We start from the raw sequence: 56739 nt of genomic DNA on the forward strand, positions 1-56739 counted from the left end.
ATTCTCCATCGCTGGCGCGAAGGCTTCTACCGCCAGTGCCACCAGCGGACCCACGCCAGGCATCGTTTGAAGTCGATGCGCGATTCCGCTCTGCCGAGACAGGTCCACGAGCTTCTTGGCCTTCTCCTTAATCCGAGCTGTCTTCTCGTCTATCTGAGCCAGAAGATCACGGCACTCCTCCCGCACGAGTTCAGGCAGGTCGATCTCAGCCCTCTCAACGATCGCTTCAATGCGCTGGATGTGAGCAATGCCCTGTGGAATGGCTTGGCCATATTCATAGAGAACAGCACGCAAAGCGTTCACCAATTCCGTTCGCTGGCGGACAATCCGCTCGCGCGCCCGGAACAGAACCGCCCGAGCTTGCTGATCCGCAGTTTTGGGTGGGACGAAACGCATCTCGGGCTGACGGGCCGCGATGACGATTGCCTCAGCATCGGCGGCGTCGTTCTTCTGGCGCTTCACGAAAGGGCGGATATATTGCGGAGCGATCAGCCTGACCTCGTGCCCCACTTTGACCAACTCACGGGCCCAGTAATGGGCGCTACCGCAGGCTTCCATAATCACAATCGCTGGCGGCTGTTCCGATAGGAAGCGAAGAAACTGTCCTCGTGACAGTTTCTTTCGATACCGTACTTCGCCCGCCATCGTTGCTGCGTGCAGTACGAAAACATTCTTTGCCAGATCCACCCCGATCATCGTGTCTTTCATTTTGCCGTCTTCTCCGTCCTGTGGGCTACAACCACATCATCTGGCATATTGCAATGCCGTGAGGGGAGGACGGCAACCACCCCATCTTGTTCCGATCCTTGCGCGTCGAGAATTCCCGAAATCCCGGCCAACGGCCGGCGCCATGCTGATTTCTCCGATGCTCTCCATTTTTGAAGGATTGCGCTTGCCCGCAAGCGATCATTTGACGTTCCACTCTTCGGTCGGGGTGCGGGCGCACCCCATCATGAGGCCCGTTTCGGGCCGCTTCCATTTGTTCGCCCCATGACATCGCCGCCCAGGCCGGTCAAGCGGCCCGTGAAGCCGGTTCATCTTCCGCGCCAGTCCGCAAGCGGACCCGTGAAGACGCCCCGCCTTCCGCGCCGCGCCGCTTGACAGACCAGTTTGACGCCGCGGGGCGGGCTTTCGCCCTCCCCCCTCTGTCCCGGGGAATGTCAGAGGCCATTCCCCAGGAAAGACCGGGGAGGCTTCGCCCGAGGGGACTTGCCCTTCGGAGGTGACAACCGCAACCAATGGAGACCGACAATGAGCATCTATACCGAGACCGCGCGTTTCGACACTTGCCGCGCACTGACCGAAACCGAAATGCGCCGGGTTGCGCCGTCAATCTTTGCCGTGACCGCCCATGAGAGCCGGTCCGAACGGTTCCAGCCCATTCCTACGATCGAGATTCTGCGGGGTCTCATGCGGGAAGGCTTTATGCCGGTCGGGGCGAAGCAGTCGCGCAGCCGCATAGAGGGAAAGGCCGACTTCACCAAGCATCTTATTCGCCTGCGCCGCATCGATGACGGCAAGGTTTACAACGTCGGCGATACCGTTTGCGAGACCCTCCTCAAGAATGCCAATGACGGAACTAGCGCTTACGAATTGATGGCCGGGCTGTTTCGGGTCCGTTGCCTCAATTCCCTGGTCACACAGACCGGCACCATCGATGCCATCAAGGTGCGTCATTCCGGCGATGTGCAGCATAAGGTCATCGAGGGCACCTATCGCGTTCTCGGCGAAGCCGAGCGCACCCTTGCCGCTCCACAGGACTGGTCAATGTTAAGGTTGGATCGCGATGAGAGGGATATTCTGGCGGACGCCGCCCATGTCCTGCGATTTGGTGACAGTGAAGGCGAAACGACAACGCCGATCAAGGCCGAACAGTTACTTATCCCTCGTCGTCATAACGATCGCGCGGACGATCTTTGGACGGTCTGGAACGTGGTGCAGGAAAACGCCATCAAGGGCGGATTGCGTGGTGTTGGCCGTGACGATCTTGGCAGGCCGCGCCGCGTAAAGTCCCGCGCCGTGAACGGTATCGATCAGGACATCAAACTCAACAAGGCGCTTTGGCTGCTCGGCGAACGGATGGCCGCTCTGAAATCCTGACCGGATTGCAGGAGCGCCGCCGCCCTGGCGGCGCTCTCAATCTATCACCACTCTACCGGAGAGCATCTATGAACACCGCGCACCCCGTCGCCATCCCCAATCTGCGGGAAATCACCGGGCATGTTCGTCCCATGGCATTGGCCAATGCAATTCACGCTCGCGTTCCCTCATCGTGGGGCGGCGCATTTTTCGTCACCTTAAACAATATTCGTGACTGCATCGAAGCTGGTGACCGGTGGTTTGAAGAGGAGGTCCCAGAAGGGTTTCGGGTTTGGACCGATAGCGGCTTTTCCTGCATCGTCCGGGATCGCTTTGCCTTTTGTTCAGCCCCCCGCACCGACGCTGCGCTCATTACAGGCTCGAAGGGTGAAAACGAGGCTTTGGCAGCCGCAACAACCACGGGAAACGACCACGACCGACATCTTGGTGATCTGCCGGAGGATATTGAAGGGACCAGCAGCGAAGATCGTGCCGTCGGCTGATCTTATCAAGGGGTGCCGATCATAGCGGTCGGTGCCTCTTGCGCTTCGGGAAGTGTCCCGAAAATCGACGAAAACATTACCTGAGATCATCCATGTCACGGCGCCGCTCCGTTGGATGCCGTACGACCAGTGGAAATTGAAGCGTGCTTGGTGAGTTGTCGGGATGAGGAAAGACTCGACTCATTAAGCTTTCTCTGTTGCACTGTTTTCCATGACGAAGTCCCCGCGTAAGTCATCAAAACCACTTCTCGCCTCCTCGGAAATGCCGCTGCGGAGCCGAGCCCGCAAAGCTCGTGATCCAGACCAGCCGCAATTGCCGCTCGATCAAATGCCGGAGCGGATCGAGCCGGCGCTAGCGCTTCTGAAGCCCGAGGTCCCGAAAGGGCCGCAATGGCTCTATGAGATAAAATGGGACGGCTATCGACTTGCCGTCCATGTTGCACCCGGCCACGTGCGCATTCTGACGCGTGGAGGGCACGATTGGACTGATCGCTTTCCGACAATCGCCAAGGAGGCCGCCGACTTCGGCGCGACGATGATTCTCGACGGAGAGGCTGTCGTCCTGGATGAGCAGGGAAAGTCGAGCTTCGGCGCTCTTCAGCGAGCCCTTGGGGGAAGGGGCGGGCACCGCCGGGCAGATGAGGCCATCTTCTATGCATTTGATCTGCTTTATTTCGATGGACACGACCTTACGAAGCTGGACCTCGCTGAGCGTCGGCAGATCCTGGAAGGGTTTCTCGTCGGTCATGCCGGCGTCATTAAGCTCTCCGAGGCGGTCGAAGCCGATGGCGACGAACTTTTAGCTGCCGCATGTGCGCATGGACTCGAGGGTATCATCGCCAAAAACCGTGAGCAGCCTTATCGCTCCGGCCGTACCGGTGACTGGATCAAGGTGAAATGCGTCCAGAGCGACAGCTTTTTCATCGTCGGCTATGAACCATCCGCTGTTGCACACGGTGGCATCCGCAATTTGTTTCTCGCGGCCTATCGAGGCCACGATCTCATCTATGTCGGCAACGTCGGAACAGGCTTCAATGAGCGCGATGCAACTAGGCTTCGCAAGGATCTGGACAAACTCAAGACATCCCGGGCGCCTATCGCGCTGAAACAGCGCGGTGTCGTCTGGGTTCAGCCGACACTAATCGCCGAAATTGAGTATCGTGCCTGGACTGATGACGGCAAACTGCGTCACGCTTCGTATAAAGGCCTCCGGGACCGGCAGGACAATGCCGAGGTCTACCGTCTGCCGGAATGAGGTCGGAGCGATCAACATAGGGTTAGCGGCATTCTGAGGTAGCGTGGTGATTGCCACCGGCGGCAAAGCTCAACCAAGCAGTTCTTCCTGTCTGGAGCGCATTCCCCACCTGTCGAAAACAGCTAATTCACCTCTTTTAGCTGAACAAGCAAGGAGAACAGATATGGCCAGCTTTTCCCTAACCGATCTTGGAAACCGTTCCGGATCTTGTCGGCGCCGAGCGTGACGAAATGCTGGCTGGCCTCGACGCCGTCGCGCGCGATGGCGGCCGTGATGACTGATGCGCGGCAGGGGTCGCCATACTCTGCTCGTAATCTTTGGGGTCGCCGGCATGAACGTGGTAAGAAGGCGGCCGCAAGGCTCGGCCAACCTGCGTGATGCTCATCCTCGCCGGCAGGCATGGAAAGCCGAAACCGCTGCTGTACCTGATTTCCAGCCAGCCGCCCGCGGCCAGCGCTCGCGCCGTCCAGATACCCGGAACGCAAGCCCGGCGCGCAAAGCTCTACACCTCGGCCTCGGGTCATCGTCGACAAGTTCAATTCCGATAACCTCGCCACGTCCTGGGCGATCGAGGATCCGAAGCCTCTCGGCCAGTTTTCTCGCAAATTCATGTCGCGCATCGCGCTCACGCACAGAGCGCCGTGAGCTTCCTGCGTTCGCTGCAGCCGGGGGTCGATGGGAGGCTCGCGACCTGACACTCAAGCACATTCGTCACCATCCATCGCCGCCACGTGATCCATCTTCTGTTGGTCCTTGTCCAGTTGGTCTCGCAGGCCTTGCGCGATGTCAGCATCCAGCCTTCCCCAGATCGACGGTTTTACGGGGTCGGCTTTCGGTTTACGGGATGGTTTGCGTTCGATGACGAACGGTTTGGTCTGCTGACGCATTGATCCTCCAGGCAGCGATTCGCGATGCAACGATATCGCACCGGGCGCAGCAAGTAAGCGGGCCAATGTTAGCAGAAAGGCTTATCCCCGATCGAAGCAAGCAACAACAGCGGTCCAACTGGACATGACGCAGGATGCCATTCGTGCCCAAGGCGAATGTGGCGGAACGCCATTGCCATATCCCTTCCCGTCGCAGTTTCCGGCAACCCATCTGCGGGCTCGATGAGGCATGTCTGACCGGAGACCGGCTGCGCCTCGATCGTCTTCCCGCAACGACGGCCTCAGATTTCTTACCCCGGAAGGCTGCGCCTTCCTCCTCGCCGACTAACAAATCTGCGACTTGTCGTCCTCCATTTCATTACGGCCCAATGCCACCCCAGCGCGCAGGCGCGCCGGCGGCCCCGGCTGGGTGCGGTCCGATCGTCACCGGTCTTTGCGACAGCCATCGAGACCGCGATGGGCGCGGCTCGAATACCAGAAAAGGAATACGACAATGGCAACCATCGGCACCTTCACCTCCACCGAAAACGGCTTCACCGGCTCCATTCGCACACTCGCCCTCAACGTCAAGGCCCGCATCGCCCGCGTCGAAAACCCCTCCGACAAAGGCCCGCAGTTCCGCGTCTATGCCGGCAGCGTTGAACTCGGCGCCGCCTGGCGGAAGACCTCCGGTGAGGGCCGCGACTATCTCTCGGTCAAGCTTGACGATCCGAGCTTCCCAGCCCCGATCTACGCAACGCTCGCCGAGCTCGAAGGCGAAGACGGTCTCCAGCTCATCTGGTCCCGCCTGAACCGAGATTGATTGACATCACGGGCTCCGCCACCGGCGGGGCCTTTTCCCCCGTCGGAATGGTGGTCCGCAATTAGCGCGCGTCAAACCTGGCGAGCATCTTGCGCAATTGTGCGTTCTGCTCGACGAGCTTCTTTGCAAGCTGACGCCGCAACGCCGCAACCTCCGCATCGAGGTCGGCCATTTCATCCGTAGAGGATTTCGGGCCGGCTGCGACGGCAGGAGTTTTCTCTAACGCAGTTCCGACCGAAGCCGTCGGCTTCACGATAGGCTCAACCTTCCTTCGACGTGCCGACGCCGGCTTCACCGGTGTTTCGGCAGCTTTGGTCTTAGGTGAAGCAGGTGAGGTTTCCTCGGCCCGCGGCGTGGTGGCGAGGTTTGCGGACTCTTCAGTACCGACTGCAGCCGCAGAAGCTTCTGCCGCAACTGATGCCGCTGTTCCGACTTCACCAGGATTAGTATCAGGCTCCGGTTGGCTTGTCTCGACTTGCGCCTCGGAGACGGGTTCTGCGGAGCGGTCGACTACGGTCGCGTCGAGGCCAGGTTGTTTCTCTTCGGGGACAGGTTTGTATTCGAGGGCAATGGTCTTCGGTTCGATTGCCGGGCTCTCGTCACGACCATGTGGTTTCGGTTTTCGCGACACCAGGTCAGCCACAAATCTCCATGGTGTTTTCATCACATGTAACCTTCAAAGCATGGCGGCGAGACATTGCCGCGGTCATTCACTGTCGGCAAGACCGCATTGATCTTGATCCAATCAGACGAAAGATCGGCGACGCCATCGCACATGGCGCCGCTCAAAACCAGCACTCAGGCCTTTCCGAGCCGCTTGCGCAGGTCTGCATTCTCGGCGCGCAGCTTTTCAGAGAGTTCTTTTCGAAGCTGCTTATTCTCTTCCTCAAGCTTGATGAGGTCGGCGATATCGTCGATGACCTCAGCAGAGATGGCAACCGGAGCGGAAGCAACAGCTTTTACGCGGGGTGCGCGAGTGGCGGTGGTCTTCGGTGCGACCGTCTTTTCTGCCTTGGCCGGAGCTGTCTTGGAGCCACGCTTCGCACGCGTCTTCTTGGCCGGCTTTTCGGCAGGCGCGGCGGTGGCATCGACGGAGTTGGCTTCGGCGGCAGGCTTCGGCGTCCGTGGCTTGCGTGTCTTCTTCTCAACGGATGCTGCGGCCACCGGTTCTGTCGTCGCAGTGTTCTCAATCTTGGTTTCTTCGGCCATCAGTGTTCTCCTCTGTCAGGCGAGCAAGCATTTGATTCGTCGTAACTTAAAGTCAATCCGGGGAGGAGAGAATTTGCTTGCAATCGACGTTTGACGGGGCACTACGTGTGAATTTCTTTTCATGACAACAATGGGCCGGTCCGTGCGGGCTCGGTGAGGCTTGTCTCACCGAAGAGTTGTTGGGTCTCGATCGATTTTCCGCAACGACCAAAACCACTTTTCCGACCCTTGTCGGCTGAGCCGCCATTCCTCTCCGACGAACAAAACTAGCAGTTGCCGCCCTGCACTGTATTCCGGCCATCGGGTGCGGTCCGATCGTCACCGGTCTTTGCGACAGACGTCGAGACCGCGATGGGCGCGGCCCGAACACGAGAAAAGGAATACGACAATGGCAACCATCGGCACCTTCACCTCCACCGAAAACGGCTTTTCGCACACTCGCCCTCAACGTCAAGGCCCGCATCGCTCGGGTCGAGAAACCTCTGATAATGGCCCACAGTTCCGACTCTACGCCGGCAATGTTGAACTCGGCGCCGCCTGGCAGAAGATCTCCGGTGAGGGCCGCGACTACCTCTCGGTCAAGCTTGACGATCCGAGTTTCCGGGCTCCGATCCACGCAACGCTCGCCGAGCTCGAAGGCGAAGACAGGCTCTCCAGCTAATCTGGTCCCGCCCGAACAGGCGGCGAGGAAACTGGAAGATACTTTCCAATAACGTCGAGGCTTTCGACGAAGATGGGCGAAGCCTTAGGATCGTCTTCGCGACTGCATCTCCATTCGATACAGAAGGATGGCAATTTCCACCCCTCATCGTCGCTGTCTTAGTCGTAGCACTGACCCTCAAGTCGATAGCGCTTAAATTGCCAAGGGCCATTGCGATTACCCGCGAAGTTGGGTTTCTTCTCCTTTTTCCGGAAGAAAAGCCTGATACCGAGCCGCCGAAGCGACCGTTCGATACCCGCGGCTTCTCTTCTGTCGGAGAAGATCGAGGAAGACCATGACAGCATCGCGTTCGCTGGCAAAAGGCTGGACCTTCGTCTGACCGTGCGCTCCGATCCGGCCCCAGCGGCGTACCAGGCAGACCTCACCGAACAGATCGGGCTCGATCGTCATGGCATAGAAGCGAGCCATGTTGCGGGCTTCGTCCGTGCGTTCGACATAGAGCTGGTAGGGTTGTGAGATCATGATCTGAGGATCGTTGATCTCAGCAGCCGCGTCCAACGACACTTATGAATCGGTCGGCATGGATCGATTCATTTCGGTGATGATGGGCCATGTCGAATAGGGGATGGGTGGACGCTTTTTGCGTGTGGCCCCACGGCATGCGATCCCGCACGATCTTCGGCTAGGCTCATTCATCCCAGATCACCGCTGCGCGAAGACAAGAGGACGGCGAGCGTCGCGATGACGATAGCGATGCCCGACTGTATGGTGATCGATAGGTCTGGCTCGTACACAACGCACTATAATGCTGTCATGCAAAATACGAGTGCTGAACACCAAGTATTTGATCCTGAAGGAGAGAGACGCTTTCCGCTTTGCGAGAATAGAATGTAGTGTGCCAGGACAATTGCGGCCAATCCGGCGAACGTGAACCCAATTCCATGAGCAGTCCTGTCGATATGTCAATTTGGAAAGCTGTAGCAACATCTCCGGGATGGCGAACCGCCATCCGCTCGATGTCGACACTGCCGGCTTCATCCCGCTTTTGCGGCGGAAAAGGAGTCGTCTTTTCCGTAAGTCGAGACGAGTTGGTTGAACGGGCGGCCAAACGGTGTGCGAGGCGCGGGGCGCAGTCGGTCGCGCCTCCCTTCCAGCCACGGTATCGAGGCTCCTGCGGCTGCCCTGTTCCCGCTCCTTGCACGACGAGAATTCCCGAAATCCCGCCCCGCGGGGCGGCGCTTACGCTGATTTCTCCGATACTCTTCATCTTTCTGGATCAGCCTAGCTCGCGGCTCTGGCCGGTCCGATCGCGGAGGCTTTAGACGGCTTTCCGACTTTATGAAACCGGTTCTCCCCGACACAGGCCTTCATGTCCTCGCGGCGAAACCAGACGGCGCGCCCACACCGAAGGGGTGCGTTGCCTGAGGTGAAGACGATCTGCTCGTCCGCGCGCATGCGCAGAACCTCATGCGGAAGGATCAACGGTCGGCGGCTGAGCTGCTTTGATCGCGATCGTGACGATCCCTTCATTCCGGACGAGCGATTGGTTTGGTCGACCTCGACCGTGGTGTCCCCACATCGCCTGGAGATGTAGTCTGCGGTGTCAGGATCGTTGATCGCCGAGAAAGAAATCCACGACGCGGATTCGAACCATTTGCTCGTTGCATCACGCCCGCCATAAGCCTCGCGCATCTGGCCGAGCGACTGGAAGATCATCGTCAGCGTGATGCCGTATTTGCGGCCTGCGTCTCGTGCGGTTTCGAGGATGCGCAGATAGCCGAGACGTGCCACCTCGTCGAGCAGGAAAAGGGTTCGACCCTTTACATTGCCGTTGCGGTTATAGATCGCATTTAGCAGCGAGCCGATGACGACGCGCGCGAAGGCCGGGTGCGCTTCCAGCACTTTCAGATCGAGCGCTATGAAGATGTCCGTCTCGCCGTCTGCGAGATCGTCGGTCGAGAAACTGTCGCCAGAGATGAGACCGGCGTAATTTGGGTAGGACAGCCAATGTGTTTCCTTGACCGCATTGGCATAGACACCGGAAAACGTCTCCGGCGTCATGTTGACGAAGACGGAGACGTTCTCCTTCACAAAATCCGAATTCGACTGTTCGTAGATCTTCGTCAGACGCGCCCGAAGTTTTGGCTCGGGTTCGGACAGATTGGCGCGGACCTGGCGCAAAGTCTGGTCTTTTTCATCCGTATGTCCTGACAGGCAGACGTCGGCGATCAACGCGGTCAGGAGCTGCATCGCCGAGGCCCTAAAGAAGTCGTCGCGAGCGGACGCGGTGTGCGCATTGTCGGTCATGATCCATGTGGCGACGGCGACGATATCCTCTTCCTTGGTATTGCCATGACGGCCGATCCAGTCCAGCGCATTGAAGCCGATACCAGACGCGGTCGGATCGAGCACGATTACTGTCCGGCCAGCCTGACGCCGGTGCTCGCTGACCATCGGCGCGACCTCGCTCGACGGATCCAGCACCACGAGGCCGCCGCCCCATTTGAGCGCGGTCGGGATCGTCACCGACGTCGTCTTGAAACCGCCGGAGCCGGCAAAGACGATCCCGTGCGACGATCCGAAAGAGCCGTCGAAGCAGAGCAGCGGCGACTTGCCGCCGGCACCCCAGCTTTGCGGTTCATCGGAGCGGAACGGCATAGCGGCAACGCTGTCGCGATCGACGCGATAACGTTCGCCGATGACGATACCGCCGGCTTCGGGAAACAGCTTTGCGGCTTCGGGTAGTTTCATCCAGTCGGCCTCGCCGTGGACAGCGCGTTTGCCGCCGATCCGCTTCGGGGCTGCCATTGCGAAGGCGGCATTCCCCTTTATCGCAACCCGCAAAGCGAAGACGCTTCCAATAAAGGCCAGGCCCGCGCCAATCAGCGTTGCCGGATCGGCATAAGCGAGGACCGATTGTCCGGCTGGCGCGTTGCCGGCAACGCCAGCCAGGCGAATGGCCTGACGTGTCATGGCGATGATAATGACCACGGCATTTCCGGCCAACACGCTCAGACCGGCAGTTTTGATATTTGTCGAACCATTGGCGGCGAACAGCGCAACAACGCCGATCGCCGTTGCCGCAACGTAGGGCAGGGCGATGCCAGCCCTTCCTAGCATCAGCTTGGCCTGCGCTGATGTCCCGAGCGCCGCCACCCGATGTTCCATACCCGACGTTAGGATCATGGCTGCGATCATGATTGCCGCGGGCAGGATTGCCAGAAGCAGCCTATTCGCCGTCACAACCAAAGGCCTCCGCGCCAATCGCCGCTAGTCGGGCTTTCTCCGTCTCGTCGCCCCTGATCCGCTTGGCTGCATCGATCAGCAGGCCGAGCAGCAGAGAACGCTTCTCGTAGCGGAGCCCGGCCTTGACGATCAGGCCGCCGAGCTCGATTTTTTCGCGCGTGTCCTTCTTTCTGGCATTCGATGTCGCCGATCGCTGCATCCGCTCAAACCTCGCCAGCGCTGCTCTGAACCGCCCCAGTCGCGAGCGCCGCGGCCGCGCCAAGACGTGGCGTCTCTCCGTCTTCATTGCGCTTTCCGGTCGCCTGTACCTTGCCTTGGCGAAAGCGTTTCTCGACATCTTCGAAGGCGGCCTGAAGTGCGTTCTCCTCGATCTCGATTTCGCCCAGGCCCGCCTTCAGTGCTATTCGGCCGATGCGCTCGGCTTCGCGTGTTTCGGCTGCTTTCAGCTGCTCCTGCAGGCGGGTGATCTCTTCCCTGATCTTCGATGACGGCTTCTTCATTTTCCGTTGTCGCTCCTCTTGGAGTTGGCGTTGCGTCAGCAGCGCCAGACTCTTTCGAAAGCGCCGTCAGGCATAGGTGCAGATCTGCACGTCGGCATCGCCGACACATTGGAGCATCATCCCGCCGTTCCGAAGGAGCGGGTCCAAGGGCGCAATTATACGTCGCTGACGCGACGCCCTTGCGTGGCGGCCCTGACGTGGGCCCGCGTCTCTCAACGAACGATGTTCAAACCTTGGAGCTCTATCGCCGTGGCCATCGCCCACTTCTCCGTCAACATCGTCAGCCGCGGCGACGGCCGCAGTGCCGTGCTGTCGGCAGCCTATCGGCATTGTGCCCGGATGGCCTACGAGCGCGAAACCCGAACGATCGACTACACTGCCAAGCAGGGCCTTCTCCATGAGGAATTCCTGGCTCCAGCCGATGCCCCGCAATGGGTGCGCAGCCTGATTTCGGATCGCTCGGTCGCGGTCGCTTCGGAAGCCTTCTGGAACAAGGTCGAGGCGTTTGAGAAGCGATCCGACGCGCAGCTTGCCAAGGACCTGACCATCGCCCTCCCGCTGGAGCTTACGCCCGAGCAGAACATCGCGCTTGTGCGCGACTTTGTCGAAAAGCACATCCTGTCGAAAGGCATGGTGGCCGACTGGGTCTACCACGACAATCCGGGCAATCCGCATATCCACCTGATGATGACCTTGCGTCCGCTGACGGAAGACGGCTTCGGCGCGAAGAAAGTTCCTGTGATCGGCGAAGATGGTCAGCCGCTTCGGACCGAGACGGGCAAGATCCTCTACCGGCTATGGGCCGGCGATACCGGCGACTTCAAGGTGTTTCGCGAGGCGTGGTTCGAGCGGTTGAACAACCATCTGGCGCTGAACGGCGTCGACCTTCGCGTCGATGGCCGATCCTATGAGAAGCAGGGCATCGACCTGGAGCCCACCGTTCATCTCGGTGTCGGGGCCAAGGCGATCGAGCGCAAGGCGCAAGATCAGGGTGTCCGGTCGAAGCTCGAGCGGATCGAGCTGAACGAGCGGCGCCGTGCGGAAAACGCCCGTCGTATCCTCGGAAATCCCGCGATCGGGCTCGACCTGATCACGTCCGAAAAGAGCGTCTTTGACAACCTAGATGTCGCCAAGGTGCTCCATCGCTATGTCGACGATCCCGCAGTCTTCCAGCAGCTGATGGCGCGCATTTTCCAGAGCGCCGAGGTGCTGCGCCTGCAAGGCGACAGCATTGATTTTGCGACCGGCGAGCGCGTGCCGGCGCGCTACACGACGCGGGCATTGATCCGCCTCGAAGCTGAAATGGCGCGTCGTTCCATCTGGCTCTCCGCACGCGAGACACATGGCGTTTCCGCGAAAGTCCTGGAGGCCGTCTTTGCGCGCCATGCGCGGCTGTCCGATGAGCAGAAAGCCGCAATCGAGCATGTCGCGGGCGCCGCCCGGATCGCGGCGATTGTCGGCCGCGCCGGCGCCGGCAAGACGACGATGATGAAGGCAGCCCGCGAGGCGTGGGAGCTTGCCGGTTATCGCGTGGTTGGCGCAGCACTCGCGGGCAAGGCCGCCGAAGGCCTGGAGAAGGAGGCCGGGATCGCGAGCCGCACTCTGGCGTCGTGGGAGCTGCGCTGGAAACAACAGCGCGACATGCTCGACGCGAAGACGGTGTTCGTTATGGACGAGGCCGGCATGATCGCCTCGAAACAGATGGCCGCCTTCGTGGATGCGGCAGTCAAAGCAGGAGCGAAGCTCGTCCTTGTCGGTGATCCCCAGCAGCTCCAGCCAATCGAGGCTGGCTCCGCGTTCCGGGCTATGGTCGAACGCATCGGCTATGCGGAGCTCGAGAGGGTCTATCGCCAGCGCGAGGACTGGATGCGGCATGCCGCGCTCGATCTTGGACGCGGCAAAGTCGGTGAGGCGCTTCTCGCCTACCGCACCCGCGGTCATGTGATCGGCAAAAGGCTGAAGGCGGAAGCCGTCGAAAGCCTTATCGCATCCTGGAACCGCGACTACGATCCGAGGAAGTCGATGCTGATGCTGGCCCATCTGCGTCGTGATGTGCACATGCTCAACACGCTCGCCCGCGCGAAACTTGTCGAGCGCGGCACCGTCGGTGAGGGACACGCCTTCAGGACCGCTGACGGCATCCGGCACTTCGACGCCGGCGACCAGATTGTCTTTCTCAAGAATGAAGGGTCGCTCGGCCTGAAGAACGGCATGATCGGTCGCGTTACCGAAGCAGCGCCAGGCCGCATCGCGGCCCTGGTCGGTGAAGGCGATCACCAGCGGCAGGTCGCGGTCGAACAACGCTTCTACAACAATCTCGACCACGGCTATGCGACCACGATCCACAAGTCTCAGGGCGCGACGGTCGACCGGGTGAAGGTGCTTGCATCGCTCTCGCTCGATCGGCACCTGACTTATGTCGCGATGACCCGCCATCGCGAGGATCTGGAGCTATTTTTCGGGCGCCGGTCCTTCGATTTGAATGGCGGATTGACAGCGATCCTGTCGCGGAGAAATGCCAAAGAAACGACCCTCGACTACGAGCGCGGCACGCTCTACCGGCAGGCGCTCGCGTTTGCGGAAAACCGCGGGCTGCACATCGTTCAGGTCGCACGAACAATCCTGCGCGATCGGATGGACTGGACACTGCGCCAGAAACAGAAACTGACCGATCTCGCCGTCCGACTGCGATCCATCGGCGAACGTCTCGGCCTGGTACAGTTCCACGAAACTCAGAGGAAGAAGGAGGCCCGTCCGATGGTCGCCGGCGTAGCGCAATTCGTCAGATCCCTCGCCGATACGGTCGACGAGAAACTTGCGGACGATCCGTCACTGAAGAGGCAATGGGAAGACGTCTCGACGCGCTTCCGCTACGTTTTCGCCGATCCCGACACGGCATTCCGGGCGATGAACTTCGACGCCGTTCTTGCCGATCCGGAGATCGCACGGCAGACGCTGCAGAAACTTGCAAGCGAGCCGGAATCCGTCGGCGCGCTGAAAGGTAGGGCCGGGGTTCTCGCCAGCAAGGCTGATCGCGAGGATCGCCGCGTCGCGAACATCAACGTGCCGACGCTGAAACGCGACATAGAACGCTATCTCGACATACGCGAGACGATCAGGCATCGCCTGGAGGCAGAAGAACAATTGCTTCGCCATCGAGTTTCGATCGACATTCCCGCGCTTTCGCCCGCGGCCCGTATTGTGCTGGAGCGCGTGCGTGACGCCATCGACCGCAACGATCTTCCTGCCGCACTCGGATTTGCGCTCAGCGATCGTGAGGCCAAGCTCGAAATCGACGGCTTCGGCAAGGCGGTGGCCGAGCGATTCGGCGAGCGAACGCTGCTCATCAATGCAGCCCGCGAACCTTTGGGTCCGCTGTTCGAGAAGCTTGCAGACGGCCTGCAGCCGCAGGAGCGCGAAGAGCTGAGGCAAGCCTGGCCGGTGATGCGCACGGCACAGCAGCTGGCCGCCCATGAACGAACGGCGGAAACGCTGAAACAGACCGAGGAACTGCGCCACACTGAACGCCAAAGTCGGGTGATGATACAATGACCCGCCACCGCGGCAGCCATCTCATCGCCTCTTCGGCTCTGCTCATGATCGGGATCTGCGCGACCGGGTTCGTTGGGGGCTACAGGCTGAATCTCACGCCGAGCGAGCCGCTCGGTCTGTGGCAGATCGTTCGCTTGGACAGGCCGGTCGCCTCTGGCGATCTCGTCTTTGTTTGTCCACCCGTGACGTCCCAGTTCGAGGAGGCGCGACGCCGCGGATATCTCCATTTTGGGCTTTGCCGCGACTGGACCGCACCGCTCATCAAAACGGTGGTGGCGCTGCCAGGCCAGCGCATCGATACAGGCAGCCAAGTGATGATCGACGGCAGGCCGCTCGATTCGTCGCATCTTCGAACAGCCGACGGCGAGGGCAGAGCGATCGAGCCCTTCGCTGGCGGTATCGTGCCCTCTGGACATCTTTTCCTCCACTCACCTTATGCGAGCTCCTATGACTCAAGATATTTCGGGCCGGTTCCGGACAAGGGCCTTCTCGGCCTCGCCCGGCCGGTCCTCACCTTTGACCCGTGATTGCCGGCGCTCAGGGGTGCTGATCGCCGTCGCGACAGCTTGCGGATGGATCGGTTGGAGCGGGCATGTCCTGACCTTGCCGGCAGCGATGTTATTCCCTGCGCTATGGGCGCTGTCGCCCTCGCGAGTCGTCGCGGCGCTGGTATCTGCGGGATATTTCCTCGCCGCGTCCCGCGGTCTGCCGCAGGGCGTCGCGAAGTTTTTTGCCGCAGATCTCCGGCCCGGCCTGCTACTCTGGCTGGCAGCCTCAGCCTCCTTCGTCGTCGTGCATGTCGCGGTGTGGACACGGCAATCGGAAGAAGGGCGGCCGGCACTTCGAAGCGCGCTGCGGTATCTGGCGGCGACGTTACTGATGGCACTGCCGCCCTTCGGCATCACCGGCTGGGCGCAGCCGATCACAGCGGCAGGCGTTCTCTTTCCCGGGTGGGGATGGTGGGGCCTAGCCGCTACCGCTGTCGGCCTCGCAATGATGGCATCGCGAGGCCGACTGGCCGCAGCAATCGTCTTGGGAGGATGCTGGGTCTGGTCCGCCGCAAGCTGGACGCCGCCGTTCTTAGCGCCCGGATGGGCCGGCGTCGATCTTGAACACGGTCAAAACCTCGGGCGCGATGGATCACTGGCCTATCACCGTGACCTGATGGCAACGGTGCGCAGGGCATCAGGCGAGGGAGCCCGCATCCTCATCCTTCCGGAAAGCGCGCTCGGCTTCTGGACACCGACCGTGGAGCGCCTCTGGCGAGAGGCTTTGCATGATAGCGATGCGACTGTCATCGCCGGCGCCGCCATTCTCGGGCGCCCGGGATATGAGAATGTGCTGGTCACAATATCGAGCGAACGGTCGGAGATTCTATATCGGCAGCGGGTCCCGGTCCCGGTTTCCATGTGGCAGCCATGGCGAGCCTGGTCGGGGCAGGGCGGTGGCGCGCGCGCGAGCTTCTTCGCCAATCCGGTCGTGAAGGCTGGCGGCGTGAAGGTTGCACCTCTGATCTGCTACGAGCAACTGCTCGTCTGGCCGATCTTGCAGTCGATGCTGCGTTCTCCTGACATCATCGTTGCGACGGGAAACGGATGGTGGACTGCAGGCACATCGATCGTCGCGCTCCAGCAGGCGAGCATCGTCGCCTGGGCCAAGCTCTTCGACTTGCCGGTCGTCATAGCGTTCAACACCTGAGCAAAGGATATGAGGAATGGTCGATATCGCCCTCATCCAGCAATGCGCGGATCCCGCCCTGAAACCGGAGTTCGTGGAACAGTTCGTCGAGCGGGCAGGATCGCTCGATCCGCTTTCCGTCACGGTCCGGTCTGGGAGCCGCCTCGTTCTTGTCCCGAAGCCGACAACGTCAGATGACGCCATGGAACTGATCCGCAAGAACATCGGTCGCAACACCATACGTGTGGGAATCACGCAATATCCAGCCGGTCTCGGCATCATGGAGGCGGGCGAACTCAAACCGGACATCGTCGACGCCTGCGCCAATCTGAAAATGGGCACGGCCCTGTTCGCGAAGGTCTATCGCATTGTCATGAAGTGGTACGGCAACCCCGCCGACAAGGAGGTCCTGCCGCAGGTGTTCAATGACGCCATCGTTGCTTGGCAGACCGGGTATTTCGAGGGCACGGCAGTGTTTCGGGCGCCAGATCCCGGCGTGGGAATGCCGTCCGAACCGAGGCCTCGCGCGCCGTCCGGCGAAATGGCTAAGGGCAAAGATGATCGACCGCGGGACGATGAAGGCCCGGACACATCCGGCACGGACGCCCACAATAATCCCTACGAGGCAGGAATGCGCGTCGACCTCTCTGGGATTGGCGGCTCCCGATAGAGCCGAACTTCCGACCGGTCATGTGCAAAATGACGATCATGATGGGCTTCTCGAAAGGTATTCAATGGAAAATCAACAAAGACGGTCACGGTTGGCTTGGTCGTTGGCGATCTTGCGAAAAGCAGACAGCGAGGCGGATTTGAATGTTGCCCTTGCTGATATTCGAGGCCGCTATCAATTTGCTCACCTGGTCTTCTTGCTGGTCCGCCTCGCAAACCGAACCGGCACGTACCCCTGGTATTGCACGACTTATCCAGAGGAATGGACATCGCTTTATCATCGGAACAACTACTTCGAGATCGATCCCGTCATCGAGCTTTACAAAACCGGGTTCCTGCCCGTCGATTGGTCGAGCCTTGATCGGCGATCTGCGAGGACACGCAGTTTCTTGCAGGAGGCGAACGCATTCGGTGTCGGTCGACACGGCGTAACGATCCCGGTCAGGGGGCCGAGTGGCGAGCGCAGCCTGTTTTCCGCGACATCGAACCTGTCCGGGCGTGAATGGCGGAAATTACGCGCTTCAAGCAGCCACGAACTTCAGGTTCTTTCCTGTTATCTGCATGAGAAAGCTCTGACCGTCTCGGGTCTGCGAAAAAGCGGCGTCTACCGTAAACTTTCCAGACGCGAGCAGGAGTGCCTTCAACTTATTTCAAGCGGCTTGGTTCCGAAGCGCATTGCCACGAGATTGCAGATTTCGGAGGATGCCGTGCGTCTTTATCTCAGGCTAGCCAGACGCAAACTGGATGCGGCAACGATCTATCAGGCGATCGCAAGAGCAAGCTTTCTAGAGCTGATCCAGCCCGAATAACGCGGAAAGATCAACGGTCGACAATATCTCGCGAGCCAGCCGATTTGATGGCGCTGCCGTGGCAAGTTTTATTTTTCGCCTCGGCGAGGCAATTCTAGCGTATTACATTTTGCGATGCGTGGCTCAACTGTCACTCAAGGAGAAGCCTGTGGCTAAGACCGTGGAACGCAAGGATTACTCGATCGCCATGCGTCTGCCTGCCGCGGACGTCGCAATGATTGATCGTGCCGCCAGGCTGCGGGGTCGTTCGCGTGCCGACTTTGTGCGCGACGCCGCCGTGCGCGCAGCCGAAGAAGTCGTCATGGAGCAGCGGCTGGTCCGCATGAGTCCTGAAGGATTCGCCGATTTCATGGAAGTCCTGTCTCGTCCCGCAGTTCCGGTGCACGAGATCGTGGAGTTGGCCAAGCGACCCGCGCCCTGGGAGCCCTGTTATAAGCCGAAGCGATAAGCCGCGGCTTTTTCGGCGCCTGAACCACTCACTGAAGCGCATGATGTTTCCGCATTCTCCTGCCGCGAGCCGGCGGTCGATCACTGGCTGAGCGCAGCGCTGGCGCGCGTGCTTAGCGTCAGTTCGATGCATTCATCGCGTCTCTCTTGAGCAGGCAAAACGCCGAGTCGATCTCCCAATATCGGTAGATTGTATCGAGGCTACTTGCGATCAACCCTAGGACAGCATGTGCACTTGTGAACCGCGCCCTCGACAGGGTGTGATTTGACGAAGCGCTGAGGCTCGCTCCCCAAAATCGGATTGGGCGACAGCTGTTCCTTTGGCTCAACGACGAGGATCGCGCGATGGTGGATCGGGAGATCATGGAGTCCTGGCGGAATGCTCCGCGTCTCAATTCGTTCGCAGGCTTCTTTGAACGAACCGCCAGCGGGCTTGAAGGTGCGCCCGATCTGGGCAGACCGGAGCCCGAGATGGATCTTCTATCGTTCGATCTCGATTGCATGACGTTCTGGGATACCCACCGGCGTTTGTGGGGACATTTCGACAGTCATTATTTCGCGAGCATTCCCTATCGGCTTGAAGAGGAATGCCGCCTTGGCTCGGCAATGCTGTTGTTCGGTCAACACGCATGGGCGCGCAGTGGACGCGCGGCAACCATCTACACTTTGGGGGCCGGCGCCGGCACGCTTGCAAGAACGCTGGCAAAATTGGGTGATGGGCGACTGAAAACCCTCTGCTGCAGTCCCACGCACGGCAACCGTGTCTGCTTTTTTGCTCGCAGAGGCAGCGAAGACGCTCATTTTCATCATGGACCATTCTTCGAATTGGATGACGAGCGCTATGCTACGGATGAAAATCTTCGGCCTTTCCGGGACGGATATGACATTCTCTTCGAGGACACGACGTTCCAGATGTACAGTCCCGATCGAGAAAGCCAGCTTGACTTCATCGCCCCCCGACTTCGGCCCGGCGGACTGCTGGTGCAGCTACAAAAGCTCAGCCAGCCGAATATCGACAGCTACCTCGAACGGGAGCGTCAAAAGGATGAGTTGTTCAAACCTCGATTTTTCTCCAACGGCCAAATTGCCACGAAGAAGCGCGATGTCCTTGATACGATGATGGACCTTCAGGTCGATCTGAAGGCATCGGTATCAGCTATCCGCTCGTATTTTCGTTACGCCGTCATCACCTGGAATAGCGGCAACTTCTACACGATCGTTTCATCCAACTCGCTGAAGTCCTTAGGCAACTTTGTCGCTTCGATGGTGAGACCGGCCATCCCGCCGGAGTTTTGTTATGAAGACTTGCCACACGTCCTCGTAAACGCCAGCAAAGATCCGATTCCGTCGGATTGGGCGTGGCGAGCCCCACGAGTTCCCTTTTGAAACAGCAAGCGCATCCGGATTGCGGCGCAATCAAAATCACTTTTTGCGGAACGAGGGCGGCAATACATGAGCGGGCAGCGGTCGAACGGCAATTGGGGTTCCAGTAGCGCTGCGGAGGTAAGAAGGACCATGTCTTATCTCATGCCGGACCTTGCCCCCTTCTGGGAGCGCCCGCTCAAGGACTATGCGCAGGCCGTTTACCGCGCCGAAAGCGTCCGTGGCGAAAGCGTGCATCGCCAGGACGCAGCAGCCCGGTTCCGCAGGTTTATTGAGCGGATCGCGTTGAGATCAGGAGCGACCCAAGCCGATGCTGAGGGTGCGAGCCGACAATTGGCCGCTTCACCGGTAATCCAGACTGGCCCCCATTGCCACCTGCTGATCGAGCCGGACGCGTTTTATACGCACCTGTTCAGCATGCTCGGCCTCACCAGCAATGCTCATCGGTGGCATATCTGCTACAGTGCCTCGACCGTGAAGTTCGTGGAGAAGGCAAAAAAGGGTCCGGGATGGCTCCGGCTCGATGGCGAGGCGGTGAATGTCTTCGGCCTTTCCCGACGCCGGATGGACCCCTACAGCATCTGCGGCTTCGACGGGCCTTATCGGTTTGCCTTGTCCAGCGCGCAGGGTGGGGAACCGGTCAATACTGCGGCGGCCCGGCTCAAGGCCATTTTGCCCGACATGGAATTTTCGTCGGCGGCCGAGGCGATAAAGGCTGCAAATCTGGCCCTATGGCGAAGATCGTTTTCGCCGTCCGTCGGACTGCTGCAATTCGATGATATCGATGTTGCCGATCTCGTGGCCGAACATTTCGAGGATCCGGCGTCGTGGCTATCGACCCGTCTTGCCGGCGGCCAGTTTGCCCAAAAGTTGTTACGAACGCTGGATCGGCTTAACGGCGGACCGTGGGCGGGATGGATACGGCAAACCACCGAATTCTTCTGGGGCTTGGCGGACGGACGGATTTTTCCCGTGCGGCTGAAGGATGGGGTTCTCTCAGGGGGCTCTTCGCCGGGTTTTCACGTGCCGTTCGAGCCTCAGAGCATTGCAGCCGCCTTGCGGCAACGCAAATTGGTGCCGAATCTCCTGCTTACGTTTCTGGTTATATCGATCCTGCCGGGTATTCGGGTTCTCGGCGGCTGCCGGCAGACCGTCTATTATCCGCTCATGCGATATCTTGTTGCCACTGCGCTTGAATGCTCGGACGATAGCGGTCTCCTCGATACGCTGCGTGCGGATGTGCGACCCGGTGTGTGGGGACATCGTGTCTTGCGGCCAGATGACGGCTATCCCTTTCGGGAATTCGAAGAGTGTGGCGAGATGTCGGAATTGGCCGCTCACTATGGGAACTGCTCATTGGAAGAGGCGTCCGGCAACCTTTTCAGTTTTGCTAGCGATCCGATTTGGGCAGAGTTGGCCGCGCACATCAGGGCGCGAAGAATTCATCCTGCTTCGCCTGAGTGGCAGTGGGCATAATTTCTTACGAGTCTCGTGGCGGCTATCGTTTGTTGGAATGCCAGTCGACGAGAAGGCGCCGGTAGGTAGCAAGCCATTGAATTCAATAATAAGGATTCAGGGGACTTTATCGGAGATTGTTATGAGTCGGGATGGCATGCTGATCAGACGAATTTCCGCTAACGAGGTTGATGTTTTCCGGCGCATTCGCCTGGAAGCGCTTCAGACCGAACCCTCCTCTTTTGCGAGCCGCTACGAGGATTGGGTCGATCTTCCTGTCGAAGAGTGGCGTCAACGATTGCTTGATCCGGTCTTCGTGGCATTCAGCCGCGATGAGCCTGTCGGCATAATCGGCCTCTTGCGTCAAAGCCCGAGCAAGATGGCCCATCGAGCCACCCTTGTCATGGTTTACCTGCGGGCAAGTTTTCGTGGAACAGGCCTTGCCAAAGATCTCCTGGACGCGGTCGTCGATTTTGCAAGAGGCCAGGGAATTCTGCAGCTGGAACTCGCGGTCAGCGCCGAAAATCCGGGAGCGATAGGCTTTTATCTCCGGGAAGGGTTCTCTGAGGTCGGGAGGATCCCCGGCGGCCTCTTGGACGGCGGCAGGGAAATTGACGATATCCTCATGGCACGGCGACTAAGTAAATGAAGAACATTCGCCGGGGGAACTGATCAATCCTAGCGCCCTACAGATCGATTGCAGGGACCGACACTTCAATTGCTTTCACTGCCGGTTGCCGCCTCCCGTTCCGAGGCCGTGACAAAGGTGATGCGATGTGGGTCTCCCGCTACCCTTCAGTCAGGTCTCCGCTCCGCGTAGCGAGGATCCAGCCAGCGTCTCGATCATATATTCGATAAAGGCTCGGACACGGTGTGGCAGTGGCCCGCCGCCCACATAAACAGCGTGAATCAGTTCCAGATCGCCTGGATTATACTCTTCAAGCAATGGTACGAGCTTTCCTGCCTGGATGTCGGTCGCGACGTGAAACGAGCCCAATCGTGCGATACCCGCTCCGGCAAGCACCATCTGCTTCATGGTCTCGCCGTTGTTCACGACAAGGCTTCCTGTGACCGCCTGTGAAATGTCCTGCCCTTGCCATCGGAACGGCCAGGATGGTCGAGCCCGGCGAAAATTGAAGGTGAGGCAGTCATGACGTTCGAGATCGGCGGGCGTTTCAGGCCGCCCTTTGCGCTGGAGATAGGAGGGAGCGGCGCAGACGACGCGTCGGCTCTGCCCGAGTTTTTTTGCGATCAGGCTGCTGTCCGGCAGATTCCCCATTCGGATCGCGACGTCTGCCTTGTCCGCGACGAGATCAACGATGCCATCGGTAAAGCTCAGGTCGACGATCAGGTCAGGATTGCGTGCGAGAAAGGCGGGCATGGCCGGAGCCACGAACATGGTGCCAAACGGAATGGTAGTGTTCACCCGAAGCCGTCCACGCACCGCCCCGCCGGCTGCCTCCTGATCGGCATCGTTCAGATCCTGCAATATCTTGAGTGTGGCGTGATGATAAGCCTCGCCTTCCTCCGTCAGTGTCAACGCCCGCGTCGTCCGCACCAGAAGGCGTGTGCCAAGCCTTGCTTCGAGACGTGCGATCAGCTTGCTGACCGCTGATGGCGTGAGGTCGAGGCTGCGCGCCGCCGCTGAGAAGCCTCCTTCCTGGACGACGCGAGCAAACACTTCCATCTCACCAGACCGTTCCATAAGAATGCGCGGCAATGATGATCTCCATTCACAGGTGCTTGTCTAATTCCGGCAATAGTGCCCTCTATTCTTAGATCATAGCTTAATTCCGGAAACAATCTGGAGAAGCATCATGGATTTGCAACTGACCAACAAGACTGCCCTTGTGACCGGCGCGACCGCAGGGATCGGGCTCTCCATCGCCAAGGCGCTCGCCGTCGAAGGCGCCCGCGTCATTCTGACTGGCCGCGACCAGTCCAAGCTCGACGCCGCGGTCACCATCATCAAGGCATCGGGTGGTGAGGCCGTCAACGGCATTCGAGCGGACGCCGCGACCGCCGACGGCGCCGCGACCATCGCCAAAGCCGCCCCTTCGATCGATGTTCTCGTCAACAATCTCGGCATTTACGAAAGCAAGGCCTTCGGTGATATCGCTGACGCGGACTGGACGAACCTCTTCGACGTGAACGTAATGAGCGGCGTGCGTCTGTCGCGGGCCTATCTGCCGGGCATGCTGGAGCGGAATTGGGGCCGGATCATTTTCATCTCGAGCGAGTCCGGCCTCGCCATTCCGCCTGACATGATCCACTACGCGACCACCAAGACGGCGCAACTCTCGGTCTCGCGTGGCTTGGCGCAACTGACGCGCGGCACCAATGTAACGGTCAACGCCGTGTTGCCGGGTCCGACCCGCTCTGAGGGCATCGAAGCCTTCTTGCGCAGCCAGGCCAGCGATCCTTCTGCTCCGATCAAGGAGATCGAGGCCGAATTTTTCGCAACAGCCCGTTCCGCATCGATCCTGCAGCGCATGGTGGAAGCTGATGAGGTCGCTAATCTCGTTGCCTATCTCGCCAGCCCCCGTTCATCGGCCACGAACGGCGCAGCCCTGCGCGCCGAAGGCGGCCTCGTCAACACCATCGCCTGAGAAAGCCATTTCATGTCCAACAGTCCCCTTACCATCATCGCTATCACCACCGCCAAACCCGGCAGGGAGGCGGCGCTTGGCGCCGCCCAGGAAAAGCTCGTCGGAGAAACGCTCCTGGAAGATGGCTGCTTGCGCTACGAATTGCACCAGTCCCTCGATGACGGCCGGGTTCGCATCTTTGTCGAGACGTGGGAAAGCGAAGCCCAGTGGCGCGCCCATATGGAGGGTGCGGCAATGCAGCGGTTTCAGGCCAGCGGCGTAGGCGACTACTTCGCCGATTTCGCCCTGCATCGCCTGCTAAAGGTGGCGGGCTGAGCAGCCCGCATCACTCTTCGTTCACGCCATGATTCCAACATCCGGAGATATACCGATGAAACGCCTCCGTAGCCTTGCCGTCGCCCTAGCATTCAGCTTGGGCGTCCACAGTGCTCACGCCGCAAACGTCCTGATCGTGCTGTCCGATTCCGACCATCTCGATCTGAAGGACGGAAAGGTTTTCCAGACGGGTTTTTACCTCAACGAACTGATGCAGCCGGTAAAAGCCCTTCGCGACGCCGGTCATGATATCACCTTCGCCACACCGAGGGGCACCGCGCCGTCCGTCGACAAGACCTCGATCGACAAGATGTATTTCGGCGGCGATGAAGCCGCAATGAAAGCGAGCCAAACGCAGCTCGACGAACTCGGCCTGCTGTCGAGCACCGCATCGCCCGTGGTCAGTCTCGCCCGGGTCGAGCAGATCGGTTACGACCACTTCGATGCGGTCTATGTGCCCGGCGGTCATGCCCCGATGCAAGATCTTCTGGTGAGCCCGGAACTCGGCAAATTGCTTACCTACTTCCACGAGAAGGGCAAGACGACCGCGCTGGCCTGCCACGGGCCAATCGCGCTCATCTCAACGCTTCGGGATGCGAAGGGCTTCACCGCTCAGCTTGAAACGACAGGTGCAGCCAACGCCGGTGGCGAATGGATTTATGCCGGTTACAAGCTCACCGTTATCAGCAATCGGGAAGAAGAAATGGCCAAAGGATTGCTGAACGGCGGCCAGATGAAATTCTATCCTCAGACAGCGCTTGAGCAAGCGGGCGGTAAATTCAGCAAGGCCGATGAGCCTTTTGCTGCGTACGTCGTGACCGACCGCGAACTGATAACAGGCCAGAACCCAGCCTCGGCGCCCCTCGTTGCCCAAGAACTTCTGAAGCGGCTGCAATAAATCATGTAAGACAAAGCCGAGGGGCGGGCGTTGCCGACTCCGGTCAGCGATGCGCGCCTTTTCCGTTATCCGGCTAGGCAAGCCCAGCCGGATGCTGCATCAGCGGAAGTGACTGAGGATTTCCGGGTGGTAAGGGCCGAAGAGTGATCGCATTTCGGTTGCGCATGGTTGCCACAGCGCCTTTTCGCAGCAGTTGGCACTCCTGAGTAGTTTTGGGTCGTTAAAGCACGCCCGTTTTAATCGGAGTCATATTTGCTATGCTTCTCATGGCGATAACAGATTAGGCGGTGAACCCATTAACTTCAGCGTAGTGAAGCGCCGAGTTTGATGCCCGGAGCTCGGGTAATCAGCCCACATATTCCAAGTGTATGAGCGGATATGGCCTGCCTTGCCCATCAATCGGCGAACGGCCCGTCTGCCTAAATCCCATTCGTTCATAAAAGCGAACAGCTTGATCATTCTGTTCATTGACATCGGTTGTCATTTTTGGATGAAGCGTGAGGCCGTGCTGCACGAGGGCAGCACCAATACCGATTCCGCGCCGGGCGGGATCAACGAAAAGCGCTTCCATGTGTCCTTCGTCGATCAGCATGAAGGCCAGCGGGTAGTCATTTTCATCAACTCCCAGCCAGAGTGGTGCGTTGGGAAGGAAACCGCACACCATTTCATCAATAGCGAGGCGATCCTCAGGCGTTAGAAAGTGATGAGTAGCGTCAACTGCGCCTCGCCAGATTTCGATGATACGGGCACCCTCATCGGGGCGGGAAGGTCGGATCATAATCATGGGTCTCCGACTATAATATTTTGATCAAATCAGCAAAGCGACTTGCTGAATAGACTTAAATTTCACCGCCAGTTCTGATTCAGGCTCGGCATGAGCCGTTATCCCGCGGCCGCGAGAAAGTTAGCGGCCTTCGCAAGCTCGGCTGGACTCCAGTTCAGCATAGCCCGCGCGCCGCGGCATGCTCAATTGTGAGAACGCTACCGCTCTTCATTCCGGTTTCTTTAATCGCACGCCGGCGCCGCCACCGTTTTCCGGAATGAATTCAATCCCGGCTGTTTCCAGAGCCAATTGCATAGCCCTCAGATTTGCATTTGTTATGGATGGTGTGCCATCTTCGACTTCGGCGCGGCTCACTGTCGCGACACCAATCCCTGCTGCTTTTGCAAGATCTTTTGCGCTCCAGCGGATCATCGCACGCGCGGCGCGTAGCTGGGTGCCGGTGATTTTGTTGGACTCATGTGATTTCGAATTGATCAACTTGATCTCGTATGATACCTAAGTGTGATTACCTGCGGCTGCATTCGGTGCTGGAACACCAAACACAGCCTGACCACAACCAAGCTTATGGGAGCTCGGATCATGGCTGATTCCGACAATAGCAGAACTTTGTCTCCGGTCACCCAGGGAGACCTCCATTCGTTCGTCATGGAGTCTTTACCCACAAATCCGGAGCTTGCCGCCCGGCTGATCGCACCGCTCGACATCTTCAATGACGATCTGGCCTTTACGGTCTGGCGCGAATGGTGCGAAGCCCGGCAGCGGCTGATCGAAATGTGCCTGCGGCAGCAGGGGCTCGAAACCAGGCTTGTTTCCATGGTCGGTTCGCCATCGTCCGCGCCGGAAGCCTGGAGCGTCGCCGATGAAGAAGTCGGGTATAGCTCTGCTCTCAAGGAAGAGCGGCGGGCATCCGCCGCAGAGGATGAGGTGGCGGCAATGCTGTGGGAAACGCCGGCGCGATCAAGTGCCGGCGCGGCCGCGAAGCTCCATGCCATCGTCACCAAAGGGCAACCCTGTGTCACCAGCGACGAGTATCCCTGGCCGCAAATCCGCGCCGTCATCGCCGATCTGCTGAGGATCGACGCAAAAACCTCCACACCACCTTCGAACACGCTGATGTAGGAGCGGTCAACGTCTGCTGTCGGTGCAGACTGCTTTGCGGGCGACGGGGGTTTCAGTCTTACCATCCTCAGATCTCGTACGGGATGTTCCGGAGTGAATACTCGGGACAATTGCACCGCAGAGCACATTCATCTGCAGTGGATACTCTACAAAATGCTGCGAACCGGATCTCTGAGGACATCGTCCCAGTGAAGAACTTTCGGCGAAACCATTTTTGCCGCAGCGGCGCGACCGCAACAAAAAATCAAAAAAGGGAACTTCATAATGAAACCAGGAAGTCCATTTCGTCTGCTTCTCCTGAGCATGCTGGTGATCTTGCTTGCCGTAGCGAGCGTTCCAGCGGGGCAGGTGAGGGCACAGGAGCTTCGGATTGCCACGGCTTACAAGCTGATGACGCTCGATCCGCACTACGCCAATCTCAACGAGAATACCTCTCTGCTCTCCCACATCTATGAGCGGCTGGTCTATCAGGATGAGCACCTCGATCTGAAGCCCGGTCTCGGCATTTCCTGGCGCGCAACGTCTGCCACGCAGTGGGAGTTCAAGCTTCGGCCAAATGTCCGCTTTCACAACGGCTCGGCATTCACCGCTGACGACGTCGTCTACACGGTCGAACGCATCCGGGATTTCCTTAAACCGCCAAGCGGCGGCTTTCGCGCCTATGTCAGCGAAATCAAGGCCGTCTCGACGCCGGATCCTCTGACCGTGGTCATCGATACGAACGGTAATGTTCCCAACTTGCCACTGTCGCTTTCCTCGATCTTCGTGATGCATCGTCCTGGGCAGGGGTTTCAGACGACAGACGAACTCAACGCCGGCAGCCCTCCCGTCGGTACAGGTCCCTACAGGTTCCAGAGCTGGAGCTCCGGCGAGATGCTAAAGCTTGCCCGAAACGATGACTACTGGGGCGGCAGAGCCGCCTGGCCGGAGGTCACGTTCCGGGTGATCGAAAGCGCCGCCGCCCGCGTGGCGGCTCTGGCCACCGGCGCGGTCGATGTCGCGGATGCCATTCCGGCACGTGACGTCGCCTCTCTGAAGCAGCGCGGTGCCAGGATCGCCAGCATCAGCGCGGCGCGCGTCAATTTTCTGCAATTCGACACGGAAAGAGAGACGCTCCCCGGCGTCACGGATAAGTCGGGCAAGCCGATTGCCAATCCCTTCAAGAATCCCTCGGTGCGGCGCGCGCTTGCGATGGCGACGGATCGCGGAGTTCTGGTCGACAAGATCCTTGCCGGATATGCCACGGCCGCGGCGCAGGTCTTCCCAAGCGGTCTGCCGGGCACCTCGGCAAATCTGCAGGTTTCGCCTCCGAACTATGATGAGGCGAAAGCCCTTCTCGCAAAAGCGGGTTTTCCAGATGGCTTCAAACTCGTTCTCGCCGGACCTGCCGGCCGTTATCCCGGCGACGGGGAGAGCCTTCAGGCGATCGCGCAAAGCTGGGCTCGTATCGGCGTGAGCGTCCAGCCGGCGGCCTTTCCGTTCTCCGTCTTCAACACCAAGCGTGCTGCGGGCGACTTCGCCCTCTGGTACGGCGGCACTTCCGGCGAAGCAGTCGACATCATTCTCCATGCGCTGCTTGCTTCACCAAATCCGGACCGTGGAACCGGAGCCTTGAATTTCGGGCACTATCGAAGCGAAGCCTTTGACGCGATGCTGGCAAAGGCGGAGAGCCTCCCGGACGGCCCGGAGCGGAACAAGGCACTTGCCGACGCGACGGATTTCGTGATGGCCGATCAGCCGATCATTCCTCTCTACCACTTCCATCATATCGTCGCTTACGGTCCACGTGTTGGTTCATACGTGATGCACCCGCGCGGCTGGACGACGGCGATGCAGACGCTTCCGGCGACGGAGTAAGAGATCATGGCCTTGATTTCAGTTGCGCTTGGAAGGCTATCGCAGTCCGTCCTTCTCCTTTTCGCCATGTCCTTGATCGGCTTTATCGGCATCCACAGCATTGGCAATCCGGTCTTCAACATCGTCAATATCGAAACCGCCACGCCCGACGATATCCAGCGCGCGACGATCGCGCTGGGACTGGATCAACCCGTTTGGCGCCAATATGCCCTTTTCCTCGACAACGTCGTCCATGGAAACTTTGGAACCTCATACATCTACCATCAGCCGGCCCTTGCCCTGGTCATGAGCAAGCTTCCCGCGACGCTTGAGCTCGCATGTGTCGCGATGCTCGTCGCGGCTCCGGCCGGAACAGGAGTGGGGCTCCTGGCCGGCCGGAGGAAGGGCGGGCTCTTCGACCGCACCGCCCTCAGATCGAGCGTGTTCGCGCTGAGCATTCCGTCCTTCTGGCTGAGCATGATGCTGATCCTCTTGGGCGCGATCCTGACGGGCTGGTTTCCATCGGGCGGACGGGGCGCGACGGCGAGCTTCATGGGGTTGGAATGGAGCGTGCTGACCAAGGACGGCCTGTGGCACATGATCCTTCCGGCGCTCGCGCTCGCGATACCGAACATTGCCTTGATCGCCCGGCTTTCTCGATCGGGCACGATCGAGGTCGAAAGCCTGGACTTCACCCGGTTTTGCCGTGCGAAAGGGCTTTCCCCGCGAAGGATCCTGTTCCGCCATACGCTTCCGAACATCAGCGTGCCGATCATGACGATCATCGGCCTTCAATTTGGCGGCATGCTCGCTTTCGCGGTGGTCGTGGAATCGATTTTCTCATGGCCGGGCGTCGGAAAGCTCTTGATCGACTCGATCCAACTCCTCGATCGACCAGTGGTGATGGCAACGCTGACCTTCATCTCGGTCGCCTTCATCGCCCTGAATGCCTTTGTCGACCTCTTCCATGCCGTGCTCGATCCGCGCGTGCGCCTGGCCTCATAAAGGTGAACCGCCATGAAAGCTGAAATTCTCCGGGCGCTGAACAAGCGTCCCCTGCCGCGGATGCTCACGCCGTCCACGCTCCTGCTTGCAACCTATATTCTGCTGGCCCTAGCTGCGCCTGTCATTGCGCCGCAAAATCCGTACGCCCCACTGCAGATCTATGCATGGGAGGCATCCTCTCCGCCCGGCACGGCGGGCAGCGGCGGTTTTCTCTACCTGCTCGGAACGGACGGGCTCGGGCGGGATATCGTCAGCTGTATCCTCTATGGCCTGCGCATCAGCCTCGTGGTGTCGATCACAAGCGCGGCCATCGCCGCCCTGATCGGCCTCACAGCTGGCGTCAGCGCCGCCTATTTCGGCAGGTGGGTCGATGTTGCGATCATGCGGCTGGTCGATCTTCAGCTCAGCCTCCCGACGATCCTCGTCGCCTTGATTGCGATCGTCACACTCGGGCCCGGGATAGACCGGATCATTCTCGCGTTGATCATCGCTCAATGGGCGACCTATGCGAGATTGGCGCGCAGTGTCGCACTGAGCGAGACGAGAAAGTCCTACATGGACGCAGCCCGGCTGATGCGGCTGCCAACATCCAGGATCCTCTTCCGCCACCTGCTTCCGAACAGCATTGCGCCGGCCGTCACCTTGATACCGATCGAAGTCGGTCATGCCGTCGCGCTCGAAGCGACCTTGTCCTTTCTTGGCCTGGGCGTCCCGATCGACAAGCCGTCCCTCGGCTCCACGGTCGCAAACGGGTTTCAGTACCTTTTGACCGGCCAGTATTGGATCAGCCTTTTCCCCGGTCTCGCCCTCTTCGGCCTGATCGCAAGCATCAACTTCGTCGGAGAAGACGTTCGACGCCGTCTCGATCCAAGGAGCCGTTCGGTATGACATGCGAACCTGGAAAAACACCGCTGCTGCGGGTGACGAACCTTGGCCTTCGTCACCTCTCTGCCTCCGGACCGGCGGCGCTCCTGACGGATGTGAGCTTCGAACTTGGACGCGGCGAGATCCTCGGCGTCATCGGCGAGTCAGGCGCCGGAAAGTCGACATTGGGCAATGCCATCCTCGGCCTGCTTCCCCCTGGGTTTCAACGAACCTCCGGCTCGATCGAATTCGCCGGCAAGCCGATAGACATCATGGCGGGCGAGGGGGACGACCTCCGGGGACGGAGAATATCGGCCATCTTCCAAGACCATACCGCTTCGCTCGATCCTTTGATGAGCGTCGGGGCACAGGTAGAGGAAACAATCCTGGCGCTCGACGGATCCGTGCCGAGGCATGAGGCTCGCGCACGCGCTGTCGAGCTCCTGGCCCGCGTCGGAATTCCAGAGCCACGGAACCGGTATGGCAATTATCCTCATCAACTCTCCGGAGGACAAAGGCAGCGGGCTGTCATCGCAATCGCACTGGCGGGATCGCCCGACATCATCATCGCCGATGAGCCGACTTCGGCACTGGACGCCACGGTCCAGAAGCAGATTCTCACGCTCCTTCGAACCCTCGTCGATGAGACTGGTGTCTCCATCATCCTGGTCACTCACGACATGGGCGTGGTTTCCGAGATAACCGACCGTGTTCTCGTCATGAGAAGAGGCCAGGTGGTGGAACAGGACGGCACCACGGCCATTCTCGATGCGCCGGCAAACGACTATACGCGCGGCCTGCTTGCGGCGGTCCCGCGGCTTCGAATTTTGACGCCAAAGGAGGAGGGACAAGCCACTGCCGACCGCACCGTTTCTGCGGACGCGGGCGAGGGCGATGACCTGCTTCTCGTCGCTAAGGGTGTTTCAAAAACCTTCTCTCCGCGGGGCTTTGCGCGGATTCTTGGCCACAACTCACCCAAGTTCGCCTTGCGCGACGTCAACATCAGGCTGCCGCGTGGCACGATCACCGGCATTGTTGGCGAGAGTGGAAGCGGAAAGACGACGATCGGCCGGATCATTGCCGGCCTGGATGCTGCGTCCACGGGAACGGTCACGATCGCCGGCAACGAATTTGATGTTTCGATGAGCGGCCGCCGCAATCGACTTCTCGGCCGCGTTCAGATGATCTTTCAGGATCCGGCCGTGTCGCTCAATCCGAGGATGACCATCGGCGAGACATTGCGCGAAAGCTTCCGCTTTGGCGCAAGTGCGCACTCCCAGGACGAGCCGGCCGACATCGCGGCGATGATGGATCGACTTGGCCTATCCCGCGCCTTGCTCACCCGTCATCCACATCAGCTGTCGGGCGGGCAGAAGCAGCGCGTTTGTATCGCGCGGGCGCTGTTGGCGAGGCCGCAGATCATCATCGCAGACGAGCCTACGTCGGCGCTCGACGTATCGATACAGGCCGAAATCGTCAAGCTTCTGAAAGACAGCGTCACCGAAAAGAACATGACAATGCTCTTTATCTCTCATGACCTTGCTGTCGTGCAGCAGCTTTGCAGTTCCGTTTACATCTTCAAGGATGGCCGTATCGAAGATGTCGGACCCTCCGACTTCATCTTCTCCTATTCGCAAAATCCCTACACGCGCACCCTCATCGACGCCCGGCCCCGCCGGTTCGTCAGCTGAGGGCCGTCGGTCGCCACGGCTAGGTCTCAACCATTCTGGTTTCGACAATTTCGGTTCCAGACATCCGCGGCTCTTCACTGCCACGAAAGGTGACACATGAATGACAGGTTCACATTGGCCGTCACGGGCCAATCGCTCATAAAATATGATATCCGCGCCATCCGCGCTCCGGCGTTTCAGGCGGTTCAAGCCTTGCTTCGCCAGCCGGATCTTTCGTTCACCAATTTCGAAGGGACGATCCTTGGAAGCCACGGCGGCTGGCCGCTCAAAGGATCCTTTTTCGGCTGCAGCGAGCCGGTTGTCCTTGACGCGCTTCAGGCGATGGGGTTCGGAGCGCTTTCCCTTTCGAACAACCATGCCTTCGATCTCGGCCCGTCCGGTGTGCTTTCGACCCTGGAAGAAGTTGAAAAGCGCGGCTTCCTTCATGCGGGGCTCGGGCGCAACCAGACCGAGGCCTCGCGAGCGAGCATTGGGACCATTGCAGGGCAACAGGTCGCCATCGTCGCGATGGATGGTGGCCCTGGTCCGGATTTCATGTACGCGGCGAACGCAGACGTTGATCGGCCGGCGCGTCCCGGCGTAAACAGGCTTCGTTTGTCGCAGGTCATTGAGGTTGACGAGGCGGCCTTCGATCAACTTTGCTCGGTTCGAGAGAAGGTCGGCTACACTGCGATCGACCTCACCAATGACAGCCAACCCGACGATCCCCGGCTTCTGGATCCGCACCAGGAGATCGGGATCGCACGCGCCGTCTTCAAGCGATCGGCAAGTTTCGGCCGGAGCGTCAGGATCGATGAAAACGATATTGCGCGAAACCTCAGGTCGATCTCCGTCGCCGCCAGCGAGGGCTGCCTCACCATAGCCTATCTGCACCACCACCACTGGGCTTCCGACTGGTATCAGGTGCCGGAATGGGTCAGCGCCGTTGCAAGGCGGTGCATCGATGCCGGCGCGGCGATGTTTGTCAGCCATGGCGCCCCCGTTCTTCAACCCGTGGAAGTCTATCGCCGTCGGCCGATCTTTTATAGCCTCGGCAATTTTATCTTCCATGTGAGATCGGAGAAAACGACGTGGAGGGCACCTGAAGTGTGGGAGAGTGTTATCGGCGTGTGCTCTTATGCGCAGGACAATACCCTGATCGACATCCGCTTCTATCCGATCGTAATCGGAGGGGAGGAGGGCTTAAAGGATCGATTGCTCGAGGGGCGGTTGGTCCCACACCTTGTGGCTGGGGACGCCGCAAAGAGAATCCTGCAAAGATTTAGGGAGCAGTCCGCGAAGCTCGGCGTGGAAATCGAACTGCAAGAGGACATCGGCGTTCTCCGCGTCTGAGCGGCAAAGCCGAGCGCGCCGACGGAGAAGCTGGAGGTGCCCCTGATAGGGCAGGGGCAGGGAAAGATTAAAAATATGCGCCGGACCCTTGTGATCAGCGGCGCCTTTGCCCGTTACTGGCATTGCATAGAGGAAATTGAATGTATTCGATCGAACAAAAGACGATAGGGGTACGCGACGAGCTTGTCGGCCGGTTTTTCCGTTACCTTGCCATAGAAAGCCAGAGCAACGCCGCTGCAACGCATTTACCCTCTTCGCCTGGCCAGCTTGAACTTGCCAGCATGCTGGCAGGGGAATTGCGCGGCCTTGGCGTTAATGACGTCGTCATCGATGAGCATGCCATCGTGACGGGCGTGAAACGCGGCAATAGCCCAGGCGCTCCACGCATTGGGTTCATCGCCCATCTCGATACGGTCGACGTCGGCCTCTCCCCAATCATTCGGCCGCAGATCAAACGTTTCGACGGGCAGGACATGTGCCTCAATGCGCAAAAAGACATCTGGTTGCGGGTGGCGGACCATCCGGAAATTCTCGCCTGGCTGGGTGAGGATATCATTGTCGGCGACGGAACGAGCGTACTCGGCGCGGATAACAAGGCGGCAATCGCTATCATCATGACCCTTCTTGCCCGCCTTGGGCCGTCACAGCCCCACGGCGACATCGTGGTCGCCTTCGTCCCGGACGAGGAGATCGGATTGCGTGGTTCAAAGGTACTCGATCTTGACCGCTTCCCGTGTGATTTCGCCTATACCATCGACTGCTGCGAGCTTGGCGAGGTTGTCGTCGAGAATTTCAATGCTGCCTCGGGCGAGATCGTCTTTACCGGCGTTAGCGCGCATCCGATGTCGGCGAAGGGCGTGCTCGTCAATCCGCTGCTGATGGCCCTCGACTTCATCTCGCAGTTCGATCGCACCGAAACACCCGAATGCACGGAAAAGCGCGAAGGCTATTTCTGGTTCAAGGACTTGGTCGCCAATGAGAACGAAGCCCGGCTCAAGGTCATGATCCGCGACTTCGACAAGGCCGCGTTCGAGCAACGGAAAGGGCGTGTCGGTGATGTTGCGGCGTGGATCAGATCGAATTATCCGTCCGGCTCGGTACAGCATGGCGTAACCGACACCTATCATAACATCGCTGACTACCTCGGCGACGACAACCGGCCCGCCGAACTGCTGTTCAATGCTCTTGCGGCACTGGGAATTGAAAGAAAGCTCATTGCGATGCGGGGAGGAACGGACGGGGCGGCCCTGTCGGCGCGTGGATTGCCCACCCCGAATTTCTTCACCGGCGCCTATAATTTCCATTCGCGTTTTGAATTCTTGCCCATTGCCGCGTTCCAGAAATCTTATGAGACGGCTCTCATGCTATGCCGCCTCGCAGCGGATCCTGCGGGTGGGTACAACTGGTTTAAGAAAAAGGAGGTTTGACGAGCCAGCACGGCGTCTCTTTGCGGCTCAGATCATTGAAACGATTGCCGCCAGACATGAGGATTGTCCCGTTGAAATCAAATGTCGGAGGGTGATTCGGGGCTGGATTCGGCCATATTCTTGATATTGGAGCGGCCCTTTGACACGAGGAGTTCGAACGCCTCCACGTCAAGTATTTCGGCGAGGCTAGCAACCGTATCAATTGTCGGGCTGTAGACGCATCGCTCCAAGGAGCTGACATAGGTGCGATGGATGTCTGCGCGGTGTGCAAGCTCCTCCTGCGAAAGCCCTTTGGCGTTTCGCAGTCTCCTGAGATTGAGCGCAAAAATCTCTCGAATATTCATAGGCGGAGTCATGCGCCTTGCAGCGCATTCATCTACAGAGTATCCTCTACAATCGCCCTTTCGACACCACTACCTGGGTGTGGTTTTCCTCAAATCCATTTGTTGGATTACGTCAGAGATGATAGGGCCTCTTGGCCGAGGGAGGGCGACGAGTGGACAGTGCCGTAGGGGGCTGGGACGCATTGTCAGTCGCTTCGGTGCTCGGGGCTTGAGACGGATTCATCTCGGATTTTACCCCTCGGCTAGAATTTTCAGGTTCGCTGGCAGCGCGTGCACCCGACGAACCTACTAGGGAGACAGTGATGGAATCGGACGCTGCAAGTTTGTTGGGAAGGGTTGAGCTTCGGCCTCTGGTCGGGCTCACTCGTGGACTTTCGACGGCCGATCTGGAGGCGCTCACAGTCCAGGCTATTCGGGCCCATAGGCAGTTGGTTGCAAAGGCCGACGAGCTCTTTCAGGCGTTACCTGACGACTACAAAACAGGAAAATTGACCGGCGGCGCCCAGCATCTGCGGTCTATCGAAGCCAGCATTGAAATGCACGCACAGATGAGCGTGGTAAACACGCTGGTCACTATCCTTGGCTATATCCCGAGGGTATCGGTGAATTGAGCGTCAGATCAGTTTTTTGCGGATCGCAATAGCGGTCAGGTGCGTCGTCGTGTGAACGTTGAAGCGCTTCTTCGTCTCCGCAAGCTTGACGCGTACGCTGTTGTATTTGACGCCCTCCAGATCGGCCACTTCCTCCATGGTCTTGCCAACTGCAATCCAGCGAAGATAGGCTGCTTCCCTCGGGTCGAGATAAGCATTCTCCTCGACGGTGGGCGTCGCCCGCATAAACGCAATGCGGGCATGGAGTTGCGCCACCGCCGTCGCGGCGGCAACTGCATCGATCTCTTTATCGAGGTCGATTGTCGAGTTTTCTGAAGCCAAGGTGAACATCGCCATCGCGCCGTTCGCGGCGTTGACGGGTATGGTGATTCCGGAACGGATACCGAAATCGGCTGCATGCGCGTAGAACGAGCGCTCACCTTTTGAAAGCCGCGGACGTTCCTGTTCGCCGTTCCACATGAAAACACGTTTCAGCGATTTCGCGCGCTTCACGACAGGATCAAGCCTGGAATAATGTCGTTCGAAGTACACCGCCTGCCATTCCGGATGATAGTTCGAGATCGCGACGATATGGCTGGGCTGCATGTTGAGATAAGCATAGCCGCGAAAGCCGATCCGTGCAGTGAGACCTGAGAGAGCTTCCTCAAGGCTGCTTTGATCGCCTTCGAGTGCGGTGAGATCAGTCAGCTTATCAAGCCATTGCTGCATTCGCGTTCTCCTTGACGTTTGCCGTTCGTTGTCGACCCTCTGACAACTGGTCCTTCTCCTCCCGACTTGCGTGGACTGCATCGAACATACTGTATTACCAGCGGCTAATCCAACCGAAGCGTGTCACATTCGGTAAAAATGGACAACACCAGACGATGTTGAATACGCTGAAACGCAGGCGGTTAGGCCTCTTCTCGTCCTCATGACAGGTTTGCTTCGCTGCTTAAGCGATAGGAGTGGCGACAGGATCAAAAGGTTGCCGACAAGGACACACCAGAACAACAAGGTCGGAAACGTCCTTGATGATTTCGCATCGAAAGGAACTCCGTCGATCAGGGTGGGCGGCGCGGAAATCGACGTCTGAATAATCGCGCCGGCGGCAAAAGTGATGTCCACCTCTTTGCCCAATGCTCTGTGCTCAGCCTAGCAGGCTGGAACAATATTCCACTTTGGCGGTTGATCATCAGGGAAATTAAGGAGGATACGCAAATGCGGAAGATAATTATTGCCTGTGCGGCCGCCATCACCATCGGTGTTGCTGTGCCTGCGTCCGCTGAGGAGGTGATTGTCGACGGGCCTTCCTATGATCAAGGCTATCGTCACCATCGCCATCAGCATCCTTACGTTGCTTTGAGTGATCGGGGCATAGCCATCGGTTCGCGATCGCGATCGATACGATCGCTATAATGATCGCGGCCGATGCATGACAAGGAGCGTCACTCGCACGGATGAAAATGGCGATCAGGTTACCAAGACCATGAGACGCTGTGACTGACAGCGCCAATGCCGAAGCCTACAAACATGGCTTGTCCCGAAAGCAAAGTGTTTGCCTTCAGGACGAGCTTCGACCGTTTGATCTCGGATTACCAGCGTCAGGCGGCGCAGCCATTCGGCAGCCTCCGTTATCGAGAGTTACCGGAAACAATCCGGGCCAGATCAACTTGAATTGGCAGCAGTCTGCCAGTCCTTGACTGGCTCCAGTGTGTCTCGCACCTAACAGAAGCCATTGAGTTTCAGGATCCTATGAGCGTCGATTGCCGCCCGAAGCGCGTCTTCGGATGCGCGGTCTCCATCGTTTGCGTCGGGATGGTGCATCTTGAGCCTCTGTTTGTAGCGGCTTCTAATTTCATCCGGTGTTGCGCTCGGTGAAAGCCCGAGCGTTTCGAATGCCTTCGCTTCCAGCGCCTTGAGTTTGCGGGATTGAACGATCGCTTTTGCTGCTTGCCTTTGTGCAGCGCTTTTTCTTGCATTGATCGCTTTTGCCGTCCCGGAGCGAATTGCGGAGGGAAGGGGCGTTTCAGGCGAGTGATCGATCCTAACGCCCCAACTGGGACGGCTGCCGCTTGCCGCTTCCCTTTGGTAGCGGGCCGTGACGGGATTCGACAGTTTCGTCACGTAATTGTAGCCCTCGCTATACTCTTTTGCGTGAGCAAGGCAAAACAGCAGGTATAGCCCCTCAGCATCCGCTCCAACGGGAGCGCGGTGCATGCCATGATTGTCGCATCCGTCCCATTGGCATCTCGGCCCGGTTGTTTCGCGATGTTCAGCCGCTTTCTTCCGCGTCGGTCTCAGGCCGACAAAAATCTTTGAATCAGATGTCATGGCACCTTATACGGCGCTAATGCCAGGCGCGACAAGATTGCCTGACGCAGACGCCGATCCTTTTGACCTTCATCCGAGTTAGCGGGTCGGGTACCCGCGGAATCGCCAATGACTAAGGCTAAAGCATTGAAAATATTTGTATATATAAACTGGGAGAGAGCGCGAAGATAGTTAGCTGGCTAAAAACAGATAATAGTAATTATGGAACATCGCCTATCGAAGACATCTGAGTTCGCTAGCGGGTAGCCCGAGACGTACCGAGTTGCAGTAGATTCATTCATAATCCCTTCGCTCTTGCAGCTCGCTTGTTCTTGCTGAGGTCCCACAAGGACCGCACTGAAGTTCGCCCGACCAGCTTACAAGGTAGCAGCACCAGTCACGAACTCGCTGACATATGACGATTTCCCTTGTCACATACGTATGAAGCGGGCTGCGTCGAATGCGTTCGGACTGTCTGGTAGCGGCGTACTTAGAACGTCGGTTCATGAAGAGGTCGCCACCGCCGGATACCGGCATCAGGCGGTGGCAAGTTCGCCTGCTTCCCGCCATCTGCGCAGCAAAGCGAACAACTCTTCGCGGTCCTTCTCATCAAGACGTGGCACGCCCGGAACGCGGACAGGACCGACATCGAGGCCGGAATAGGTCACGGCCTCCTTGACGACGGTAACGTTTGTTCCGTTGCGGAACTTCGTGCGCATGCGTTCGAAGGGCTCAAGCTTGTTGACGATGGCGCGCGCAGCGGCGAAATCGCCTTTCTCCAAGGCAGCGTGAACGGCAAGCGCACGGCAGCCTCATGAATCTTGCTGTGGGCATGAAGGAGGTCGGTTACGAAAATCCTGTCCTGATCGCAGTGGGTAACGCTGTTTCGGCCCGCCAAAACACGACCGCAAATGCCTACGGGCTTGCGGAAAACCCCACGGGAGCTATAGGTGCGATCTCTCCGAAAAATTCGCGTCTGCTCAACGATCATTGGTCAGTGACCGCTTTCGGATGAGCTCCAAAATAAGGACGCCGCTCGAGTTCGGCAGATTTCAAGGAACTCCTGAGCCGCAACAAGTCCTTACGCGCGATTAGGCCAACAAGTTTGCCGGTCGATCGATCTACGATAGGGATTCGGCCGGTGTCTGCGGCGAGCATGAGATCGGCAATAAATCCGACGGTGTCGTCGGGATGACCGACGGGGAGCGAACCGTCAGAAATGTTTTCCTTAAGACTTTGGCCGGCAAGATCTTCGTCACCCTGCCAGCGCAGCACGTCGGCACGAGAGACCACGCCTGCAAGCAGGCCACTATCTTCGACGACCGGATAGACGCGATGGCTTTTTTGTTGAGATGAAAAGAAGCTACGGGCCTCTCCGACGCTTATATTTGCAGACAAAGTATCAACTTGCCGGATCATAATTTCGGATGCACGTGTCAGTTCAAAGGGATCAATGCCGTATTCGCGGGTGATATGCTGACCGCGACGTGCAATCTTTTCGGTCAGAATGGAACGGCGGAGCAGCAGAACGGTGACGGCGTAGGCTGTGACCGTCGCTGCAAGCAGCGGCACAACGGCGCTGATGTCGCCGGTGATCTCGACCGCGAAGAACGTTCCTGTCAAGGGCGCACGCATCGTACCACCCATCATGGCAGCCATGCCCAGCAAGGCCCAGAAGCCCGGATCTCCGGGAAAGACGAGTCCAATGAGCCAGCCGAGAGCACCACCGAGAATGAGGAGCGGCGCAAGCACGCCACCTGACGTTCCGGAAGACAGAGCCACCAGCCAGATCCCGGCCTTAACGAGAAGGATCGCAAGGACCGCTTTGGCTACGATATGGCTGCCCAACAGGTCCGAGATGATATCATAGCCGACGCCAAGCGCACGCGGTTCGATCAACCCACCAAGCCCTACTACCAAGCCACCGAGCGCAGGCCACCACATCCAGTGGATCGGCAACCGTTCGAAGGCATCCTCAATTTTGTAAAGTAAGGTCGTCAGCAGGCCGGACTGCAGACCGGAGATGATGCCCATCGCAACGCAGAGAAACGCGCTCCACCACGGAAGATGGCTCTGGAAATTGGTCGGGAAGAGCGGGCCCTGTCCGAACAGAAGCGGTCGCCAGTAGATCGAGACGCAAGCCGCCACCGCGACAGGAATGAAGCTGCGCGGTTTCCATTCGAACAACAACAATTCGACAGCCAGCATCACTGCCGCAATCGGCGATCCGAAAATCGCTGTCATACCGGCCGCAGCACCTGCAACCAGCAGCGTTTTGCGTTCCGCAGCGCTCATGTGGAAACATTGCGCAAACAGCGAGCCGATGGCACCGCCGGTCATGATGATCGGACCTTCCGCGCCGAAAGGGCCGCCGGTTCCAATGGAGATGGCCGATGAAAGCGGCTTCAGAAGTGCGACTTTGGGTGACATCCGACTGCCGCCGATCAGGATGGCCTCGATGGCCTCGGGAATACCGTGCCCGCGGATCTTGTCAGAGCCGAACCGGGCCATCAGGCCGATCACGAGGCCACCGATCACGGGAGCCGCCACCATCCAGGCCGATCGCGGCGCATTCGCGAGTGAAGACGCTTGCGTGCTGACGTGTCCGAGCCACACAACGTTTGTCACAAGCGAAATCAAATTGACGAGTAACCAGGCGGCTAACGCGCCGCCCGTGCCGACGATAATCGCCATGCCGATCAATAAAAGCACGCGCTTATCTGTTGTGAAATCGCCAGCCTCCCGTCGGGCAAGGCCGCCGGTGAAGTCATGTTGACGATGGTGTGGTCTGCTTTCCGGGTTTTTCAATGCGTTGTCTCCAAATCGCGCTGCTGTTCAACGCAGGCGCATTTTTTCATCGCTTCCCCGATATGTCGTGATACGATATAAATCAACATCTTTGTGACTGATGGAGTTGCAGCATGACCACGAAAACACATGAGGATGCCCTTTCGCCGGGAGATTATGAGGCCCTTGCGAACCTGCGCTATGCACTGCGAAAATTTACGGAGTTCAGTAACGCGGAAGTGTCGAATCTCGGCCTGACGCCACAGCAACATCAGGCGCTGCTTGCGATCAAAGGGCTACCACCTGAAAAGAGATGACCGTCGGAATGCTCGCCGATCGGCTGCTGATTGCGCCGCATTCAGCAACGGAACTTGTGAGCAGGCTCGCCGAGGCGGGCTATATTGAGCGCATATCGAGCAAGGCCGATAGCCGCTGGCAGATCGTACGATTGATGGACAAGGCCGAACGCATTCTGGCAAAGCTCAGCGGAGCGCATCTGCACGAAATCAGGGAAATGGCTCCGGAGCTGATGCAAGCACTGCGTATCCTCCAGGATCGACGCAAGCTGGAGAAAATCGCCTGGATGGCATAGATGTGGTTGGCTAGAGCGACGCAATACTGAGATCGTGAAGATGACGAAAGAAACGTTGAGTGGCAGTGATTATGAAGCGTTGGCCAATTTACGCTATACGCTGCGCAGATTTATGGATTTCAGCACATCGGCTGCCCAGGAAGAAGGACTTCCCAGCCAGCAGCACCAGGCCTTGCTCGCGATCAAGGCGCAGCCCGTCAATGATGCTATGACCATCGGATTGCTGGCGAACCGTCTACTGATTGCACCCCACACGGCGACCGAGCTCGTTGGACGATTGAGCGCCGCCGATTTGGTGACACGACACTCGGACCCGCAGGACAAACGGCGACAGACATTGACGTTGACCGCGAAGGCAGACGACGTCCTGCTGCGGCTCAGCGCTGTGCACCTCAAGGAAATACGGGAAATGGCACCCGAACTCATCATGATCCTGCAACGCCTGCAGGCCAAAATCGCCTGACGACGACGATTTCATCGTGGTATTGCAATATATCGCAATACGATATATTTTCGACTCGGGAGGATAGTTTGATGGCAGCGTCGACCGTCGAAACGAAGACTGATTTAGAGTTGTTTGCCGAGCGCTTGTCGCGTGGCGGCAAACTTAAGCACCCACCCCAGCATTCACCGACCGCGGACGAGCTCGCCGAACTCAAAAAAACACTCTATATGCGGCTACAAGCCGGTCCCATGGACCTCAAGCTTCTCGCTTTGGAATGGCAATACGACATCGCGCTTTTGCTCGATCACATGCGCCATTGGATGTATACGGTCGACCGCGATTTCAATCGCGATCCATAACGGCATGGATACGCGTAGAAGGCGCAACTGTGTTTTCCGGAGTGGCGACCGCAAGCCGCCGCGAATGATCGCAACATTGCCGTCGGAGTCTATTCGCAAACATTCGCGATTTTTTCGGGAACCTTTTTCTCCAAACTCCATCCAATAACTGGCTTCAGCTCGAAGCTAGGGATCGATGGCGTGTCTTGGGTCCGTTGACCGCTCTGGATCGCATGACAATAGGAGAAAAACCATGTTCAAAAACATTCTCGCCGCGACGTTCCTGCTCGGCCTCGCCGGCACCGCGGCGATCGCCGCTGACGCCAAAATCTCCGATCCGCAGATCGCTCATATCGCCTATACGGCGGGCCAAATCGATGTGAAGGCTGCCGAACAGGCTCTGAAGAAGAGCAAGAACACGGACGTGATCGAATTCGCCAAGACCATGGAGCGTGACCACAAGGCGGTTAACGACCAGGCACTGGCTCTGGTCAAAAAGCTCAAGGTTACGCCAGAAGACAATCAGATCAGCAAGTCGCTGAACGCTCAAGCGACCAAGGAATTAGCCAAACTCGGCGCCCTCGACGGATCTGCCTTCGACAAGGCCTATATCGACAATGAAGTCGCCTATCACAAGGCTGTCAACAGCACGCTCGCCGATCAACTGATCCCATCGGCCAAGAATGCGCAGCTCAAGTCGCTGTTGGAAACTGGCCTTACACTGTTCAAGGAACATCAAATGCATGCGGAGCATCTTGCCGCGATGATGAAGTAGGGCCGATGGCGGGCGGGGTGACTGCGAAGCTTCTGCCCGCCGTTGTCGCCGGGTTGCTTCTGACGGCGATCGGCACGGGGGCGCCGTCGGCCGAATACCAAATTGTCGTCGCGAACATGAAGTTCGGCTCGCTGCCCAACTCATTACGCGTGGGCGACGTGATCGTCTGGCGCAACGATGATATATTCCGCCATACTGCGACCGCGCGCGATGCTAGCTTCGATATCGATCTGCCGGCCAAGTCGCAGGCGCGTATGACGATCAAGCAGGTGGGAGCTGTTGAGTTTTACTGCCGCTTTCATCCGATGATGACCGGAAAACTGAGTATTCTGCCGTGAGCCACCATTCGATCTGGCCAGAGGTAGAGAGGAGCCGCGAATGATCGCCATCCCCGTCGCAGCCAAGCGACAGTGGCCTGATCTTTCTGCCTGTTCGGAAACCGAACTCGTCACTCGCGCCAGGGCGAGCGATGAGCAAGCCGTCAGGGTAATCATCCAGCGCAACAATCAGCGCCTGTTTCGGGCAGTTCGCTCCGTCGTCGGTAACGACGCAGAGGCGGAAGACATTGTGCAGGCAACCTATGTGCAAGCGTTCATCAACCTGTCCGCTTTCCGCGGCGATTCAAGACTATCAACCTGGCTGACAAGGATTGCGCTCAACGAAGCGCTCGGCCGCGTGCGTCGACGGCGCGATTTTACCGGGCTTGAGGACATCGACATGCAAAACAAGATGTTGGGTGGCGGGATATTGCACTTCCCCTCCTCGCTGTCATCGGTCGATCCGGAGGCAGAACTGGCGCGAAATCAGACCAGGCATCTATTGGAACTTGCGGTCGATGCGCTGCCGGACGAATTCCGCACGGTCTTCATTCTGCGCGAGGTGGAGGGTTTGAGCACGGAAGAGACGGCGTCGCTCCTCGGCATCAAGCCGGAGACTATCAAGACGCGGCTGCACCGGGCTCGCAAAATGATGCGGCTTTCGATCGAAAACCAGTTCGCCGGTACATTCTCTTCCCTTTTTCCCTTCGATGGGACCCGCTGCGTCGATATGGCGGACCGAGTGGCTGCTACACTCGAGAAAGCGCGCGTCGACAAATCGGCTCCGGTCGCTCGGTCACCATGAAGCGTACTCAGCTGTTGCTGCCCAGTTCATACGTCCCGCTTGCGGGTTTTCGAGCCAAACAGCCTCTATTTGAATGCCGCCAACAGACCACGACTTGGGAGTACCCACGAAAGACGCTAGATTGAAACATGACCATACATATAAAATGAATTTATGAGCCTGCAAACGAAGGTGACGGCGCGCGGATTCTTGTCGACCGGTTATGGCCTCGCGGCGTCAGCAAGAGTGAAGCTCGTATAGACCTCTGGCTGAAGGACATCGCCCCGAGCACAGGCCTGCGGCGCTGGTTCGGTCACGACCCGAACAAATGGAGCGAATTCCGTCGCCGCTACCAGGATGAGCTCAAGAGGAACGCCAAGGTGGTGGACGAGATCAAAGAGAAGATCGGCCAATCGACGGCGACGCTTCTTTACGGAGCGAAAGATGTCGAGCACAATCACGCCATCGTCCTCATGGATTTCATCACCAGGCAGTGAGTCGAGATGGTGTTCGTCCGCGACGACGTGCTTGAACGGAATGTCTGGACGGTCACGACGAAAGCCGCGCCAGCATCAAGATGAGGGCGGTCGCGCACTGCTGCGAAGGAAAGTCATCTCCTCGTGCCGGATCTGGTTCTCATCGTCTAGAACGACCCGCCATAGCCTATTGCCAAATCGCAGGGACAGGCGCCTCGTGCCTTCATTGTCCGCTGTGCCCACCTCTACTGAGGACGTAATCGAGCCTCGCTGCATATGGCCGCGAAAGTCGCTCAGTGACAGACCGAACCGATCGGCAATCTCCGAGGAGTCTACGATAAAGTCTCCATTTTGCGCGCGCTGGACAAACATCGTTGGCCCTCTTTTCCCTCGGACGTGAAAACGTTATTCAGCGATAATAGAGAATGATCAATCATTGTCATTCTTAAAATAGAAATTATAGTTGCAACAAGGGCGCGATCTGCGATGGAGGCGCTGACACGGTCAGCAATATCTCCTTCGCGCAGCTTGCGACCCATGAATCGAGCGGCGATGCGCAACGTCGCAAGCGCCAATTCCAATTCGTGAAAGGCAATTCACCGGTGTCGATCAATAAGGACTTCAGAACGATTGCGGCGGCAAATGGGATAGCAGACGACACCGCTTATGGTGCCGTCACCCCACCCCTTTACCTTTCAAGCAACTTCGCCTTTCGGAAGTTCGAGCAAGCACAAGCCTATGAATATTCCAGAACGTCCAATCCGACCCGCGATCTGTTGGCCGATACACTGGCAAAGCTCGAAGGTGGCGCTGGAGCCGTGGTGACCTCGTCCGGGATGGCCGCCGTCAATCTTGTGCTCAGCCTTCTGAAACCTGGTGATCGGGTGATTGCCCCGCATGACTGCTACGGCGGGACCTATCGGCTATTGGCCGCCTTGCGAGACAAAGGGCATTTTCACGTCGAATTCGTCGATCAAGGCAACCAGGAAGCCCTAGCCTCAGCCTTGACCCGAGGCGCGACACTCGTCTTTGTCGAAACGCCGAGCAACCCGCTCATGCGCATCGTCGACATCAACGCCATTGCCCGACAGACGAAATCGGCGCAGGCACGCCTGGTGGTCGACAATACCTTTCTGTCGCCTGCGCTTCAGCGCCCGATCGCTCTTGGCGCCGACTTCGTCATCCATTCGACGACGAAGTATCTGAACGGCCATTCCGATGTCGTTGGTGGCGCCGTCGTCGGAGCAAACGCGAATGACGTGGAAGAACTGAAAGCATGGGCGAATATAATCGGCGTCACGGGATCGCCATTCGATTCCTATCTCACTCTGCGCGGCATCCGGAGCCTTTTCGCCCGGATCGAACGACAGCAGACGACGGCCATGGCCGTCGCTCGCTTTCTTTCGCAGCATCGGCAGGTCGGTGTGGTCCACTATCCCGGCCTGCCGACCCACCCCGGACATGAGCTTGCGGCACGGCAGCAATCCGGCTTCGGAGCCATGTTGAGTTTCGAACTTAAGGGGGGGCTTGAGGCAGTCCGCTATTTCGTAGCGGGGCTGAGAATCTTCACTCTTGCCGAATCCCTGGGCGGCGTTGAAAGCCTCGTTGCCCATCCCGCCAGCATGACCCATGTCGGCATGGGTGCCGAGGCTCGCCACGCTGCCGGCATAAAGGAAGGGTTGCTGAGGGTCTCGGTTGGCCTGGAGGCCGAAGAAGATCTTCTATCGGATCTCGCCACCAGCCTGGCGAAAATTGAGTAATCTGCCAGTCATCTGCGCTTGAGGAATCCGCCTCGTACGCTCCGCGCCCATTTCAAGCAACACTGACGGACGCAGCGTCCTTGTTCAGCAGAAGCCGTGCCATTGCACTCAACAGGTCCGTCTGTGATATCAAACCGAGGATTTGCCGGTCGACATCCACGACGATCACGGCATGCGTGCGCCCATCCGTCAGAACAGGCAATAGCGACAAAGCGGGATCCCCGGCATCCGCGATGGCGGGCCGCGAGAGCGCCTGCGCGATGGTGTCATTGCTTTCCGACAGCTCGCGCAAACCGACCGTTCCAAGCAGCCGGCCCTCTGGGTCCTTCACCGGTAGCGTGCGGATATTATGCTTCAGCAGGAGCTGCCGTGCATGATCCGGCTCGGCATCCCAGTCAATGCCGATGACATCGCGCGACATGACGTCGGCGCAGCGAATGTCTCCATGCGAGCGCACCACCGCCTGCTGTTCGACCTGCCGCAACAACCGGCTGAGTGTGAGTCATCTCCGAACTGTAACCCCACCCATAGTTCCAGATAACCGTCTGATAAAAATAGACATTTTTGATTTGAGTGGGTTCCCGATCTGCGCCGATTGAGACCCCGGTGATTTCGAGATGCTCTTGTTATTTTCAATGGTGTAGAAAATAACGCCATGGGGTCCCGCTTCGGTGCTGCTTTACAAGCCGACCATCCGCCCGCATGGAAGCGATGTGGTCGTCACTCTGGCATGCGGCTTGGGCATTGGGCCCTTCCACCGCCTTCGAGCCGGTGGAATGACGACCCTTGCGCCTGCGCTGTGACGGAGAACTGCGTCGTAGGTTGGAGTGCCATCAGAGGGCGAAGGTGAGTTCAGCCGCGCTCGACTGAAACGAGTATTCTCATACTTGCCGGTTGAGGCTTTCAAACGACCACCGAAAACAACGACCGTCGGTAGAACGCTTCAATCTCGCGCTCAAACCGCTCGAAAGCGTCACAGATCCACGGTTCGTAAGCCTTGAGACCGTCGCCGTTGCCGAGCGGGCGAGGTGATCCAAGAATCCTGGAAAGCCGCAAGTCTATAAATCGCATGGTCTTTTACCAACACGGAGCTGAAGACTCCATAACACCATCTCCTTGCCAGCTGTCCATGCATTAGAATCTCGAAAACTAAAGGACCCGCCCAGTGTTGCAAATTTAGCAGTCCGCAATTGCAGCACGTTTGCCGCACAGAATTGCACCGTCGGATCCCTGCTTCCGCAACGCGAGTTACGCTTCAGTAACGATGTCATCCGGCCCAGATCGAGTCTTCGCGACCAGATCAAGTGTTCAGTATTTGCTCGGACCTTGGATCTTCAGCCTGGATCGCCCACCACCTTTAACTCATGGTGTATTGGCCCGCATTCCGGCATCTGCTCGTCGCGACGGTCAGTCTACGATGAACAATTTCGCGCCGGTACTGGTGAAGGATCGGTGGGCAGCATCACCAAAATCAGAGACCTGGTAACTCATGCCCGGCTTCAGCTTGAACTTCCGACCATCCTGGAGCTCGGTTTCGAGCTCGCCTTCCAGGACAAGGAGAACGTGGCCGCGATCGCACCAATGATCGGCGAGGTATCCGGCTGAGTATTCGACCATGCGCACCCGCAGGTCGCCGATGTTAACCGTGCGCCATGTGGCGCTTCCGATCTCTCCTTCATGCACGGTGGGAGCCACCTCGCTCCAGTCCGTGATTGTGAAAGGACAGGCGGGAATTTTCATGCGTGCAACTCCTTGTGCTTCACTGGCCGACGAGATATCGGCCAGGGCCAAATTGATTGGTAATAATCGTGCTAGATTGGCGATTTTCTTGCCACGATACGGCGCACCATCTTGCCGGACGAAGCACTCTCGAACTGTTCGTCAAGCAGGACCGTGGCAGCATCCAGCGCGCCCCGCACCAGATCGTCGTCGAAGTATGCATAAAGGCGTCAGAACAAGATTAGTGCGAAATCGTACGTTTAGATGAAAAAACGATGCTCGAGCGATATTCGTTCTCAAAATTCGGCGCTTATGGCGCAAATTTCAATCAAGTCTGACGTTCGGCGCGGAGCCGTAAAGTACGGAAAATATGCGCAATTTCGGCTAGCGTACGATTTCGCACTAATCTTGTTCTGGACCCCTTTTCTTGGAACCTTCTCCATTGCTGGCATCACCACGCCGAGCCCGTTAGCAAGTACCCGTTCGTCCAGTCCACATCGGGACCGCATTCGTCTTCCATTCTGAGAGTAATTGGTTCGGCACACGCTGGCGCCCGCAATGTCATCGTCGACAATCGATGTACTGCCGATTATCTCCGACGCGATTGCCCTTCGACCACTTGATGGCAAACGATCATTGTCGAACTGCATAGTATCCTTCCAACCGGGCATCTCGGCGCGACACGCCGTTGGCGACCATGCTGCCGACATTGATGGACTCCTGCCCGGTTTGGCGGCCGGGCAGGAGAGAAAGGCCGAGGCGGATGGTCTCGCCACACTGCCTTCCGTCCGGATTTCTGGTCGAGCTATATAGATGTAAAATGCGCCAACCGAGTCGACAAGCGAAAGCAATCGGTTGGAGGCTACAACGCGCCGCGATACTACGCCTCAACCGTTCCGAGAGCAATGGCTTATCGAGAGACCAGCACTAAAGCCCAGCACTTCTGCGGCTGCCGCCCGTTATGCGCGAAGTCATTTGATTCGCTGAACGTGTGATCGTGCGCACTTCTCTCAAACGCGCGCAAAGCAACACTTCTTTCCGCCATCGAAGATATAGGTGCGAGATCGTTCAAGTATCTCTATGACTTCGGCGATGGCTGGACGCACACCGTCAAGATCGAAAAGACTTTTCCAGTTGTTTCCGACTTCAATGATCCAGTCCGCCTCGACGTGACCGGGCGATGCCCTCACGAAGACGTCGGTGGCTCTTGGGGATACAAGGAATTCCGCGAGGCGCTCGCCAACAAAACTCACGAGCGCCACGATGAGCTTCTCGAATGGTGGAGCAACGCAGACTACGATCCAACCGCAGTCAATGCCGCCACCCTTCGCAAAAGCGTCGATACGCTAGCCGCCAACTGGAAACGCAAATCACGCAAAAAGGCCTGAACTTGCGGTCTTCCGCGAATGCCTCCGTCGGCTGCCGTGCATGCGCTGTTGAGAACGCTGGACAGCATCGCGTTGTGATTATCAAATAGACAGCGCCGTGGTCGGCTTCTCCAGAAGAATCTTCACTGGCGCATGGTGCTATCGATGCCCGTTTTCAGCTACCACGACAGGCAACCGCGCCGTCGGTCTCGGCCAGTGCGAGTAATCTAGTTACTATAAATATTTTATCGCAATCGAATTGGCCAGTTTAATGCTATGCTTAGAAAACTGCCGAGTTCTCCCCTGTGGGTACCTAAGCCGGCATACTTCGCCTATGCGTGATTGGCTTGGCTATTCCGTGCATGCCTTCGTGGCTCTTACATGCCTCGCTTCTCGCTAAGATGGCAGGCGACAAAAAAACTTTCAGCAACATAAATGTCCGATTTTTGGGAGGAAAGCCTATGAAGGTTCACCAACGAAAGAATTTGTTAGAAGCAACGCTCCATCATTCCCTGCTTTGTGTTACCGGGACACACTGCCGTCAACGGATGTTTGCGCCGGTAAAGATCGCAAGTCGCCTGACGGGTACGCATCAAATCATAGACAGTGTCGAGGGATTTTCCGAATATCTGACAGAAGAGCCCTCACCAAGGCAAACCGAAGTATATGAGAAAGCACTTCAGGTCTGTATCGATGGGTTGTGTGATCGTATTTCGCCGCAATCAGTACGAGAGGCGCTGGTGTGGATGGCAACTGCGGAAGGGATAAGCATCATCGCATAAAGGTGGGCCGTCACCGATCAGATTTTGTAGCAAGACCACGTCGGATCTAAGAAGACGGGATTTTGGTTGCGAAACAACATCATCGTGAAGCGATGTTACCTTGCTAAAGACAATGTTTTGGACGGGATCATTTCCTCGCTTCGCCTAACAGCGTGCTTCGGTCTGAACTGATGGGGTTGCATCGCCGTCTCGGCTGAATGCGTCGTCCACATTGAAGGCTCGTGCTGCGTAGCTCTATCATGCGGCTACTGTTGTAGACCGCGAAGACAACCATGCACCCGGCAGTGCTGTTTCAAAGAAGATTCCAGTTGACGTCCCAGCTGCGATTAGACAACCCTGACCTTGCCCCCAAGTTTTATCCAGTTTTGAGTTCGCTCCAGCGGTTTTTTGGCGTGATGGATCGGTTCATGCGACGCCGCACCATTTGAGGCAGCCGTTCGGTCAAGGTGATTGTCGAGGATGGAGCGCACCGAGCCATAGGTCTTGCCCCGATCTCCAACGCGCGGCTGCAGGCGGCATTGACCCTGTCGCGGCCAAAGCTCTTGTTGAGGCGGATGATGCCGAGACAGGCTCGAAAGCCCTGCTCGGGATGCGGCCTGTCGGCAAGAATGCGCTCGCACAACAGCGCAACATCCGGCCCCATCGCAGAGGCTTCGCGTTGAATCCGTTCGATCGTCCAGTCGGCAAGGCGGCGATGCGCCGACGGCATATGATCGGGGATCGTCGTATGCTTGCCGTTGCCGCTGGAGCGGCGATGAGCGGCAATTCGCTCGCCTTTGTGGAATATCTCGATCGTATTGGCGGTGATGCGAGCCTCGACCTGCTCACGGGCGAAGCGATAGGGGACAGAATAGTAATGCCGCTCGATCTCGACGTGATAGTCCAACCCCGCACGCCGGATACGCCATTCCGCAAAAACATAGCGCTCCACCGGCAACGGTCGCAAAGCCGGCCGGTCGAGCTCGTCGAATAATTGGCGGCGGGTAACGCCGACACGGCGCAGGACGCGCTTGTCGTTGAGATCATGAAGCAAGTCGGCAATCGCCGCATTGACCTCTGCCAGGCTATAGAAGATGCGATGGCGAAGGCGACCCAGCAGCCATCGCTCGACGATACGAACCGCAGCTTCCACTTTCGCCTTGTCGCGGGGACGTCTCGGTCGCGTCGGCAGGACGGCGCTCCCGTAGTGGCCCGCCATCGCACAATACGTCCGGTTGACCTGGGGATCGAAGTGACACGCCTTGATGATCGCCACCTTGGCATTGTCGGGAACCGGCAAGGCTGGCGCTCCGCCAAAAAACTCCAGCGCCTGGATATGGCATTCGATCCAGTCAGGAAGCGTCTCGCTCCAGCGCGCATGAGCGTATGACAGGCTCGACGCGCCCATAACCGCCACGAACAGGTGTGCCTGCCGTGTCTTGCCGGACAGCCGATCAACGATGACGGTGACCGTGTCGCCGGCGTAGTCGACGAACAGATTGTCGCCGGCCGCATGATCCTGCCGCATCGTCACCGGCAGCTTCAGCGCCCAGCCGCGATAGGGGTCACAGTAGCGACTGTAGCGATATCCATCAGGATGACGGCTGATGTATTCGTCCCAGAGGATCTGCAACGTCACATGCTTGCGCTTCAGCTCGCGATGGACGTGCGCCCAGTCCGGCTCAGGGGCGCGACGCTGCCCCGACTTTGTCCCGGCCACTTTGTAAAGCGCCGCTTCCAGAACTGCGTCGCTGACGTCGTCACCCAGAGGCCACGTCAGCCCGGCAACTGCCGCACGCCGTAGCGTCTCGCGCACCGTTGAGGGCGCGGCCCCAACCCGCACCGCAATCGACTTGTGGCCAAGTCCTTGCTCGAAGCGATATCTCAATATCTCGCGGACATGCCGCATCTCCAGTCTCTCCGCAGGCATCCTGTTCCTTCCTCGTCACAGTCGAAGGAAGAAACTTCACACCAGCAGAACACCCACGCCAGATGCCTTCCAAAGGGGGCGGCATCATCTCGGAATCAGGGGGCGGGTTGCCTCGGAATTTGCATCCAAAGCCATCCGCTTGTCCACCCCCTTGAGGAAATGGCTTCTAGCCAACGGACCGGTTCGTCGCAGATCCAATTGGGTGTGCTCGCCGCTGTTGTGTTTCGGCCGAGAAGGAGGGGTAGGCCATGAGATTGCACATTTGAAAATGCGGGATTGGACTCTTCCGTTAGAGAGCCATAAACTCGCCCCGAGCTGAGGTCCGATCTGGTACGCAGGTTGTCCTTCTTTCTTCCTATCTCGAACAAAATTCGTCCGAGCTAGCGAGGACCATCCGATCCAATGCAGATATGTCGTTAAAATGTGCGCGTCCGGCCGAAGGAGCGCAGTAGAAGATTGACCGAGACGGCGACCTTGTCCAGGTCGCCAATATCTTGTGAATAGCCTCCAGTATAAAGCTTTACGATCATTTGGTCTCGGATAGCGCCGTCGAGGTTGAAATGAAGGTGAAGATAATAGGCTTGCCGATCGCCGCCTCGGCTCACGCTCCTGCGCCGCTGAGTGACCTGTTTCAATTCGGCTTCGAAGGGTGCAAAGCCCTGAAGGTGCAGTATGACCGATTTTGACTCGAAGCGTGAATCCACCGCAACCGCGACAACGGCCTTATCGAGCGCCAAACTGACTAATCGGCCGGGGATGTCATCCACCGACGCCGGTTCGTCCAATCTGAACGCGTGAAATAAGCGCTGCGGTTTCTCGAAGCAAATGAGAGAGGCGATGACCAAGACGATAATGTTGATGCCGGCCCAGAAAGCAGCGATCGGCGAAAATTGTGCCTGAATCTGTGTTGTCTCGGGGACAATATCGATGAGCAGCCCAAGCGCGGTGATCGCAATCAAGGTCGCGATCCAGGCAAACGTATATTTGTCGAATTGGTTTGTCTGATTGCCGCTGCCTTTCGGCGTCACTCTGAAAGGCTTGCCGAACGGTCTGATCAGGCTCGACACCACGGTCGGCAGCATTCGAAACGTCGCAAAGGTTCCAACAGCACTCGAGATAATGGGCAGATATCGTGTCGGCGTTATCCAAAGCATCAAACAGAAATAGGCGGTCAGCAGAGGGACCTGATATGAGATGTAGTCGGCGGTATCAGTGAAATAAAGCGGCAAAAGTCCGAACCAGAGATAGGCCATCGGAATGACCAGGATCATCAGACGAACCGGATACTGGACAATCCATGAAACCGGCAGGAACATGATTCGCTGAAACAGAGATAATCCTGGGCCGCGCAACGGGCCATTGTGCAAGTAAAGCGTCTGGATGCCACCCTGGCACCAACGTTCTCGTTGAACGAAATAGCCGATTAGATTTTCCGCGGCGAGCCCCATCGACAGCCGCTCGTTCAAGTAGCGCGTCTTATAGCCTTTGTTGAGCATGGAGAGCGTCGTTAGCAAATCCTCTGTGACAGACTCTGTCGGAAATCCACCGATCGCGTCGATCGCCTTGCGCCGGGCGATCGAGCAGGAACCGCAGCAGAAGCTGACATCCCATCCGTCGCGGCTGGGCGCAATCTCATCGAAAAACAGACGCTGCTCGTCTGGCCATGTGTTCGCTAGCCCGAGATTCGTCTGGACGGGGTCGGCATTGAAAAAGTGCTGGGGGGTCTGGACGATACCTATGCTTTCATCGGAAAAGAACGGCAGCGTACGGCGAAGAAAATGCCGGTAGGGCACGAAATCGGCATCGAAAACGGCAATGAATTCGCCCGAGCTGACTTGTAGGCCATTATTCATGTTCCCGGCCTTGGCGTGAGCATTGTCGCTGCGCGTAACATGGACAGCGTCCTTCTCTTCGCAGAAGGTTTTCAGCCAGTCGCGGCGCTGGTCGTCGAGGACATAAACCTTGAGCTGGTCTTTCGGGTAATCGAGTGCGAGCGCGCCGACGATTGTTCGCTCCAGGACGTCGAGCGGCTCATTGTAGGTGGGTATGAAGACATCTACCGTCGGCAGTTCGCGCTCGTCACGCGAAAAAAAGGTCCTACCAAGCTTGCTCGTTTCAAAGCTCCGATCGACGTGGCGGCTCATGAGGATGAGGAACAGCACGACGTCGGAAAATGCGAGGAACTCCACGATAAAGACGAGCCAGACCCAATAGAAATTGACGCCGCCGTAGGGATAGGGAAGAACGGTTTGCGTGAAACGCCACATCATATAGCGCAATGCGACGGCCGCGACGAACCCGCAGGTGACTGTCCTCGTCCAGCTATGATGGCGCGACCAATTGAATGGTCCCAGGAGAAAGAACGCCACCACGAGAAAGGTCGGAGCAAGGGCTAGAAGATACTGAACCACAGGTTTTTGACCCAATTCGAAAGAGCGAATCCGCGTTTCGGAAAGCGGACCTGGACCGAACGTCCCACTTGGCAGAAATTGCCGAAGTCACTGTTCATAACGGAGGGCTCGAGACGAACCTTGATGTGGGCATTGCGTTGTGATGTAACCGGCAGGCTGGCCGCAAATGAATCGGTTTCCGGCGTTGCCGAGCTGCCTTTTACGGAAACGACCGAACCTTTGAAAACGTCGCTGCGGCCTAGCAGCCGGACCTGTGCGACCACTCCTGGATAGATTTCGTCATAATCGACTTCGGGGACAAGGATGTCGACGAAGAGCTCCCGGCAATCGAGAATTCGCATGAGCTCATTATTGAGCACGACATTGGAGCCATTGACGATGCTTCTGCTCCAAATGACTCCGTCGAACGGGGCGGTCGCGGTTGCGGATTCGAGGCTGCTCACGCGGATACCTTCTTCTTTCAATTGCTTTCCGACCTCTGTTGCCCGTGTCTCGTTCTCGGCTATGCGTGAATTGAGGTCGCCGATATGGACGATGACCTCATCCTGACGCTGGCGGGAATAGGGTACGTCGTTCTGTCCATCTCCGAACACGAAGATGCCCTGTCGAACGGCGTTCAGTCGTTGTTGCAATTGATCGACGGTCAGGTTGCTCACTTCGACCTCGCCTCCGGTCGCCGCGCCAGCGGCGCGTGCGGCATCCACCATCCGCTGAGTGAGAATACCCTTGGATTCCAGTTCCTTCCGGCGATTAAGATCGACCTGTGCGGCGAGATCTTGCGCCTGCGAAACTTCCACCCTCTTTCGTAGGATCTCGACTTCGCGCTCAAGGTTCGAAATCGTAGCCTGCTTGAAGATTTCCAGGCGATTTCCCAGTTGGTCGCGAAGCCGTGTGAGGTCGTCGCGTTCCTTTTTCAAGGCTGCTACTCGATCGAGGGCGGTATTGCGCTCGGCCTCAAGGGACGCCAGCACCGCGCGGTTCACGCGAGGATTGCTGATTTCGACGAGATTGTCGCCGGCTTTGACTGGAACGCCGACTTTCGCTGGCTCGCCGGAAATCACACCATCGATGGGAGCATTGAGGAGAGCCAGGCGCGCATTGACGGTGCCATCCCGGCTCGTATAGCCGGTGATTGCCGGTAGGGAGACGACAATTGCAAGCGCCAGCAGCAAGAGGCCGACGGTGACACGGGTAATGCGATGATTCCAAATCATGTCAGCTTATAAGCCACGGGTTAGCGGTGATCCGCCGACTAGTGCGATGGCCGCCTTAATCGGGTGTCATGCATCGATAAATGCAAACTATCTCTCGCGTACATCAGACCGTTAGTAATTATGGGCGACGGGTGGTCGATAATGTGCCTTGCGATGGAGTCAGGCCAATCGCGAGACGGCAAAAGCAAGCGGAGATGTCTGCGCCTCGTGTCGAACTGCGGGAGATAGCCGCGGATTTTCCATCGAAGCTCAATTCGGCGAAGTTGCGCCTGCGTCAGGCGTCATTCTGGCCGGCGCCTCCCCCCAAGGAGGTGGTTTCGCGCCAATTGAGACCGTTTTTCCGAATACGCCGCGGAAACCATTGGGTAGTCTTCGGGTAGGTGCCATTTTAATCGGTATTGAGCAGGGGTTAAATTATACTTGCTGGCGAGGTGGCGCTTCATCGACTTGAACCGTTCGCCGTCCTCTAAACAAATAATGAACGCGTCCGTGACTGACTTTTGGATGGAGACCCGGGGCTTCTGTTTTGCAAGCAATGTACCTAAACCCAATATATTCGAAATCTGAATATCTTCTAAGGCTCCATGAACACCGGCAATCAGATTCGCCAGTTCGGCGGTCTGCACAACATGCGTTTGCACGTACGCTGCAACAATGGAGGCAGTCAACTTGACAAGTTGAACACCGGGCGGCGATCTTTCTGGACGGGGCGCAACGAGTCTAAGATCGACGGGCAAACGCACATGAGACGAGCGCTTGTTCAATAGGCTTAAGTCCTCGCCGACCATCATACTTTCTCCTTGGG

General features: G+C 58.2%; 58 protein-coding genes and 4 pseudogenes. 36 read left to right on the top strand and 26 right to left on the bottom strand.

Going from position 1 to position 56739, the window contains the following annotated elements; all coding sequences use genetic code 11:
• The coding region (locus FHT85_RS29730; RefSeq protein ID WP_183775064.1) for an IS110 family transposase at positions 1-708 on the bottom strand (708 nt) is incomplete at its 3' end.
• A gap of 543 nt (positions 709-1251) precedes the next feature.
• Between FHT85_RS29730 and FHT85_RS29735 the strand changes: the two genes are divergently transcribed.
• The 3 genes from FHT85_RS29735 (at position 1252) to ligD (ending at position 3837) form a co-directional block, all read left to right on the top strand.
• Entirely contained in the window at positions 1252-2100 is an 849-nt protein-coding gene (locus FHT85_RS29735) for a DUF932 domain-containing protein (protein WP_112411989.1), read from the top strand.
• 68 nt (positions 2101-2168) lie between these two features.
• On the top strand, positions 2169-2582 hold the full coding sequence (locus FHT85_RS29740) for a hypothetical protein (protein ID WP_112339408.1): 414 nt from the start codon (positions 2169-2171) through the stop codon (positions 2580-2582).
• 211 nt (positions 2583-2793) lie between these two features.
• Positions 2794-3837, top strand: coding sequence for a non-homologous end-joining DNA ligase (ligD, locus tag FHT85_RS29745; protein WP_112411990.1), 1044 nt, complete (start codon positions 2794-2796; stop codon positions 3835-3837).
• Positions 3838-3959: 122 nt separating this feature from the next.
• On the opposite strand, the gene FHT85_RS29750 is transcribed toward ligD, so the two are convergent.
• The gene (locus FHT85_RS29750) at positions 3960-4457 is read right to left on the bottom strand and encodes a hypothetical protein (RefSeq protein WP_183775067.1); all 498 of its coding nucleotides are present in this window, start codon (positions 4455-4457) and stop codon (positions 3960-3962) included.
• A gap of 78 nt (positions 4458-4535) precedes the next feature.
• Positions 4536-4724 (bottom strand): hypothetical protein, encoded by a 189-nt coding sequence (locus tag FHT85_RS29755; protein WP_112339410.1) that lies wholly within the window; start codon positions 4722-4724, stop codon positions 4536-4538.
• A 493-nt stretch (positions 4725-5217) separates the two neighbouring features.
• Here FHT85_RS29755 and FHT85_RS29760 point away from each other — a divergent pair, with 493 nt between their 5' ends.
• Positions 5218-5526, top strand: coding sequence for a DUF736 domain-containing protein (locus FHT85_RS29760; protein WP_112411991.1), 309 nt, complete (start codon positions 5218-5220; stop codon positions 5524-5526).
• A 61-nt stretch (positions 5527-5587) separates the two neighbouring features.
• Here the strand turns inward: FHT85_RS29760 and FHT85_RS29765 are convergent, their stop codons facing one another.
• Genes FHT85_RS29765 through FHT85_RS29770 form a run of 3 tightly spaced genes read right to left on the bottom strand, consistent with a single transcriptional unit; the run spans position 5588 to position 6735 of the window.
• Positions 5588-6190 (bottom strand): hypothetical protein, encoded by a 603-nt coding sequence (locus FHT85_RS29765; protein WP_112339412.1) that lies wholly within the window; start codon positions 6188-6190, stop codon positions 5588-5590.
• The gene (locus tag FHT85_RS30910; protein WP_281412996.1) at positions 6190-6324 is read right to left on the bottom strand and encodes a hypothetical protein; all 135 of its coding nucleotides are present in this window, start codon (positions 6322-6324) and stop codon (positions 6190-6192) included. The genes FHT85_RS29765 and FHT85_RS30910 overlap by 1 nt, the downstream gene beginning before the upstream one ends.
• Positions 6325-6735, bottom strand: coding sequence for a transcriptional regulator (locus FHT85_RS29770; RefSeq protein ID WP_112339413.1), 411 nt, complete (start codon positions 6733-6735; stop codon positions 6325-6327). It lies immediately after the preceding gene.
• A 388-nt stretch (positions 6736-7123) separates the two neighbouring features.
• On the opposite strand from FHT85_RS29770, the gene FHT85_RS29775 reads away from it, so the two are divergent.
• Entirely contained in the window at positions 7124-7396 is a 273-nt protein-coding gene (locus FHT85_RS29775) for a DUF736 domain-containing protein (RefSeq protein ID WP_409527363.1), read from the top strand.
• Positions 7397-7612: 216 nt separating this feature from the next.
• Here FHT85_RS29775 and FHT85_RS29780 read toward each other — a convergent pair whose 3' ends face one another.
• The 4 genes from FHT85_RS29780 to traC all read right to left on the bottom strand — a co-directional run bounded on the left by FHT85_RS29780 (position 7613) and on the right by traC (position 11142).
• Positions 7613-7918, bottom strand: a complete 306-nt coding sequence (locus tag FHT85_RS29780) for a WGR domain-containing protein (protein ID WP_112339442.1) — start codon at positions 7916-7918, stop codon at positions 7613-7615.
• Between the two features lie 759 nt (positions 7919-8677).
• The gene (gene traG, locus FHT85_RS29785) at positions 8678-10639 is read right to left on the bottom strand and encodes a Ti-type conjugative transfer system protein TraG (RefSeq protein WP_112339414.1); all 1962 of its coding nucleotides are present in this window, start codon (positions 10637-10639) and stop codon (positions 8678-8680) included.
• Positions 10626-10841: a type IV conjugative transfer system coupling protein TraD gene (gene traD / locus FHT85_RS29790; RefSeq protein ID WP_112339415.1), complete on the bottom strand. Its 216-nt coding sequence runs from the start codon at positions 10839-10841 to the stop codon at positions 10626-10628. The genes traG and traD overlap by 14 nt, the downstream gene beginning before the upstream one ends.
• Before the next feature lie 4 nt (positions 10842-10845).
• On the bottom strand, positions 10846-11142 hold the full coding sequence (traC, locus tag FHT85_RS29795) for a conjugal transfer protein TraC (RefSeq protein ID WP_112339416.1): 297 nt from the start codon (positions 11140-11142) through the stop codon (positions 10846-10848).
• A 249-nt stretch (positions 11143-11391) separates the two neighbouring features.
• Between traC and traA the strand changes: the two genes are divergently transcribed.
• The 9 genes from traA (at position 11392) to FHT85_RS29840 (ending at position 21783) form a co-directional block, all read left to right on the top strand.
• Positions 11392-14694, top strand: coding sequence for a Ti-type conjugative transfer relaxase TraA (gene traA, locus FHT85_RS29800; RefSeq protein WP_183775071.1), 3303 nt, complete (start codon positions 11392-11394; stop codon positions 14692-14694).
• 44 nt (positions 14695-14738) lie between these two features.
• On the top strand, positions 14739-15221 hold the full coding sequence (gene traF / locus FHT85_RS29805) for a conjugative transfer signal peptidase TraF (protein ID WP_246780159.1): 483 nt from the start codon (positions 14739-14741) through the stop codon (positions 15219-15221).
• Positions 15222-15237: 16 nt separating this feature from the next.
• Positions 15238-16392, top strand: a complete 1155-nt coding sequence (locus FHT85_RS29810) for a conjugal transfer protein TraB (protein ID WP_312861376.1) — start codon at positions 15238-15240, stop codon at positions 16390-16392.
• 16 nt (positions 16393-16408) lie between these two features.
• The gene (locus tag FHT85_RS29815; RefSeq protein ID WP_112411993.1) at positions 16409-17041 is read left to right on the top strand and encodes a TraH family protein; all 633 of its coding nucleotides are present in this window, start codon (positions 16409-16411) and stop codon (positions 17039-17041) included.
• A gap of 22 nt (positions 17042-17063) precedes the next feature.
• On the top strand, positions 17064-17849 hold the full coding sequence (locus FHT85_RS29820; protein ID WP_312861377.1) for a LuxR family transcriptional regulator: 786 nt from the start codon (positions 17064-17066) through the stop codon (positions 17847-17849).
• Positions 17850-17997: 148 nt separating this feature from the next.
• Positions 17998-18297 carry a DUF1778 domain-containing protein gene (locus FHT85_RS29825; protein ID WP_112339421.1) on the top strand — a complete coding sequence of 100 codons (300 nt, stop codon included), beginning with the start codon at positions 17998-18000 and terminating at the stop codon, positions 18295-18297.
• A gap of 344 nt (positions 18298-18641) precedes the next feature.
• A complete protein-coding gene (locus FHT85_RS29830) occupies positions 18642-19682 on the top strand; it encodes a class I SAM-dependent methyltransferase (RefSeq protein WP_183775074.1) in 1041 nt (346 codons plus the stop codon).
• A 66-nt stretch (positions 19683-19748) separates the two neighbouring features.
• Positions 19749-21155 (top strand): hypothetical protein, encoded by a 1407-nt coding sequence (locus tag FHT85_RS29835; RefSeq protein WP_183775077.1) that lies wholly within the window; start codon positions 19749-19751, stop codon positions 21153-21155.
• Between the two features lie 121 nt (positions 21156-21276).
• The gene (locus FHT85_RS29840) at positions 21277-21783 is read left to right on the top strand and encodes a GNAT family N-acetyltransferase (RefSeq protein WP_112411995.1); all 507 of its coding nucleotides are present in this window, start codon (positions 21277-21279) and stop codon (positions 21781-21783) included.
• Between the two features lie 150 nt (positions 21784-21933).
• Here FHT85_RS29840 and FHT85_RS29845 read toward each other — a convergent pair whose 3' ends face one another.
• Positions 21934-22854: a LysR substrate-binding domain-containing protein gene (locus tag FHT85_RS29845; protein ID WP_112411996.1), complete on the bottom strand. Its 921-nt coding sequence runs from the start codon at positions 22852-22854 to the stop codon at positions 21934-21936.
• A gap of 97 nt (positions 22855-22951) precedes the next feature.
• On the opposite strand from FHT85_RS29845, the gene FHT85_RS29850 reads away from it, so the two are divergent.
• Genes FHT85_RS29850 through FHT85_RS29860 form a run of 3 tightly spaced genes read left to right on the top strand, consistent with a single transcriptional unit; the run spans position 22952 to position 24956 of the window.
• Entirely contained in the window at positions 22952-23743 is a 792-nt protein-coding gene (locus FHT85_RS29850; protein WP_112411997.1) for an SDR family NAD(P)-dependent oxidoreductase, read from the top strand.
• A gap of 12 nt (positions 23744-23755) precedes the next feature.
• On the top strand, positions 23756-24058 hold the full coding sequence (locus FHT85_RS29855) for a putative quinol monooxygenase (RefSeq protein WP_112411998.1): 303 nt from the start codon (positions 23756-23758) through the stop codon (positions 24056-24058).
• A 55-nt stretch (positions 24059-24113) separates the two neighbouring features.
• A complete protein-coding gene (locus FHT85_RS29860) occupies positions 24114-24956 on the top strand; it encodes a type 1 glutamine amidotransferase domain-containing protein (RefSeq protein ID WP_183775080.1) in 843 nt (280 codons plus the stop codon).
• 346 nt (positions 24957-25302) lie between these two features.
• On the opposite strand, the gene FHT85_RS29865 is transcribed toward FHT85_RS29860, so the two are convergent.
• Positions 25303-25740: an acetyltransferase gene (locus FHT85_RS29865; RefSeq protein ID WP_112412000.1), complete on the bottom strand. Its 438-nt coding sequence runs from the start codon at positions 25738-25740 to the stop codon at positions 25303-25305.
• A gap of 207 nt (positions 25741-25947) precedes the next feature.
• Entirely contained in the window at positions 25948-26217 is a 270-nt protein-coding gene (locus FHT85_RS29870) for a multiprotein-bridging factor 1 family protein (protein WP_112339429.1), read from the bottom strand.
• Between the two features lie 102 nt (positions 26218-26319).
• Between FHT85_RS29870 and FHT85_RS29875 the strand changes: the two genes are divergently transcribed.
• From FHT85_RS29875 to pepT, 7 genes are all read left to right on the top strand, one after another.
• The gene (locus FHT85_RS29875) at positions 26320-26859 is read left to right on the top strand and encodes a hypothetical protein (RefSeq protein ID WP_162709717.1); all 540 of its coding nucleotides are present in this window, start codon (positions 26320-26322) and stop codon (positions 26857-26859) included.
• Positions 26860-27123: 264 nt separating this feature from the next.
• Positions 27124-28716, top strand: coding sequence for an ABC transporter substrate-binding protein (locus tag FHT85_RS29880; RefSeq protein WP_112412002.1), 1593 nt, complete (start codon positions 27124-27126; stop codon positions 28714-28716).
• A 6-nt stretch (positions 28717-28722) separates the two neighbouring features.
• Positions 28723-29700 carry an ABC transporter permease gene (locus tag FHT85_RS29885; RefSeq protein WP_112339432.1) on the top strand — a complete coding sequence of 326 codons (978 nt, stop codon included), beginning with the start codon at positions 28723-28725 and terminating at the stop codon, positions 29698-29700.
• A 12-nt stretch (positions 29701-29712) separates the two neighbouring features.
• Positions 29713-30588 carry an ABC transporter permease gene (locus FHT85_RS29890; RefSeq protein ID WP_112412003.1) on the top strand — a complete coding sequence of 292 codons (876 nt, stop codon included), beginning with the start codon at positions 29713-29715 and terminating at the stop codon, positions 30586-30588.
• Positions 30585-32255 carry a dipeptide ABC transporter ATP-binding protein gene (locus FHT85_RS29895; protein ID WP_112412004.1) on the top strand — a complete coding sequence of 557 codons (1671 nt, stop codon included), beginning with the start codon at positions 30585-30587 and terminating at the stop codon, positions 32253-32255. The genes FHT85_RS29890 and FHT85_RS29895 overlap by 4 nt, the downstream gene beginning before the upstream one ends.
• Before the next feature lie 96 nt (positions 32256-32351).
• Complete coding sequence (locus FHT85_RS29900) at positions 32352-33587, top strand: CapA family protein (protein WP_183775083.1); 1236 nt, start codon at positions 32352-32354, stop codon at positions 33585-33587.
• 164 nt (positions 33588-33751) lie between these two features.
• Positions 33752-35014: a peptidase T gene (gene pepT, locus FHT85_RS29905; RefSeq protein ID WP_162709719.1), complete on the top strand. Its 1263-nt coding sequence runs from the start codon at positions 33752-33754 to the stop codon at positions 35012-35014.
• 77 nt (positions 35015-35091) lie between these two features.
• On the opposite strand, the gene FHT85_RS29910 is transcribed toward pepT, so the two are convergent.
• Positions 35092-35358 carry a helix-turn-helix domain-containing protein gene (locus tag FHT85_RS29910; RefSeq protein ID WP_112339445.1) on the bottom strand — a complete coding sequence of 89 codons (267 nt, stop codon included), beginning with the start codon at positions 35356-35358 and terminating at the stop codon, positions 35092-35094.
• A 302-nt stretch (positions 35359-35660) separates the two neighbouring features.
• Here FHT85_RS29910 and FHT85_RS29915 point away from each other — a divergent pair, with 302 nt between their 5' ends.
• Positions 35661-35969 (top strand): transcriptional repressor TraM, encoded by a 309-nt coding sequence (locus tag FHT85_RS29915; RefSeq protein ID WP_112412007.1) that lies wholly within the window; start codon positions 35661-35663, stop codon positions 35967-35969.
• A gap of 3 nt (positions 35970-35972) precedes the next feature.
• Here FHT85_RS29915 and traR read toward each other — a convergent pair whose 3' ends face one another.
• The 4 genes and pseudogenes from traR to FHT85_RS29935 all read right to left on the bottom strand — a co-directional run bounded on the left by traR (position 35973) and on the right by FHT85_RS29935 (position 41066).
• Positions 35973-36677, bottom strand: coding sequence for a transcriptional regulator TraR (gene traR, locus FHT85_RS29920; protein WP_112339438.1), 705 nt, complete (start codon positions 36675-36677; stop codon positions 35973-35975).
• A gap of 993 nt (positions 36678-37670) precedes the next feature.
• A complete protein-coding gene (locus tag FHT85_RS29925) occupies positions 37671-38279 on the bottom strand; it encodes a J domain-containing protein (protein WP_183775086.1) in 609 nt (202 codons plus the stop codon).
• Positions 38280-38794: 515 nt separating this feature from the next.
• Positions 38795-39061 (bottom strand): annotated as a pseudogene (locus FHT85_RS29930) (dihydrodipicolinate synthase family protein); the annotation flags it as partial.
• A 184-nt stretch (positions 39062-39245) separates the two neighbouring features.
• A complete protein-coding gene (locus FHT85_RS29935; protein WP_183775089.1) occupies positions 39246-41066 on the bottom strand; it encodes a chloride channel protein in 1821 nt (606 codons plus the stop codon).
• Positions 41067-41179: 113 nt separating this feature from the next.
• Here FHT85_RS29935 and FHT85_RS31070 point away from each other — a divergent pair, with 113 nt between their 5' ends.
• The 8 genes from FHT85_RS31070 (at position 41180) to FHT85_RS29970 (ending at position 44793) form a co-directional block, all read left to right on the top strand.
• Positions 41180-41362 carry a hypothetical protein gene (locus FHT85_RS31070; RefSeq protein ID WP_409527364.1) on the top strand — a complete coding sequence of 61 codons (183 nt, stop codon included), beginning with the start codon at positions 41180-41182 and terminating at the stop codon, positions 41360-41362.
• Positions 41359-41637, top strand: coding sequence for a MarR family transcriptional regulator (locus FHT85_RS31075; RefSeq protein WP_409527365.1), 279 nt, complete (start codon positions 41359-41361; stop codon positions 41635-41637). The genes FHT85_RS31070 and FHT85_RS31075 overlap by 4 nt, the downstream gene beginning before the upstream one ends.
• 40 nt (positions 41638-41677) lie before the next feature.
• Positions 41678-42100: a MarR family winged helix-turn-helix transcriptional regulator gene (locus tag FHT85_RS29945; RefSeq protein WP_034513032.1), complete on the top strand. Its 423-nt coding sequence runs from the start codon at positions 41678-41680 to the stop codon at positions 42098-42100.
• A gap of 71 nt (positions 42101-42171) precedes the next feature.
• A complete protein-coding gene (locus tag FHT85_RS29950; RefSeq protein ID WP_112339629.1) occupies positions 42172-42441 on the top strand; it encodes a hypothetical protein in 270 nt (89 codons plus the stop codon).
• A gap of 232 nt (positions 42442-42673) precedes the next feature.
• On the top strand, positions 42674-43195 hold the full coding sequence (locus tag FHT85_RS29955; RefSeq protein WP_034513030.1) for a DUF4142 domain-containing protein: 522 nt from the start codon (positions 42674-42676) through the stop codon (positions 43193-43195).
• 5 nt (positions 43196-43200) lie between these two features.
• Entirely contained in the window at positions 43201-43533 is a 333-nt protein-coding gene (locus FHT85_RS29960; protein WP_183775092.1) for an amicyanin, read from the top strand.
• 40 nt (positions 43534-43573) lie between these two features.
• Complete coding sequence (locus FHT85_RS29965; RefSeq protein WP_112401240.1) at positions 43574-44317, top strand: RNA polymerase sigma factor; 744 nt, start codon at positions 43574-43576, stop codon at positions 44315-44317.
• 149 nt (positions 44318-44466) lie between these two features.
• Positions 44467-44793: a DUF488 domain-containing protein gene (locus FHT85_RS29970; RefSeq protein ID WP_312861380.1), complete on the top strand. Its 327-nt coding sequence runs from the start codon at positions 44467-44469 to the stop codon at positions 44791-44793.
• Between the two features lie 75 nt (positions 44794-44868).
• Here the strand turns inward: FHT85_RS29970 and FHT85_RS30775 are convergent, their stop codons facing one another.
• Positions 44869-45144 carry a DUF6522 family protein gene (locus tag FHT85_RS30775; protein WP_112401239.1) on the bottom strand — a complete coding sequence of 92 codons (276 nt, stop codon included), beginning with the start codon at positions 45142-45144 and terminating at the stop codon, positions 44869-44871.
• Between the two features lie 230 nt (positions 45145-45374).
• On the opposite strand from FHT85_RS30775, the gene metB reads away from it, so the two are divergent.
• Positions 45375-46532 (top strand): cystathionine gamma-synthase, encoded by a 1158-nt coding sequence (gene metB / locus FHT85_RS29975; RefSeq protein ID WP_312861379.1) that lies wholly within the window; start codon positions 45375-45377, stop codon positions 46530-46532.
• Positions 46533-46584: 52 nt separating this feature from the next.
• On the opposite strand, the pseudogene FHT85_RS29980 reads toward metB, so the two are convergent.
• The 3 genes and pseudogenes from FHT85_RS29980 to FHT85_RS29990 form a co-directional block, all read right to left on the bottom strand.
• A pseudogene (locus FHT85_RS29980) lies at positions 46585-47028 on the bottom strand (HPP family protein); the annotation flags it as partial.
• 187 nt (positions 47029-47215) lie between these two features.
• Positions 47216-47367 (bottom strand): annotated as a pseudogene (locus tag FHT85_RS29985) (IS5/IS1182 family transposase); the annotation flags it as partial.
• A gap of 572 nt (positions 47368-47939) precedes the next feature.
• Positions 47940-48272: a DHCW motif cupin fold protein gene (locus tag FHT85_RS29990; RefSeq protein WP_112339761.1), complete on the bottom strand. Its 333-nt coding sequence runs from the start codon at positions 48270-48272 to the stop codon at positions 47940-47942.
• Positions 48273-49303: 1031 nt separating this feature from the next.
• Here FHT85_RS29990 and FHT85_RS29995 point away from each other — a divergent pair.
• Together FHT85_RS29995 and FHT85_RS30000 are read left to right on the top strand one after the other, a co-directional pair.
• The gene (locus FHT85_RS29995; RefSeq protein ID WP_312861381.1) at positions 49304-49639 is read left to right on the top strand and encodes a plasmid pRiA4b ORF-3 family protein; all 336 of its coding nucleotides are present in this window, start codon (positions 49304-49306) and stop codon (positions 49637-49639) included.
• A gap of 440 nt (positions 49640-50079) precedes the next feature.
• Entirely contained in the window at positions 50080-50400 is a 321-nt protein-coding gene (locus tag FHT85_RS30000) for a DUF982 domain-containing protein (RefSeq protein ID WP_162701063.1), read from the top strand.
• A gap of 326 nt (positions 50401-50726) precedes the next feature.
• On the opposite strand, the pseudogene istA reads toward FHT85_RS30000, so the two are convergent.
• From istA to FHT85_RS30020, 4 genes and pseudogenes are all read right to left on the bottom strand, one after another.
• Positions 50727-52288: pseudogene (gene istA, locus FHT85_RS30005) on the bottom strand (IS21 family transposase).
• Positions 52289-52725: 437 nt separating this feature from the next.
• Positions 52726-54720, bottom strand: a complete 1995-nt coding sequence (locus FHT85_RS30010; protein ID WP_112401236.1) for a glycosyltransferase — start codon at positions 54718-54720, stop codon at positions 52726-52728.
• Entirely contained in the window at positions 54702-55934 is a 1233-nt protein-coding gene (locus FHT85_RS30015; protein WP_112401235.1) for an HlyD family secretion protein, read from the bottom strand. Before FHT85_RS30015 ends, FHT85_RS30010 begins: the two co-directional genes overlap by 19 nt.
• Before the next feature lie 281 nt (positions 55935-56215).
• Positions 56216-56725: a MucR family transcriptional regulator gene (locus FHT85_RS30020; RefSeq protein WP_246780158.1), complete on the bottom strand. Its 510-nt coding sequence runs from the start codon at positions 56723-56725 to the stop codon at positions 56216-56218.
• Between the last annotated feature and the right edge of the window lie 14 nt (positions 56726-56739).

Origin of the sequence: Rhizobium sp. BK312 (genome assembly GCF_014193605.1) — a bacterium.
In the GTDB taxonomy this organism is placed as follows: Bacteria; Pseudomonadota; Alphaproteobacteria; order Rhizobiales; family Rhizobiaceae; genus Rhizobium.

Coding starts and splice junctions, on each gene's coding strand:
- FHT85_RS29735 (WP_112411989.1), top strand. CDS start 1,252: ATGAGCATCTATACCGAGACCGCGCGTTTCGACACTTGCCGCGCACTG.
- FHT85_RS29740 (WP_112339408.1), top strand. CDS start 2,169: ATGAACACCGCGCACCCCGTCGCCATCCCCAATCTGCGGGAAATCACC.
- ligD (WP_112411990.1), top strand. CDS start 2,794: ATGACGAAGTCCCCGCGTAAGTCATCAAAACCACTTCTCGCCTCCTCG.
- FHT85_RS29750 (WP_183775067.1), bottom strand. CDS start 4,457: ATGCGCGACATGAATTTGCGAGAAAACTGGCCGAGAGGCTTCGGATCC.
- FHT85_RS29755 (WP_112339410.1), bottom strand. CDS start 4,724: ATGCGTCAGCAGACCAAACCGTTCGTCATCGAACGCAAACCATCCCGT.
- FHT85_RS29760 (WP_112411991.1), top strand. CDS start 5,218: ATGGCAACCATCGGCACCTTCACCTCCACCGAAAACGGCTTCACCGGC.
- FHT85_RS29765 (WP_112339412.1), bottom strand. CDS start 6,190: ATGAAAACACCATGGAGATTTGTGGCTGACCTGGTGTCGCGAAAACCG.
- FHT85_RS29770 (WP_112339413.1), bottom strand. CDS start 6,735: ATGGCCGAAGAAACCAAGATTGAGAACACTGCGACGACAGAACCGGTG.
- FHT85_RS29775 (WP_409527363.1), top strand. CDS start 7,124: ATGGCAACCATCGGCACCTTCACCTCCACCGAAAACGGCTTTTCGCAC.
- FHT85_RS29780 (WP_112339442.1), bottom strand. CDS start 7,918: ATGATCTCACAACCCTACCAGCTCTATGTCGAACGCACGGACGAAGCC.
- traD (WP_112339415.1), bottom strand. CDS start 10,841: ATGCAGCGATCGGCGACATCGAATGCCAGAAAGAAGGACACGCGCGAA.
- traC (WP_112339416.1), bottom strand. CDS start 11,142: ATGAAGAAGCCGTCATCGAAGATCAGGGAAGAGATCACCCGCCTGCAG.
- traF (WP_246780159.1), top strand. CDS start 14,739: ATGATCGGGATCTGCGCGACCGGGTTCGTTGGGGGCTACAGGCTGAAT.
- FHT85_RS29815 (WP_112411993.1), top strand. CDS start 16,409: ATGGTCGATATCGCCCTCATCCAGCAATGCGCGGATCCCGCCCTGAAA.
- FHT85_RS29830 (WP_183775074.1), top strand. CDS start 18,642: ATGGTGGATCGGGAGATCATGGAGTCCTGGCGGAATGCTCCGCGTCTC.
- FHT85_RS29835 (WP_183775077.1), top strand. CDS start 19,749: ATGAGCGGGCAGCGGTCGAACGGCAATTGGGGTTCCAGTAGCGCTGCG.
- FHT85_RS29840 (WP_112411995.1), top strand. CDS start 21,277: ATGAGTCGGGATGGCATGCTGATCAGACGAATTTCCGCTAACGAGGTT.
- FHT85_RS29850 (WP_112411997.1), top strand. CDS start 22,952: ATGGATTTGCAACTGACCAACAAGACTGCCCTTGTGACCGGCGCGACC.
- FHT85_RS29855 (WP_112411998.1), top strand. CDS start 23,756: ATGTCCAACAGTCCCCTTACCATCATCGCTATCACCACCGCCAAACCC.
- FHT85_RS29860 (WP_183775080.1), top strand. CDS start 24,114: ATGAAACGCCTCCGTAGCCTTGCCGTCGCCCTAGCATTCAGCTTGGGC.
- FHT85_RS29865 (WP_112412000.1), bottom strand. CDS start 25,740: ATGATTATGATCCGACCTTCCCGCCCCGATGAGGGTGCCCGTATCATC.
- FHT85_RS29875 (WP_162709717.1), top strand. CDS start 26,320: ATGGCTGATTCCGACAATAGCAGAACTTTGTCTCCGGTCACCCAGGGA.
- FHT85_RS29880 (WP_112412002.1), top strand. CDS start 27,124: ATGAAACCAGGAAGTCCATTTCGTCTGCTTCTCCTGAGCATGCTGGTG.
- FHT85_RS29885 (WP_112339432.1), top strand. CDS start 28,723: ATGGCCTTGATTTCAGTTGCGCTTGGAAGGCTATCGCAGTCCGTCCTT.
- FHT85_RS29890 (WP_112412003.1), top strand. CDS start 29,713: ATGAAAGCTGAAATTCTCCGGGCGCTGAACAAGCGTCCCCTGCCGCGG.
- FHT85_RS29895 (WP_112412004.1), top strand. CDS start 30,585: ATGACATGCGAACCTGGAAAAACACCGCTGCTGCGGGTGACGAACCTT.
- FHT85_RS29900 (WP_183775083.1), top strand. CDS start 32,352: ATGAATGACAGGTTCACATTGGCCGTCACGGGCCAATCGCTCATAAAA.
- FHT85_RS29910 (WP_112339445.1), bottom strand. CDS start 35,358: ATGAATATTCGAGAGATTTTTGCGCTCAATCTCAGGAGACTGCGAAAC.
- FHT85_RS29915 (WP_112412007.1), top strand. CDS start 35,661: ATGGAATCGGACGCTGCAAGTTTGTTGGGAAGGGTTGAGCTTCGGCCT.
- traR (WP_112339438.1), bottom strand. CDS start 36,677: ATGCAGCAATGGCTTGATAAGCTGACTGATCTCACCGCACTCGAAGGC.
- FHT85_RS29925 (WP_183775086.1), bottom strand. CDS start 38,279: ATGACATCTGATTCAAAGATTTTTGTCGGCCTGAGACCGACGCGGAAG.
- FHT85_RS31070 (WP_409527364.1), top strand. CDS start 41,180: ATGACCACGAAAACACATGAGGATGCCCTTTCGCCGGGAGATTATGAG.
- FHT85_RS31075 (WP_409527365.1), top strand. CDS start 41,359: ATGACCGTCGGAATGCTCGCCGATCGGCTGCTGATTGCGCCGCATTCA.
- FHT85_RS29945 (WP_034513032.1), top strand. CDS start 41,678: ATGACGAAAGAAACGTTGAGTGGCAGTGATTATGAAGCGTTGGCCAAT.
- FHT85_RS29950 (WP_112339629.1), top strand. CDS start 42,172: ATGGCAGCGTCGACCGTCGAAACGAAGACTGATTTAGAGTTGTTTGCC.
- FHT85_RS29955 (WP_034513030.1), top strand. CDS start 42,674: ATGTTCAAAAACATTCTCGCCGCGACGTTCCTGCTCGGCCTCGCCGGC.
- FHT85_RS29960 (WP_183775092.1), top strand. CDS start 43,201: ATGGCGGGCGGGGTGACTGCGAAGCTTCTGCCCGCCGTTGTCGCCGGG.
- FHT85_RS29965 (WP_112401240.1), top strand. CDS start 43,574: ATGATCGCCATCCCCGTCGCAGCCAAGCGACAGTGGCCTGATCTTTCT.
- FHT85_RS30775 (WP_112401239.1), bottom strand. CDS start 45,144: ATGTTTGTCCAGCGCGCGCAAAATGGAGACTTTATCGTAGACTCCTCG.
- FHT85_RS29990 (WP_112339761.1), bottom strand. CDS start 48,272: ATGAAAATTCCCGCCTGTCCTTTCACAATCACGGACTGGAGCGAGGTG.
- FHT85_RS30000 (WP_162701063.1), top strand. CDS start 50,080: ATGAAGGTTCACCAACGAAAGAATTTGTTAGAAGCAACGCTCCATCAT.
- FHT85_RS30015 (WP_112401235.1), bottom strand. CDS start 55,934: ATGATTTGGAATCATCGCATTACCCGTGTCACCGTCGGCCTCTTGCTG.
- FHT85_RS30020 (WP_246780158.1), bottom strand. CDS start 56,725: ATGATGGTCGGCGAGGACTTAAGCCTATTGAACAAGCGCTCGTCTCAT.